Annotated in this window: 36 protein-coding genes; 23 read left to right on the plus strand and 13 right to left on the minus strand. The window is 38.4% G+C overall.

The window, feature by feature from the left end; genetic code table 11:
• Positions 1-165: 165 nt before the first annotated feature.
• The 6 genes from BUC06_RS22270 to BUC06_RS22295 all read right to left on the minus strand — a co-directional run bounded on the left by BUC06_RS22270 (position 166) and on the right by BUC06_RS22295 (position 6,922).
• Positions 166-798 (minus strand): NAD(P)H-dependent oxidoreductase, encoded by a 633-nt coding sequence (locus BUC06_RS22270; RefSeq protein WP_073336691.1) that lies wholly within the window; start codon positions 796-798, stop codon positions 166-168.
• Positions 799-972: 174 nt separating this feature from the next.
• The gene (locus BUC06_RS22275) at positions 973-2,193 is read right to left on the minus strand and encodes an aminotransferase class V-fold PLP-dependent enzyme (protein ID WP_073336692.1); all 1,221 of its coding nucleotides are present in this window, start codon (positions 2,191-2,193) and stop codon (positions 973-975) included.
• Between the two features lie 211 nt (positions 2,194-2,404).
• Positions 2,405-3,043, minus strand: a complete 639-nt coding sequence (locus BUC06_RS22280; RefSeq protein ID WP_073336693.1) for a 50S ribosomal protein L25/general stress protein Ctc — start codon at positions 3,041-3,043, stop codon at positions 2,405-2,407.
• Positions 3,044-3,098: 55 nt separating this feature from the next.
• Positions 3,099-4,037, minus strand: coding sequence for a ribose-phosphate pyrophosphokinase (locus BUC06_RS22285; RefSeq protein ID WP_073336694.1), 939 nt, complete (start codon positions 4,035-4,037; stop codon positions 3,099-3,101).
• Between the two features lie 85 nt (positions 4,038-4,122).
• A complete protein-coding gene (locus BUC06_RS22290; protein ID WP_073336695.1) occupies positions 4,123-5,673 on the minus strand; it encodes an SGNH/GDSL hydrolase family protein in 1,551 nt (516 codons plus the stop codon).
• Positions 5,674-5,683: 10 nt separating this feature from the next.
• Positions 5,684-6,922 carry an OmpP1/FadL family transporter gene (locus BUC06_RS22295; protein WP_073336697.1) on the minus strand — a complete coding sequence of 413 codons (1,239 nt, stop codon included), beginning with the start codon at positions 6,920-6,922 and terminating at the stop codon, positions 5,684-5,686.
• Positions 6,923-7,202: 280 nt separating this feature from the next.
• On the opposite strand from BUC06_RS22295, the gene ricT reads away from it, so the two are divergent.
• The 6 genes from ricT to BUC06_RS22325 all read left to right on the plus strand — a co-directional run bounded on the left by ricT (position 7,203) and on the right by BUC06_RS22325 (position 15,462).
• Positions 7,203-8,600: a regulatory iron-sulfur-containing complex subunit RicT gene (ricT, locus tag BUC06_RS22300; protein ID WP_073336698.1), complete on the plus strand. Its 1,398-nt coding sequence runs from the start codon at positions 7,203-7,205 to the stop codon at positions 8,598-8,600.
• Entirely contained in the window at positions 8,593-9,057 is a 465-nt protein-coding gene (locus BUC06_RS22305; RefSeq protein ID WP_073336699.1) for a gliding motility lipoprotein GldH, read from the plus strand. The genes ricT and BUC06_RS22305 overlap by 8 nt, the downstream gene beginning before the upstream one ends.
• Before the next feature lie 6 nt (positions 9,058-9,063).
• Positions 9,064-11,442, plus strand: coding sequence for a transglycosylase domain-containing protein (locus tag BUC06_RS22310; protein WP_073336701.1), 2,379 nt, complete (start codon positions 9,064-9,066; stop codon positions 11,440-11,442).
• A 75-nt stretch (positions 11,443-11,517) separates the two neighbouring features.
• Positions 11,518-13,059: a protein adenylyltransferase SelO gene (locus BUC06_RS22315; RefSeq protein ID WP_073336703.1), complete on the plus strand. Its 1,542-nt coding sequence runs from the start codon at positions 11,518-11,520 to the stop codon at positions 13,057-13,059.
• Between the two features lie 85 nt (positions 13,060-13,144).
• Positions 13,145-14,110 carry a T9SS-dependent choice-of-anchor J family protein gene (locus BUC06_RS22320; protein ID WP_073336744.1) on the plus strand — a complete coding sequence of 322 codons (966 nt, stop codon included), beginning with the start codon at positions 13,145-13,147 and terminating at the stop codon, positions 14,108-14,110.
• 74 nt (positions 14,111-14,184) lie between these two features.
• A complete protein-coding gene (locus BUC06_RS22325; protein ID WP_228423872.1) occupies positions 14,185-15,462 on the plus strand; it encodes a DUF6080 domain-containing protein in 1,278 nt (425 codons plus the stop codon).
• Positions 15,463-15,509: 47 nt separating this feature from the next.
• Here BUC06_RS22325 and BUC06_RS22330 read toward each other — a convergent pair whose 3' ends face one another.
• Positions 15,510-16,067: a sporulation protein gene (locus BUC06_RS22330; protein WP_073336705.1), complete on the minus strand. Its 558-nt coding sequence runs from the start codon at positions 16,065-16,067 to the stop codon at positions 15,510-15,512.
• A 182-nt stretch (positions 16,068-16,249) separates the two neighbouring features.
• Here BUC06_RS22330 and BUC06_RS22335 point away from each other — a divergent pair, with 182 nt between their 5' ends.
• The 12 genes from BUC06_RS22335 (at position 16,250) to BUC06_RS22390 (ending at position 31,624) form a co-directional block, all read left to right on the plus strand.
• A complete protein-coding gene (locus tag BUC06_RS22335) occupies positions 16,250-17,611 on the plus strand; it encodes a c-type cytochrome (protein WP_073336707.1) in 1,362 nt (453 codons plus the stop codon).
• A gap of 23 nt (positions 17,612-17,634) precedes the next feature.
• Positions 17,635-20,700, plus strand: coding sequence for a TAT-variant-translocated molybdopterin oxidoreductase (locus BUC06_RS22340; RefSeq protein ID WP_073336709.1), 3,066 nt, complete (start codon positions 17,635-17,637; stop codon positions 20,698-20,700).
• A 25-nt stretch (positions 20,701-20,725) separates the two neighbouring features.
• Positions 20,726-22,123, plus strand: coding sequence for an NrfD/PsrC family molybdoenzyme membrane anchor subunit (nrfD, locus tag BUC06_RS22345; protein ID WP_073336711.1), 1,398 nt, complete (start codon positions 20,726-20,728; stop codon positions 22,121-22,123).
• Complete coding sequence (locus tag BUC06_RS22350; protein WP_047398786.1) at positions 22,110-22,631, plus strand: DUF3341 domain-containing protein; 522 nt, start codon at positions 22,110-22,112, stop codon at positions 22,629-22,631. Before nrfD ends, BUC06_RS22350 begins: the two co-directional genes overlap by 14 nt.
• 1 nt (position 22,632) lies before the next feature.
• Positions 22,633-23,334 (plus strand): c-type cytochrome, encoded by a 702-nt coding sequence (locus BUC06_RS22355; RefSeq protein ID WP_073336713.1) that lies wholly within the window; start codon positions 22,633-22,635, stop codon positions 23,332-23,334.
• Positions 23,335-23,342: 8 nt separating this feature from the next.
• A complete protein-coding gene (locus BUC06_RS22360) occupies positions 23,343-24,674 on the plus strand; it encodes a quinol:cytochrome C oxidoreductase (RefSeq protein WP_073336715.1) in 1,332 nt (443 codons plus the stop codon).
• Positions 24,675-24,836: 162 nt separating this feature from the next.
• Positions 24,837-25,853: a hypothetical protein gene (locus tag BUC06_RS22365; protein ID WP_073336717.1), complete on the plus strand. Its 1,017-nt coding sequence runs from the start codon at positions 24,837-24,839 to the stop codon at positions 25,851-25,853.
• Positions 25,854-26,173: 320 nt separating this feature from the next.
• Positions 26,174-27,373 (plus strand): NTF2-like N-terminal transpeptidase, encoded by a 1,200-nt coding sequence (locus BUC06_RS22370; RefSeq protein WP_073336719.1) that lies wholly within the window; start codon positions 26,174-26,176, stop codon positions 27,371-27,373.
• Entirely contained in the window at positions 27,373-27,909 is a 537-nt protein-coding gene (locus tag BUC06_RS22375) for an adenine phosphoribosyltransferase (RefSeq protein WP_073336721.1), read from the plus strand. The genes BUC06_RS22370 and BUC06_RS22375 overlap by 1 nt, the downstream gene beginning before the upstream one ends.
• A gap of 190 nt (positions 27,910-28,099) precedes the next feature.
• Entirely contained in the window at positions 28,100-28,807 is a 708-nt protein-coding gene (locus BUC06_RS22380) for a YfgM family protein (protein WP_073336723.1), read from the plus strand.
• A 3-nt stretch (positions 28,808-28,810) separates the two neighbouring features.
• Positions 28,811-29,329, plus strand: a complete 519-nt coding sequence (ribH, locus tag BUC06_RS22385) for a 6,7-dimethyl-8-ribityllumazine synthase (RefSeq protein ID WP_073336725.1) — start codon at positions 28,811-28,813, stop codon at positions 29,327-29,329.
• A 216-nt stretch (positions 29,330-29,545) separates the two neighbouring features.
• Complete coding sequence (locus tag BUC06_RS22390; protein WP_073336727.1) at positions 29,546-31,624, plus strand: LTA synthase family protein; 2,079 nt, start codon at positions 29,546-29,548, stop codon at positions 31,622-31,624.
• On the opposite strand, the gene BUC06_RS22395 is transcribed toward BUC06_RS22390, so the two are convergent.
• The 3 genes from BUC06_RS22395 to BUC06_RS22405 are packed head-to-tail and all read right to left on the minus strand — an operon-like array spanning position 31,614 to position 33,391.
• Complete coding sequence (locus BUC06_RS22395) at positions 31,614-32,741, minus strand: glutathionylspermidine synthase family protein (protein ID WP_185116987.1); 1,128 nt, start codon at positions 32,739-32,741, stop codon at positions 31,614-31,616. The two genes, BUC06_RS22390 and BUC06_RS22395, sit on opposite strands and share 11 nt — an antisense overlap.
• A 3-nt stretch (positions 32,742-32,744) precedes the next feature.
• Complete coding sequence (locus BUC06_RS22400; RefSeq protein ID WP_073336729.1) at positions 32,745-33,071, minus strand: hypothetical protein; 327 nt, start codon at positions 33,069-33,071, stop codon at positions 32,745-32,747.
• Positions 33,071-33,391 (minus strand): hypothetical protein, encoded by a 321-nt coding sequence (locus BUC06_RS22405; protein ID WP_123877240.1) that lies wholly within the window; start codon positions 33,389-33,391, stop codon positions 33,071-33,073. The genes BUC06_RS22400 and BUC06_RS22405 overlap by 1 nt, the downstream gene beginning before the upstream one ends.
• Positions 33,392-33,467: 76 nt before the next feature.
• On the opposite strand from BUC06_RS22405, the gene ypfJ reads away from it, so the two are divergent.
• Entirely contained in the window at positions 33,468-34,325 is an 858-nt protein-coding gene (gene ypfJ / locus BUC06_RS22410) for a KPN_02809 family neutral zinc metallopeptidase (RefSeq protein WP_073336733.1), read from the plus strand.
• A 55-nt stretch (positions 34,326-34,380) separates the two neighbouring features.
• Here ypfJ and BUC06_RS22415 read toward each other — a convergent pair whose 3' ends face one another.
• A complete protein-coding gene (locus BUC06_RS22415) occupies positions 34,381-35,214 on the minus strand; it encodes a GLPGLI family protein (RefSeq protein WP_073336735.1) in 834 nt (277 codons plus the stop codon).
• Positions 35,215-35,223: 9 nt separating this feature from the next.
• Positions 35,224-36,123 (minus strand): GLPGLI family protein, encoded by a 900-nt coding sequence (locus BUC06_RS22420; RefSeq protein WP_073336737.1) that lies wholly within the window; start codon positions 36,121-36,123, stop codon positions 35,224-35,226.
• Positions 36,124-36,334: 211 nt separating this feature from the next.
• On the opposite strand from BUC06_RS22420, the gene BUC06_RS22425 reads away from it, so the two are divergent.
• The 4 genes from BUC06_RS22425 to sufD all read left to right on the plus strand — a co-directional run bounded on the left by BUC06_RS22425 (position 36,335) and on the right by sufD (position 40,556).
• Complete coding sequence (locus BUC06_RS22425) at positions 36,335-36,664, plus strand: HesB/IscA family protein (protein WP_073336739.1); 330 nt, start codon at positions 36,335-36,337, stop codon at positions 36,662-36,664.
• A gap of 81 nt (positions 36,665-36,745) precedes the next feature.
• Positions 36,746-38,194, plus strand: a complete 1,449-nt coding sequence (gene sufB / locus BUC06_RS22430) for a Fe-S cluster assembly protein SufB (RefSeq protein ID WP_073336741.1) — start codon at positions 36,746-36,748, stop codon at positions 38,192-38,194.
• Between the two features lie 195 nt (positions 38,195-38,389).
• A complete protein-coding gene (gene sufC / locus BUC06_RS22435; RefSeq protein WP_073336742.1) occupies positions 38,390-39,133 on the plus strand; it encodes a Fe-S cluster assembly ATPase SufC in 744 nt (247 codons plus the stop codon).
• A 115-nt stretch (positions 39,134-39,248) separates the two neighbouring features.
• A complete protein-coding gene (gene sufD / locus BUC06_RS22440) occupies positions 39,249-40,556 on the plus strand; it encodes a Fe-S cluster assembly protein SufD (RefSeq protein ID WP_181876136.1) in 1,308 nt (435 codons plus the stop codon).
• A 71-nt stretch (positions 40,557-40,627) separates the two neighbouring features.
• Here the strand turns inward: sufD and BUC06_RS22445 are convergent, their stop codons facing one another.
• The gene (locus tag BUC06_RS22445) at positions 40,628-41,551 is read right to left on the minus strand and encodes a DUF3078 domain-containing protein (RefSeq protein ID WP_073336743.1); all 924 of its coding nucleotides are present in this window, start codon (positions 41,549-41,551) and stop codon (positions 40,628-40,630) included.
• Positions 41,552-41,648: the final 97 nt, after the last annotated feature.

Here is a 41,648-nt window from a genome sequence, read left to right on the forward strand (position 1 = left end):
CTCAAAACTATAGGGAAACAACTCCAACTGATTCTGATTATAATACTTGAAATTCATAAACAAATATCTGATTATCAAATATAAAAATATAAAAATATAAAATAATAACCAAAAAAACCGCCTCAGTTGTGAGACGGCCTCCTTTCTATGAGAAAAAATTAGCAATTAATTCACTTCTGTAATAAAATCTTCTTTGGCTTTTCTCACTTTGGTAAGATTCACCAACCAGTCTGATTCGGTATTTCTGTACCCGATAGGCAAAAGCAATACACTTTTCAATCTTTTTTCTTTTAAGTTTAAAACTTCATCTACGGCATCAGGTGAAAAGCCTTCCATTGGGGTAGAATCTACTTCTTCAAAAGCAGCAGCAATAATGGCTGCACCAAATGAAATGTAAGCCTGTTTTGCAGCATGGGTAAAGTTTTCTTCAGCAGATCTCTGAGGATAGGTTCCTAAAAGCATTTGTCTGTAGTTTTCCCAACCTTCGTTTTTAAAGCCTCTGATTTCGTTCGTAAGATCAAACATGCTGTTGATTCTTTCTTCGGTATAATTATCCCAGGCAGCAAACACCAAAAGATGCGAACAATCCGTTATTTGAGGCTGATTCCATGCGTGAGGCTTGATTTGCTCTTTTACCTCCTGATTGGTGATCACAATGATCTCAAAAGGCTGAAGTCCGCTGGATGTAGGGGCCAATCTTGCCGCTTCCAATATTTTATCCACTTTTTCCTGTGGTACTTTCTGACCGTTCATTGCTTTGGTGGCAAATCTCCAGTTCAATTTTTCTATTAATTCCATGAAGTTAAATTTAGACCAAACAAAATTACTTCAAGAACAAAGACGTACGTGCACAAAAATTGCTATCTGCGCTATTGGCAGAATCTATTATTTATAATCATTTTAAATAACCATTCAATGCATAACAAAAAAGCCTCTGAAATTCAGAAGCCTTTGATTTTCTATGATGATGCTTTAAGACAGCATTCGTTGTGCTTTTTTAACGCCCTCCACCAGGCTATCAATTTCTTCAAATGTATTGTAAACTGCAAAACTCGCTCTTACAGTTCCTGCTATATTAAAGAAATCCATGATTGGCTGTGTACAGTGATGTCCTGTTCTTACGGCAATACCCATTTTATCCAGGATCATCCCTACATCGGAAGAAATACCTACTCCTTCCAAATTAAAGGACACTACGCCAGTTCTTTTAGCTTTTTCGCCGTAGATCTTTATATTTTCCAGTTCCAAAAGCTGTCTTTGAGCATAGTCCAGTAAGGCATTTTCATGATTCTGAATATTCTGTCTTCCAGTACTTTCAATAAAATCAACGGCGGCACCCAAGGCAATATTCCCTCCTACATTAGGCGTTCCTGCTTCATATTTAAAGGGAAGCCCTGCATAAGTAGTTCCGTCAAAAGAACAGGTGGCAATCATTTCTCCTCCACCATGGAATGGCGGAAGTTCTTCCAGAATCTCTTGTTTTCCGTAAAGGATACCGGTTCCCATCGGAGCATACATCTTATGCCCTGAAAAAACAAAGAAATCACAGTCCATCTGCTGTACATCGATCTCAAAGTGAGGAGCAGACTGCGCCCCATCAATGACGATATAAGCATTTGAATTTTTTCTTGTTTTAGCGATAATTTCTTCTATAGGATTCACAATTCCCAAAGCGTTGGAAACCTGATTTACAGATACTATTTTGGTTTTTTCACTTAAAAAATCATCAAGATAATCCAGTTGAAGAATACCATTTTCATCAATCGGAATCACTCTCAGTTTTGCTCCTGTTCTTTCGCAAAGCAATTGCCATGGAACGATATTGGAGTGGTGCTCCAGATAAGAGATGATGATCTCGTCGTCTTTTTTAAGCTTCTGTGTTAAAATATAAGCGATGAGGTTCAGCCCTTCTGTTGTTCCTTTGGTAAAAATAACTTCAAAATCATGCTTCGCATTAATAAATTTCTGAATCTTTCTTCTGGAAAGTTCCATTTCCTCTGTTGCCAGCTGACTTAATGTGTGAATTCCTCTGTGAACATTGGCATTAAGCTCTGTATAATAATCATTCCAGACCTTTAAAACAGAATCCGGTTTCTGAGATGTTGCTGCATTATCTAAGTAAACCAAAGGCTTACCGTTCACTTCGCGGTTTAATATCGTAAACTGACTTCTTATTTCCTGAATGTCAAACATTTATTAAAATTTTAAATTAGATTGCTCTTATTTAGAACACTTCAAATTTACGTCTTTTTTTCCGAAAGGACATATCAGGTTGCCGGGTGATACTTATCAGCTGATAGAAAGAATCGATAGATATGATGGAAAAGGTTTCAGGACGGTATTGATAATAAAAAACCTGCCAATACATTGACAGGTTTTATATTGTTTGTTGAATAAGCAAATATTATTCTGCTGCAGTTTCTTCTGCTGGAGCTGCTCCTTCTTCAGTTGCAACTTCTTCGTCCTCATCATCTTCTACTACTGCACCACCTTTCATTGCATTTCTAGACATCTTAACAGCTACTACTACTGCATTGTCAGGGTGAACGAAAGAGAATCCTTCAGTTTTGATTCCTCCTACATAAAGTTTGTTACCAATTTTCAATGAAGTAACGTCTACAACGATCTCGTCTGGCAAGTTCGCAGGAATTGCTTTCACTTTTAATTTTCTGAAAGACTGACGTAAAACACCACCAGCCACAACACCTTTAGAACGTCCGGTAAGTCTTACAGGAACTTCCATCACTACTGGCTTATCGTCAGATAATTGGTAGAAGTCTACGTGTAAAATTTTGTCCGTAATTGGGTGGAACTGAATATCCTGAAGAACGGCTGGAATTGTTTCTCCGTTTAGTTCAATAGATACCGTGTGTGCTTCAGGAGTGTATACTAAACCTTTAAAAGCTTTCTCTTCAGCAGAGAAGTTTAAAGGAGCTTCACCTCCATAAACAACACAAGGAACTAATTCAGCATCACGTAAAGCTTTTGTAGACTTTTTGCCCACGCTTTCTCTTTTTGTACCTTGAATTGTAATAGATTTCATTTATAAAAAATTTAAAAAATTGTTCAATTTAAATTTGCAAAACACTAAAAATCAATTAAATAATAAACTTACTGCTAATTGATTGGTGCTCATGAACCATGGTCATAACGTCCGCAAATAATGGGGCGCAAGATAGCACTTTTATTTTAGTTGACAAATTATTTTTAACAGGAATTGAGTCAGTTACAATAACTTCCAGCAATTTTGAGTTCTCAATATTGTCGTAAGCTTTTCCGGAAAGCACTCCGTGAGTTGCCATCGCTCTTACTGATTTTGCTCCTTTTTCCATCAAAATATCCGCAGCCTTACAAAGTGTGCCCGCAGTATCAATCATGTCATCAATAAGGATCACATTTTTACCTTCTACATCCCCGATAAGGAACATCTCTTCTACAACATTTGCCTTTTTTCTCTCTTTATAAGCAATTACTACTTCAGCACCTAGATGGCCTGCATAGTTCTTCGCTCTTTTTGCACCTCCCATATCCGGTGAAGCAATCGTAAGATTATCCAGATTTAAATCTCTGATATAATCCACAAAAATACTTGAAGCATAAAGATGATCTACCGGAATTTCGAAGAATCCCTGAATCTGATCTGCATGAAGATCCATGGTCATTATTCTTGTCGCTCCAGCTGCTGTTAATAAATTAGCAACCAGTTTTGCCCCTATCGGCGCTCTAGGCTTGTCTTTTCTGTCCTGTCTTGCAAGTCCGAAATAAGGAATCACGACAGTAATACTTTTTGCGGAAGCTCTTTTCGCTGCATCAATCATCAATAGAAGTTCTAAAAGATTGTCTGCTGGCGGGAAGGTAGATCCGATTAAGAAAACTCTCCCTCCTCTCACAGATTCATCCAGAACAGGCTCAAATTCCCCGTCGCTGAACTCCTGAAAGTTGATTTTCCCTAACTCTTTCCCATAATGCTGGGCAATGTTTTCTGCCAAGTCCTTACTGGTTCTTGTACAAAATAGATAACTTAACTGATCGGCCATTTTTACTTTTTAAAGATTTTGCAAATTTAAAAAAAAACCACAAGAATTACTCTTGTGGTTTCTAAGTTTTTATTTTCCTGTATGATTACGGGAATTTTATTCCTGAATATTTATTAGGATCTACCTCTGGCAGGTTGGATTTGTACGTTGCGTTGATCGATTTAATAAATTCATTTGCAATAACGGCATATCCCCTTCCTGTAAGATGTACTCCATCTAAAGAGAATGCACCACCTGTAACAAATTTAGCGGTATATTTTACACCATCAAAAGAAATCCCTGATTGAGAGCCAAGTTCTGACATTTTCTTGTTAGCATCTACAAAAGCATATCCCTTTGCAGTTGCTGCCGCTTTAATAGCAACGTTGTAGGCATCAATCGTGGTATTAATTTCTGCAACCTCCGTACCTGTCAGTATATAATTATCAGCAAACGGATAAGCAATTCCTCTTGCTCCAAGTGAAGCTGGAACTCCCGGTGGAAGTGTCTGAAGTGTACCTATTGCCGCCTTGGTAGTCAATGGTACCAGATCTCCAGCTTTTGCCTGTCTAGCCTGTCCATATGTAGCACCAAGATAACCTGCCAAAGCCACTAGTGTAGGGTTTCCTGAAGCAGTAGCTGCTGCAGTAATCTGCACACCCAGAGGTGTTAGGCTTTCATCCTTGATAAGCAAAGGGTTTGCTGCTGTTTTTGAAAGCGGCTTAATTCTGTCACCCGCACCTAAAGCAGTCAAAATTTGATTTAAAGGACCATAAATCTGCGCATTCAATGCATCAATAGTTGCATTTCCGGCAGTTACATTTCCATTTCCAAGTACAGCTGCTGTTAAAGGATTAACAGGTATAGTTGTTAATGCCGGTATAGAAGTCACACTAGGAATATTAGCAATAACACCTTTAGCGTTTGTAGATGCAATTTCATTAACCAACGCATTATAGTATTGAGTAAACTGAACTGCAGGTGTTAATGTTTCAGCTGTTGCGTCTGCCCCTGCTAAAGCATACAGTAGAGCGTCATTATTTCCTATCCAAAGAGAGAAGAACGTCGGACTTTGTTTTTTAAAATCTTTTATAACGGACGTAGTTGGCTCAGAAGCAAATCTTACGAAATAAGGATTTGCAGTTTTTGCAGCTACACCCTGTACATTTCCATAGTTATCGGCTAATAAATGGGCTACTTTTGCACCTGGAACCCCCATATTATTAAAAGGACCTGTTAACACCGTATTCGTTAAAGTCGTCGCAACATTACCGTTTGCATATTTTAAATCTGGTGAACCATCTATAAAAGAACTGATATAAAGTTTAGTATTTGCGATCTGCAATGTACCCAGCGGAGTTGCCAAAAGAAGGCCTCCATTATTATCAGGCATTAAAGGTTGTTTAAAATCCCCACCTCCTACTAATTTCATCTGTTGAGCAATCATGGAAGGATACGATTCATTCTGTCCGTCAGCATAAAGAGCACCGTCTCTATAACCTGAGGTTAGGGAATTTCCCAAGGCAACATATTTGGTAAAATCTGCATCTCCCTTTGTCACCTGAATATCTTTTACATCAGTATCGAAGTCATTTTCGCAACTTGTTGTAAAAAGAAGTGCAGAAACGGCAAGTGTTGATATTATAATTTTTTTCATAGTCTTTCAATTAAAATGGGTTGTATGATAAACCTAAACCAAAGTAAAATGCTTCAGCTTTTGCCTGTCCGTTAAAGCCAAGAGCGGTATTTCTTACATCTCTGGCCTGAGGAAGGGCATATCCTCCTGCTACGTCAACTCCAAACTGTTTCAGTTTAAAGCCTACCCCTCCGGTAATCACATATGTGTTAAATGAAGGCGTTTCTGCTATAAAGTGGTCGTCAGAATAAGGGGACTCATCATAATACGCTCCCAGACGTCCGAAAATCATATCTGTGAATGCATACTGCGTCCCTAATCTGAAAGTTTTTGAGTTTTTGAAGTTTTTAGGAGCAACCAATATGGTAGGATCTGCCTGATTTCCAACAGGAGCATTAGCAAAATCCAAAGTCAGTTTGCTATATCTTTCCCATCCGTGATAGTTGAAGTCAGCAGAAATCAACCATTTCGGGGTCACTTTGTAGGTTAAACCAATCGTATATTCTTCAACCAATGGAAGTGTTGCTGTAAATTTATCCTGTCCTGTACTTGGATCAAGTCCTAACAGAGGGTAAATAGAGGCAGACGGGAACTGGAAAGTAGCCGTTCCTTTCTTAGCCTTCATATCTACAGGGGAACGGTAAGCAATACTCACGTCCAATTTCGGATCAGGTCTGAAATAGAAACCAAATCCATAACCGCTACCGCTTGCTTTCTCGTCTTTAATATTAAGTTCACCACCAAACTGTGTCACAGCTTTATCCCAGTTTACTTTGCCTTTTGCGTAAATATAGCTTGCCCCGAATGATACCCAAGGTGCTAATTTCACAGAAACCATCGGCTGGAAATAGAAGCTTTTAAGCTCCAGTTTCTGCACCATCTCTTTTCCCTCCCAGTCACTAGGCCACTGGATTGTACTTCCGAAAGGTGTTGTAAAACTGAAACCAACAGACAGGTTCTCTATTGGTCTGTAAGCAACCGCAGCATACAACGGAGTACCGATAGGGTTATCTGTTTCTGTACTCTGTAAAGTATTTAAGTTTTGAAAAGTAACTTTATTACTTGCACCAAACCCTCCTGCTACTATGCTCAGTTTAGAAGGAATGAATGACATACCCGCTGGGTTAAAGAATGCCACACTTGCATCTTCGGCATGAGCACTAGTATGCGCCATTGCCAATTGTTTCACTCCCTGCAGAGATACCCTGAAGCCTCCCGCATAAGATAGAACACCCGCCAATAAAGCAGTTGATACTAATATTTTTTTCATAGACTGTTATTATATAACCCAAATATAAAATTAATTTGAATACACCTGTTAATATTTCTTAATATTTTAAACAATATACGAAAAGAAAATTATGTTTAAAATAACACTTTAGAAATATATCAACCTAAACCCATCTACATTAGCAACTTATCAACTTTTATCGCATCATATATTTTTCACGTTTAATGTTAAACAATGGCTATATTGAATATTTAAGTATTTTAGAATTGCATAAAGATAAATTTACATAAATTTGCAAGATTATAAAAAATAGTTATATATGAGTTGTGGATGCAAAACATCCGGCGATTCTGCCCATTCTTGCGGACCAAAAAAAACCGCAAATGGCTGTGAAAGTGTAGATACCTGTGGTAATAGTTATAAATTAAGTGTTTTTGACTGGCTTTCTAACGTAAACAACCCCTCATCGAATAGGTGTGATCTTGTGGAAGTTAGATTTAAAAATGACAGAAAATCGTTTTATAAAAATGTAAATAATATTCCTTTACATATAGGTAGCGTAGTAACAGTAGAATCAAGCCCGGGACACGATGTAGGCGTTGTAAGCCTCACCGGAGAATTAGTAAAGATTCAGATAAAAAAGAAAAAATTTCCTGAAGAATCAATACTTAAAATATACAGACAAGCTAATCAGAAAGACCTTGAAGTCTGGCAGGAAGCGAGAAAAAAAGAAGATGGCGTAAAGCTTGAAGCGAGAAAAATAGCTCACAGAATAGGGCTTGAAATGAAGGTCACTGACGTAGAATATCAGGGAGACTCTTCAAAGATCACCTTTTACTATACCGCTGACAACCGTGTGGATTTCAGACAATTGATCAAAGAATATGCCGGTGCTTTCCGGACGAAGATCGACATGAAACAGATCGGTTTCAGACAGGAAGCAGCAAAAGTTGGAGGTATAGGATCATGTGGAAGAGAACTCTGTTGCTCGACATGGCTTACGGATTTCAGATCTGTCAATACAAATGTAGCCAGATATCAGCAGCTAAGCATCAACCCGCAAAAACTGGCAGGACAATGTGGTAAACTGAAATGTTGCCTTAATTATGAACTGGACAGCTACCTGGATGCCCTGAGCCACTTCCCTTCTTCATCAACAACATTGGACACGGAAAAAGGAAGAGCATTCTGTATTAAGATCGACGTTTTCAAAAAGAAAATGTGGTTTGCCTATGTTGACAGTTCGATGGCATGGTATGATTTTGATATTGACCTTGTTAAGAAATTAATCGCCAAGAATAAAAGAGGTGAGAAAATTCTTCCTCTGGAAGATCTGAAGCAACCTGATATCCCTGTACAAACCATCGACCTGATCCAGGAAAACAATATGGACAGGTTTGAAAAGAAAAACAGAGGAAACAACAACAGGAACAGAAACCAAAACAGACCGAATAACGCTGGACAAGCGCAGGGACAGCAAGGACAAGGACCAAAGAAAAACAGATCCGAAAGGCCTGAAAGATCCGAAAAACCAGAAAATCCTAACGCCAATTCCGGGAATCAGCCAAGACCGCAACAGAAAGCACAGCCGAAACCGCAGCCAAAAGCACAAACGGAAAAAACTGATACATCTTCTAACCCGGAAACAAAGCAACCGAACCCGAACAAGAAAAATTTTAAAAAGAAATATCCTCCAAAAAAAGATAAAAATGCGTAAAATTTTAGGATTATTACCTCTCATTCTTTTCTTTAGCTGTCATTCTTCTTCAGGAGAAAACGTCATCATGAACTCTGTTAACAACAAATGGAGTAAGAAAAGCGAGCAAAAATTTAATCTTGAAGTTTCAGATCCGCAGAATCCTAAAAATATTATATTTGTCGTAAGAAATAACAACAATTACCCTTACAGCAATATAAGATTTATTGTAAACTTCACCAATCTCCAGAACAAAAAGAAGGAAACAGACACCTTGAATTACGTTCTGGCAAAACCAAACGGAGAATGGCTTGGTACAGGTTTTGGTGATACGAAGGAAGCATTATTTCAGTATAAATTGAACTATAAATTTCCGGAAAAAGGAAAATATGAAATCAGTCTGATCCAGGCGATGAGAAATGATAACCTTCCGGGAATTGAAGACGTTGGAGTAAAACTAGAAACGGCTAAACCGTAACCATAAATGGAAGACAACAGACAAAACGCAGGAAATAAGGGAAAAACCTTCCCTCTTCCTCCCAAAAAAAAGAAAGATACCTCTTGGAAAAAATGGGTTAAATTTATTTGGATTGGACTCATTGCAGTCGTTTTAGGTATTTCAGGACTTTTCTTTGCTGTTTCTCAGGGATTTCTTGGAGAAATGCCGGATGTAAAGGAACTTGAAAACCCTGACATCTATGTCGCTTCTGAAATCATTTCATCAGATGGGGTTACTTTAGGCAGGTTTGAAAAAGAAAAAACACAGCCTATCGTTTATAAAGACCTTCCTCCCTATCTTATTTATGCGCTTCAGGCTAAAGAAGATGAGCGTTTCAAAGAACACTCAGGGATTGACCTTCAATCCATTGCCAGAGCTGTAGTATATGGAGGCGGACGAGGTGGAGGTTCCACTATTACCCAACAGTTAGCGAAGCTTCTATTCACAGGATCTGCTTCTCAGAATAAAATTGAAAGAGCATTTCAGAAACTGAAAGAATGGGTCGTTGCGGTAAGTCTTGAAAAAAGATATACCAAAGAAGAGATTATCACTCTATATTTCAATAAGTTCGATTTTCTTTTCAATGCAAACGGAGTTGAGATGGCTTCCAAAGTTTACTTTAATAAAAAAACTTCGGAACTTACCCTTCCTGAAGCCGCTACTTTTGTAGCCATGCTGGAAAATCCAAGAAAGAATAACCCATACAGATATCCTGAAAAAGCAAAGGAAAGAAGAAATGTGGTATTGGATCAGATGCAGAAGACCGGATATATTGATCAGGCCACGTATGAAAAAGCGATCAGTACACCTGTATCAGTAGACTTCCACCCTATTAAAAATATTACAGACGGATATTCTGCTTATTATAAATTCTATTTAAGAAAAGAAATAGACAGGTATCTTGAAGGTTACGAGAAGGAAACAGGCAAGAAGCTTAATCTTTACAAAGACGGGCTTAAAATATACGTTACTCTGGATTCTAAAATGCAGAAGTACGCAGAAGAATCTATCAAAGAACACCTTACTGATGTTCAGAAAAGATTTGACGCAGAACAGAGAGGAAGAAAGAACTGGCCGTTCTATTACCTTACAGATAAGCAAATAAAGGATGTAATGATGCAGGCCGTAAGAAGAACCGGACGTTATAAGCTGTTAAAAGCGGATGGCATGCCGGAAGATTCTATCATTATGGAATTTAAAAAACCTACCAAAACATCACGATTCACATGGAACGGAGAAGAGGAAGTGGAAATGTCTCCATGGGATTCTATCAGATGGCATAAGAAAGTTGCACAGGCTGGCTTAATGTCAATGGTTCCGGGAAGTGGAGAGATCAAGGCTTGGGTTGGTGGTATAGACTGGCAGCACTTCCAGTATGACCACATCAAACAAGGTAAAAGACAGGTAGGATCTACATTCAAACCTTTCGTATATGCTACAGCAATTATGAAACTGGGAATGACACCATGTTCTACCGTTTCTAATGCAACCTACGATCACAAAGGATGGCATGTTCCGGGAAGAGGAGGAATGCTTACGTTGAAAGACGGTTTAGCACACTCTCAAAACCCGATTGCAGCCAGACTTATTGAGATGACCGGTGTAGATGCCGTTATACAGACCGCAAGAGACCTTGGAGTAACAGAAGATATTCCTAGAAACAATACCATTGCTTTAGGTTCATCCGACATTACAATTTATGAAATGCTAGGTGCTTACAGTACATTCGCCAACTACGGAAACTACAATAAACCAGAAATGATCTGGAGAATTGAAGATGCCAACGGAAGGGTGATCAAAGAAGTGAATGTAGAACCAAAAGAGGTAATGAACCCAATGTACGCTTACACCATGATTGAATTGATGAAAGGTGTTGCACAGTACGGTACTGCTTCCGGAGAACTTGGAAGAAGAGGAATCTCTAAAGGGGTGGAAATTGCCGCTAAAACAGGTACTACACAGAACAACTCTGACGGTTGGTTTATGGGAATCACTCCAAAACTGGCAACAGGAGCCTGGGTAGGATGGGAAGACAGAGCCACCCACTTCTTGGGAACAGGTGAAGGTCAGGGTGCAAAAATGGCATTACCCATCTGGGCGATCTTCATGAAGAAAGTATGGGCAGATAAATCTCTGGGAATTACCCCTGATGATAAATTCACCAGACCCTCTGACTGGAAAGACGGATGTTCAAACCTAAAAGGTTTAGGTGAAGGCTACGGAGACGACGGAGGACTTCAGACCATGGATGAGATCAAGAATCCAAGAGCCGCAGACCCGACTCCCAAAAACAATACAGACAAAAAAGAAGAAAATATCAATGACAATCTTCACTCAACCGATGAGGTAGATTTCAATAAATAAATTCTCTTTTAGAAATACATAAGACCTTTCAATAATTTGGAAGGTCTTTTCTTTTATAATTAATACCTTTGATCTATGAATATTGAACAGATTAAACAGCCTTTCACCGATATATTTCCAGGGGACTTTTCAGACAATCCAATGCAGAGAAATACCCCAAAAGTTTTATTTGCAACCGTAAAGCCAGCTGGTTTCAACGCACCGAAACTGATTGCCTTCAACCCGGATCTTGCAGAAGAAATAGGACTTGGACCGTATGAAGAAAAAGATCTCGATTTTCTGGTAGGTAATCATCTTCCTGAAAATGTAAAGACCTACGCCACTGCTTATGCTGGTCATCAGTTTGGAAACTGGGCGGGACAGCTTGGAGACGGAAGGGCAATACTTGCAGGAGAAATCATTAATAAAGACGGAAAAAAGACAGAAATTCAATGGAAAGGCTCCGGTGCCACGCCCTACTCAAGACACGCAGACGGAAGAGCCGTATTGAGATCTTCAGTACGCGAGTATCTGATGAGTGAAGCGATGTACCATCTTGGAGTTCCTACAACAAGAGCCTTAAGCCTCGCCTTCACTGGTGAAGATGTTGTGAGAGATATGATGTATAACGGAAATCCACAGCTTGAAAAAGGTGCTGTGGTCATCAGAACTGCAGAAAGCTTTTTGCGTTTTGGACATTTTGAACTGATCTCTGCACAGCAAGAATATAAAACCCTGCAGGATCTGGCTGACTTCACTATTAAAAATTACTATCCGGAGATAACTGCAGAAGGTATTGATAAATATAAACAGTTCTTTGAAAACATATGCACCAGAACCGCCAATCTGATGACGGAATGGTTCAGGGTAGGATTTGTCCATGGGGTCATGAATACCGATAATATGTCTGTTTTGGGATTAACGATAGATTATGGTCCTTATTCAATGATGGACGAATATGATTTGAATTTCACCCCCAACACAACCGACCTTCCGGGTAGGCGATATGCTTTTGGAAAACAGGGACAAATTTCACAGTGGAATCTTTGGCAGCTCGCAAATGCCTTTCATCCTTTGATTAAAGATGAAAAATTTCTCGAAGATACTTTAAACCAGTATGGAACTTATTTTTGGGAAGCTCATGATAAAATGCTTTGCAGAAAATTTGGATTCGACGAACTACGGGAAAGCGATGAAGAATTCTTTACCAACTGGCAGGGGCTAATGCAGGAACTTCAGCTGGATTATACGCTGTTTTTTAATCAGCTGGAAAAATTAAATCCTGAAAGTGACATTAAGTCTCTTTTTGAAAATGTACCCTATGTCATTTTAACTGATCAAAGAGTGAAAAAACTGGAAGACTTCGCCAAAAAATATCAGGATAGAATTTCTTCGAATACGATTTCAGAAGAAAAATCTCTATCGCTGATGCAACACTCAAATCCAAAATTTACTTTAAGAAATTATCTTTTATATGAATGTATAGAAGAGATCAATTCCGGAAAAACAGAAATGCTCAAAAAACTGACACGGGCTCTGGAAAACCCTTACGAAGAATTATATCCTGAATTTTCTGCAAAGCGCCCTTCAGCCTATGATGACACGACCGGATGTTCTACACTTTCATGCAGCTCTTGATAAGTAAATAATAACATTAGAGCAATTTACATGCTTTTTTTACATCATAATGATATTTTTCACTATTTTTAGAAAAAATATTATTATGAAAAAAGCTCTCTTTTCTCTAAGCTTATTGCTGGGAATTACAGCATCAAATGCACAGACAGTATTATTGGATGAAGGCTTTGAGTCTTATACCAATTTTGCCATTACAGGCTTTGGAAACTGGCTTACTTTGGATTTAGACGGCCTCAATACTTATACAGGAGGAGGTCCTGTAATTGGAGGAACAACCTCTCCTTCCTGGACTGCGAACTGGACCAACAGAGGATTACCTATGGCTTTTCAGATCTTTAATCTTAGCGCGAGCAATGCAACCAATAATGCAACTTCTACCGCTGCAGATGAAGAAATAAGAAATTTCAGTCCGCATGCAGGACAAAAATGTGCGGTATCCTGGGCAGGAGTACCATCTACTACCGGAGGAGCAACGGCTAACAATGATTGGCTAATCACTCCTGCTCTAACTTTAGGTACAAGTGCCAATATTTTGACTTTCTGGGTAAAAGCTTTATCACCAGTTTTCACCGAAAGTTATAAAGTAGGAGTATATACAGGAAGTGGCAATCCAACTTCAGCCGCTAATTTCACGATTGTTTCATCACCAGCAACATCAACAGCTCCTTTTGCTGCATGGCAACAAGTCACCATCAATTTAAATGCTTATGCTGGACAGACTATAAGAATAGGATTCCAGTATATGTCTTCTGACCAATACATGTTTATGCTTGATGATGTAAAAGTCACGGCTACCGGCGTACTTGCTACCAATGAAGCATCTTCAAAGGCAAAAACAACAAGCCTATATCCTAATCCTACAAGTGGAGAAATCAATATCAAAACTGATAAAAAAGTAAAAACGATTTCTGTTATGGATATGGCAGGGAAAAATGTAACAAAAACAGAGTCTGAAAGAGCAGACATTTCCTCTTTACCTAAAGGAACTTATATTGTTAAAGCAGAATTTAATGATGGTACATCTACCACAGAAAAAGTAATCAAACAGTAAGAACAATATCACAATCATCAAAGCTCATCGGAAATGATGAGCTTTTTTATTTTATTTTTGCAAAAAATTGACCCGTGTCTTTCATTAAAACAAAACTCATCAACCTTCTGAAGCAGGTATTTCCTTCCACCTACAACGAACTGGCTGTATTTCTATTCTTCCTGACCTGCTACGGTGTTCTGGGATCTTATATTGCGCTTCATTACAGAATCATTTTTGACAGTAGAATCCCATGGGATGCCTATTTCAGTTTTGACAACAAAGCTATTGTGATGACCGGCGGAAGCTTTGAGAGACATCCCCTGGCATATTACTTTTTTAATTGGGTCAGAGAATTTTCTTTACTGATTTCAGGTGGAAAAATGAACGAAACCTTTAGGCTTACCCTTGCCTGGCTTAGTAACACAGCCATAAGCCTGTGCATGGTTCAGATTTTCAAATATCTGAAGAATATTATTGGGCTTCCTCTCCAATTCAGTGTATTGATGATCCTGTTTTTCGGTCTTTTTTCTACAAGCATTATTCTTTCTTTTACGCCCGAAAACTTCACCTATACCCTGCTTTTGCTCAGCATTTACAATTATTACGCAGCGGTAAAGCTTAAAAAAGAAGAAAAAATACCGGGATCTGCACTTACACTTGCAGGAATTACGATAGGCGGACTCACTATTACCAACCTCGTGAAGGTTTTTATTCCTGTTTTATTTGAAAAAGATCTCTTCAGAAACTGGAAAAAATTTGGAAATGCAGTGTTTCGCGTACTCCTCACCACAGCATCTTTTGTATTTCTTTATCTTTTAAGAATTGATTTTAAATATGAAAACATTCTCTCAAAAACCAACCAGCAATATGAAAAGTTCTCCAATGTAGAATCTATTCCGGATTGGGATATGATGCTTTCTTACTTTTTCGGAGGTAGTGTTTTGTTTCCAAGTTTCATGACAACAGATAAACATAACATGAAAGGCTTTGACTTCAAAGGTCTCCTGATGGAACCTTATTCCTCACCATTCTGCTACGCTTTTATTACTGTATTATTAGCACTTGTTTTGTGGAGTTATTATAAGAATTTTAAAAATAAACTCGTTCAGATTCTTGCTGTTTCATTTCTTGTGGACATTGTGATTCACTGCATTATGAGGTTTGGACTTCACACTTCATATATTTATGGAGGACACTTCGTGTTTGTTTATCCGCTACTCCTGGGATGGCTTTTTTCGGCCTACAAATCACACCCGAAAATATTATCATTTTTAATGATGACGATGATTGTATTGTTGGTCTTCCTACTGGCTAATAATATGTTCAGAATGGCAGATTTTTTCCGGTTTTTAGAAACCTACTACCAATAAAAAAAGCTGAGAAATTTCTCAGCTTTTTGTTTATATCGTTATGATCCTTATCTAGCTTCAGAACAGAAAATCCTGTACTGTACCGCAACGGCAGACTTAAAGTATTCTCTTATTTTTGAAAGATCTGATGCCGCACTCTGCTTGGTAAAGTAGCTTCCCGCCAAAATTTTATAGTTGGGTCTTAAAGAAGCATCCGTTTCCACCTTAAGGTTCGGGAATCTTTTTCTGAAATAGGATTTCACCTCATTCGCTTCCTCATTGCTTTTTACCGTTGTGATCTGAATTTTAAACCCTAAAATCCTTGGATTCTTCCTGCAGATCTCAGCATTACTCAATTCTCTGCTCGGTACATAGATTTTGGGAGGCTTGGAAGTGGTAACAATTCCGCTATCTGTATTATTTTCTCTTACCGAAGAAGCTGAAGGTCCTCCAGTAGTTCTCGAACATTTATCTTCAATTCCTCCCAAAGCAGCGTTTACTTTGGAGTCCATTGTCATAATTAGCTCTGTTCCTGAAAGCGTATCCTTTTTAACAACCTGTTGGGCTTCAACACTATAAAACCCAAATAAAGAGAGTATTGAAAATATTTTGATTAAATTTCTCATTTAAACTTGTTTCTGCAAATCTATTAAAATTAAAAAATTATACCAAACAACACTATTTAGAATCAATACAAATTAAACGTAAATGATATTTTCCCTTTTCCATATACCGTTAAATTCCTGTTAAAAATATTATTTTTGCGGAATTGATTGGTTCAATATTTTACTAACATAAGATAATTTAAATGATTAGTTGGAGAAAGCATTATAAACAAACGTTGATCGCAATAGGCTTATTGCTATCGACAAGTGCTTCAATTTACGGGCAAGACGGCGATCCTAAAAACGGAGAGAAACTTTTCAAAGCGAATTGTACTGCATGCCACGCGCTGGACAAACAAGTTGTAGGACCACCTCTTAAGGGTGTTGTAGAACGAGTAAAGACAGAGGGTGGTGTAGACAAAGATTGGCTTCACAAGTGGATCAAAGACAACAAAGCTCTGAGAGCTTCTGGGGATAAATACGCCAATGAGATTTTCGAAAAATTTAATAAGACTGAAATGCAGGTCTTTCCAAATCTTACAGATAAGGATATAGACGACATTTTAGCATACACAACTAATCCTCCGGCTCCGGAAGAGAAGAAACCGGCGGCAGGTACGGCTACAGCAACAGACGCTGCTGCAGCTCCAGCAAATAATACTACAACAAGTGTAGTTATTATTTCGCTTCTTGCTATTGCGGCTCTATTGGTTTGGATCTTAATTAAACTGAGACAATTGGTTAAATTAGGTCAATCAGAAGACTTAGCAGGGCTTAACGAAACAAGGGTTAAATCTTTCAGCGAAATTTATGAGAAGTACCACTACGTAGGTAAAGCAGCATTGGGTATCCTTGCCCTTCTGGCCGCTTACGGAGTTTGGAACTGGATCATGTGGATCGGTGTTTACAAGGGTTACAAGCCTGAACAGCCTATCTACTTCTCGCACAAAATCCACGCTGGAGAACAAAAAATTGATTGTCAGTTATGTCACTCAAGTGCCAAGTATGGTAAAGTATCTGAAATCCCATCGATGAACGTTTGTATGAACTGTCACAGAACGATTTCTGAGTACAACGCAGACCACTACATGGAGCCAGGAAAAGATAAAGCATTCTACGACGGTGAAATCCAGAAAATCTATGCCGCTACAGGATGGGATCCTGCAAAACAGGTGTATACTGGAAAAACTCAGCCGGTTGAATGGACCAGAATCCACAACATGCCAGACTTCGTGTACTTCAATCACTCTCAGCACGTAGTAGCAGGTGAACAAGCGATCATTAATTCTTTCAACAAAAAGAATCCAAACAACAAAATAGATGTTGTATGTAAAGCTTGTCACGGAAAAATTGATACAATGAATGTTGTTCAAATGGCTAACGACTTCACCATGGGATGGTGTATCGAGTGTCACAGAACGACTGAGGTTGATATGAACAACGGTTATAATAAAGAATACTTCAAGAATCTACATGACAAGTTGAAAAAACAATATCCTCAGGATGGCGGTAAGATCACTGTAGATGCAATTGGAGGTCTTGAGTGTGGTAAATGTCATTATTAATAACTAAAAAATTAGAAGTATAAATGGCTTCAAACAAAATACAATTTAGAAGTATTCATGAACTTAAAGACCCGGCTTTAAACAATAAGCTGGCTCAGAAAGAGTTTCAGGAAGAAATTCCGGTAGAAGATTTCCTTGGAGATGCTGAACAGAACGGATCCAGTACTTCAAGAAGAGATTTCTTAAAATTATTGGGATTCTCTACGGCAGCGGTAACATTGGCTGCCTGTGAAGCACCCGTAATCAAAACGATTCCTTATGTGGTAAAGCCACATGACATTATTCCAGGGGTTCCGAATTATTACGCTTCAACCTATTTTGACGGATTCGACTTCGCTAGTGTTTTAGTAAAGACCCGTGAAGGAAGACCGATCAAAATAGATCCAAACCCGGCAGCAGGTGATTTGGGAACAACCAATGCAAGAGCTCAGGCAAGTGTACTTTCTCTTTATGATAATGATAAAGTAAAACAGCCTAAACTTGACGGTAAAGACGAAACTTTCGATAAAGTAGATAGTTTTATCCTTAAAGGATTGGCAGATGCAAGCGCAGCAGGTAAAAAGATTGTGCTTTTGTCTCACTCTTTCCCTTCCCCTACTTTCAAAAAGTTGTTTGCTGAATTCAAAGCTAAATATCCTACCGCTGAACTGGTAACTTATGATGCCTATCCTCACTCTGCAACTTTAGATGCAGCCCAGGAAGTATTCGGACAAAGAGCATTACCGGTTTATGACCTTAAAGGTTCAGAATTGGTCGTTTCTTTCCAGGCTGATTTCTTAGGAGATTACAACGGAGCAAGCTTAGAAACATCTTTTGCAGCAGCAAGAAAGCCAGGACCCAACATGTTGAGACACATTCAGGTGGAATCCAACATGTCATTGACCGGTGCTAACGCTGACTCAAGATACAGATTAAAACCAAGTGCAGTAAACAAAACTTTGGTTGAAGTTTACAACGCAATCGTAGGTGGTGGTACCTCAGACAAGACGGCTACCGAAATTGCAAACGAACTTAAAGCGAAAGGCAGCAAAGCTGTTGTTTTAGCTGACGGATCTAAAGGAGCACAGGTTTTAGCCCACTTAATCAACCAAAAATTAGGTTCAGTTGCTTTCACAGGTAAAGCAAACTTCCTGAAAGAATTTGACAAAGCAAGATACCAGGAATTCCTTGGATGGGTAAATGCGGGTCAGGTTGGTGTATTGATCGCTAACAACGTAGACCCTATCTACTCTCATCCAAAAGGAGAAGATTTCAAAAAATCTTTAGCTAAAGTTGCTTGTGTAGTAGCAGTAGCTGACAAGAAAAATGAAATGTACAAAGCAGCGAAAGCTGTAATTCCGGTAGCGAACTGGTTAGAATCTTGGGGAGATATTGAACCTCAGACTGGAGTATATACTTTAATGCAGCCTACGATCCAGAAGATCTACAAATCAAGACAGATTGAAGAATCCCTATTGGTTTGGAAAAATGGAAAAAACAATGCTGCCAACAATTACTATGACTATCTGAAAGGAAGTGCTGCTTCAATCTTAGGGGCTACTTCTTTCAACAAAGCTTTATACAACGGTATCACGACTTCAAATAATGCTACTGCATTATCTTATTCCGGAGGAAATGCTGCTCAGGCTATTGCTGAATTAGGAAACTTCAAAGCTTCTGAATTAGAATTAGTATTGTACACCAAGCCTTCAATGGGTGACGGTACTCAGGCCAACAACCCTTGGCTTCAGGAATTACCGGATCCTATCACCAGAATGTCTTGGGATAACTACTTGACAATTTCTCCTAAAGACGCAGAGAAGTTTGCGATTGACAACGATCTTAATGCAAGAATGCAGCTGGACGGTTCTATCGTAAACCTTACGGTCAACGGAGTAACAATAAAAGATGTTCCTGTATTCATTCAACCGGGACAAGCAGAAGGATCTGTAGGTCTGGCGCTTGGATATGGTAAAAAGGATTCCGGAGCTACTGCTGATACAGGAGTAAATGCTTATCCATTATTTGACGGTTCTAACCTGATTGTTTCAGGAGTGAAAATCGAAAAAACTGGAGAAGACCACGAATTTGCAGGGATCCAGCTTCAGAATACATTAATGGGACGTTATGAAATTGCTAAGGAAGTTCCTTTAGCAGAATTCATGAACGTAGCTTTCGATGACGAACATAAAGGATGGAACAAGCCTTTGGAATATCATACGATCAGTGGAGCTCTTCCTGCAAGAAAGATAGACCTTTGGGATGCTTTCGATGATACAGACGGACCTCACTTCAATTTATCAATCGACTTGAACTCTTGTACTGGTTGTGGAGCATGTATCATTGCTTGTCAGGCAGAAAACAACGTTCCTGTAGTAGGTAAAGAAGAAATCAGAATGTCAAGAGATATGTATTGGTTAAGAATTGACCGTTACTACTCATCAAGACAGAAAGTAGAAGTATACGAAGGATTGAAAGAAGGAATGGCAGTACCGGAATTGTACGGTACAGCATTCGGAGACGGAGGGGCATTAAACCACCCTGCAGACAATCCAGATGTGATCTTCCAGCCGGTAATGTGTCAGCACTGTAACCACGCTCCTTGTGAAACTGTATGTCCGGTAGCGGCTACTTCACACGGTAAGCAAGGTCAGAATCACATGGCTTACAACAGATGTATCGGTACCAGATATTGTGCAAACAACTGTCCGTACAAAGTAAGACGTTTCAACTGGTTTACTTATAACTTAAATGATAAATTTGATTTCAATCAAAATAACGATTTAGGAAGAATGGTACTTAACCCTGATGTTGTTGTAAGAACAAGAGGGGTAATGGAGAAATGTTCATTGTGTATCCAAAAGACTCAGGCAACCATCTTAAATGCTAAGAAGGAAAACAGAAAAGTAACCGACAATGAATTTAAGGATTCTGTTGCTTGTGCTGGCGCTTGTTCTACCGGAGCAATGACGTTCGGAGATATGAATGACAAAGATTCTGAAGTGAGACAATTGTACTCTAGCAACAGAAGATATTATTTACTTGAAGAGATCGGCACAAAACCAAACGTGTTCTATCACACTAAAGTAAGAAACAGAGTAGAAAAATAAAGTTTAAATAATAAATAGGTAAAAAATGTCAGGACATTACGAAGCTCCGATAAGGGAACCTCTAATTATTGGTCACAAAACTTATCACGATATTACAGAAGATATCGCACGACCTATCGAAGAAAGAGCAGGTAAACTATGGTGGATTTCACTATATGCAGCCTTAGTTCTTTTCATCTACGGATTCGGGTGTATCGCTTATACTATCGGGACAGGTATTGGAGCATGGGGGCTTAACAGAACTATTAACTGGGGTTGGGATATTACCAACTTCGTATGGTGGGTAGGTATCGGTCACGCCGGGACCCTAATCTCCGCAGTATTATTATTATTTAGACAGCGTTGGAGAATGTCTGTAAACAGATCTGCAGAGGCGATGACGATCTTTGCGGTGGTACAGGCAGCGATCTTCCCTGTAATCCACATGGGTAGAGTTTGGGTAGGTTACTGGGTATTCCCATTACCAAACCAATTCGGTTCTCTTTGGGGGAACTTTAACTCTCCTCTACTTTGGGACGTATTCGCGATCTCCACGTATTTCTCAGTATCAACTGTATTCTGGTTCATGGGACTAATCCCTGACTTTGCAATGATCAGAGATAGAGCTAAAACGCCTTGGACTAAGAAAATTTATACATTCCTGGCATTCGGATGGGGTGGTAAGGCAAAACACTGGCAGAGATTCGAAGAACTTTCTTTGGTTCTTGCAGGTTTAGCTACTCCACTTGTATTCTCGGTACACACCACGGTATCTTTTGACTTCGCAACGTCGGTTATTAAAGGATGGCACTCTACAATCTACCCTCCTTACTTCGTAGCCGGTGCGATCTTCTCAGGATTTGCGATGGTACAGACGCTATTGCTTATTGCCAGAAAAGTGTGTCACTTAGAAGAATATATTACAATGTATCATATTGAAATTATGAACATCGTAATCGTTCTTACGGGTGGTATGGTAACCGTAGCTTATGCTACTGAATATTTTATCGGATGGTATTCCGGATCAAGATTCGAAGACTTTACTTACCTTTCTCCGGGTGCTGCAGTAGGACCTTACTGGTGGGCATTCTGGGCACTAATCACGTGTAACTTAATTGTTCCGGCATTATTCTGGTTCAAGAGAGTAAGAACAAACATTATTGCAACATTTATCATTGCATTGATTATCAACATCGGTATGTGGTTTGAGCGTTTTGATATCATCGTTATCAACCTTTCAAGAGATTACTTACCAGGATCGTGGACTATGTTTAAGCCAACGATCATTGATGTGGGTGTATACTTAGGAACAATCGGATTCTTCTCTGTATTATTCTTACTATACGCAAGAACGTTCCCTGTAATTGCACAGGCTGAATTAAAATCGATTCTGAAAATTTCAGGTGAAACTTATAAAGCAAAAGAAGGAGATGAGCACCACTAAAATTGTATACGGACTTTATGCTGATGACGACGATTTAATGAACGGCGTTAAAGCATTCAACGATAAAGGAATTGCGATCAACGAAGTGTATACTCCGTTTCCGGTTCACGGACTTGACAAAGCTCTAGGATTAAAGAAAACCAGAATTTCTGATGCTGCATTCTTCTATGCTCTTTATGGAGTTACCATCGGTGCTACTGTAACCTGGTATGTGATGAATCATGACTGGCCTCAAAATATTGGTGGTAAACCTGCTTTTGACTGGGCGCACAACATGCCTGCATTCGTAGTTCCAATGTTCGAATTAATGGTTTTCTGTGCCGCTCACATGATGTCTTTAACTTTCTTAGTTAGAAACAAAATGTATCCGGGAGCTCCGGCTCAGAATCCAGATCCAAGAACTACCGATGATAAATTCATGATGGAATTTGTAACTGAAGACGTAGAATCTGTAAAACAGTTGCTTATTGAAACTGGAGTTGAAGAAATAACTGTTAAAGACGCTTAAAATGAAAAAGAATGTATTAAAAATTACAGCAATTTTAGGTTTAACAACGGTTTTACTTAATTCTTGCGGACCAAAAGAAAATACACCACTTGTATACTTTCCGGATATGTACTTTCCGGTAGCTTACGATCCATTGATGAAAGCTCAGGATGCTTATTCAGATCATGAAAATGAAATCCCAGCTTTCGTTAAAAATAGTTTTGCCACAGGTCTTGCTCCAGTAGAAGGATCAGTTGCTCAAAACAAAGACGGAGTTTTCGAAGAAAGCCTTCTTCCTAAGAATGTAGATGAGTATAACTCCGGTTATGAAGCTTCTAAAAAGATGACAGGATCTCCTCTTAATCCAGCTAATGCAGCTAAAGATATTGAAAGAGGAAAAATACTGTTTGATCATACTTGTGCGGCATGCCACGGAACTGGTGGTGATGGACAAGGTCCGATTGTACAAACCGGAGCTTTCTCTGGTGTACCAAACTATGCTGACAGAGAGCTTACTGTAGGATCTGTTCATTATGTATTAACTAACGGTAGAAATGCAATGGGATCTTATGCTGGTCAGCTTAATGCTGGTGACAGATGGAGAGTAGCAATGTATGTGATGAGTGCCTTCAAAAAAGGAGCAGCAGCACCTGCAGCAGCTACAACGGCTACAGCTACACCAGCTGCAGCGGCAACAGAGACTACTACCGAAACTAAAAAATAAGAAAAGAAATGTATAGTTTTTCACCAAAATTAAAATCAACTTCTCTAATACTTCTTGTTGTAGGTTTAGTTCTGTTTGGTATTGGTTTTTTCATGAATAATGGAATCAGTACAGAGAGAATTAAAGAAATGATGGAGGCAGTTCATTCTGCAGGCCACAATGCCCCTACACACTCCAGTGAAATGGTAGGACCTCAAGATGAAGCTTCTCATTTAGAGCATGCGACAATGCAGATTCATAATTCGCCTTTAGCATCAATACATTTCGTAGCTGTATTCTTCTTTGGACTTAGTTGTGCAGTATTATTTTTCTACTGTATTCAGCATGCAGCCCATGCAGGATGGCCAATCATTATTACAAGAGTAATGGAAGCTATTGCTTCTTATATTCCTTACGGAGGTGCTATATTAGTTATATTAATGCTATTGAACATCTTCCACCAAGGTCACATCTTCCATTGGATGGATCCGGATTTGACAGACCCAACGTCTGCTCATTTTGACGTGATCTTATTTGAAAAGAAAAGATTCTTAAACATTCCTTTCTATGCAATAAGAACGTTTATCTATGTACTAGGTGCTTCATTCTTTGCCTGGAAACTTAAGGCTCAGTCTAAAAAAGTAGATGAGACTAAATCAAAAGTAGAGTATCAATTCCTTTACAGATGGGCAGTAGGATATATCGCATTCTTCGGATTTGCTTCTGCAGCCTGGGCTTGGGACTGGTTGATGTCTATTGACCCTCACTGGTATTCTACAATGTATATCTGGTATTCAATGGTAAGCTGTCTTTCAAGTGGAATCGCTATGATTATCCTTTTCAGTGTTTACCTAAAGAAAAATGGATTCTTACCTCAGTTCAATGATAATCACTTGCACGATTTAGGAGTATTCCTTTTTGCTACAAGTATGCTTTGGACATATACATGGTTTGCTCAGTTTATGCTTTACTGGTATGCGAACGTTCCGGAAGAGGTGAACTACTTCTTTGGAAGATTCCAGCACTATGGTATTACTTTCTTACCAATGTTGATTGTCAACTTCTTATTACCATTATTGGTATTAGTGAGCAGCAGCATCAAGAGAAACTATAAAGTAGTAACTGTAATGGCTGTAGTGGTTATTTTAGGACACATCCTAGACTACTTCAACATGGTAATGCCTGGAACGGTAGGTCCATACTGGAAAACTCCTGAAGTATTCATCTTAATATTAGGTGCACTTCTTTTTGTAGTTGGATTGTTCATGTTCACAGTACTGACAGCATTGTCTAAACTGAAACTGATCCCTACAGGTAACCCTTACCTTCACGAATCTGAAATTTATGAGTATCCTTTCTAAGGACTTGTAACATCAATACAATAAAAAAGACTGATTATAATGATCAGTCTTTTTTTGTGCAGAGAAGTTAACATGTAAACTTATCAGGCAACCATTTCAGATTAAGTGCGTCTTAATAATGAGATTGATCATTTATTTAAGCAACCAAAAATAAATACCATTATGAAAAGAAATTATCTGCTTCTTACACTTTTCGTTTTCTTATTCAGCTTCATTCAGGCGCAAACCATTACTTTTGTTTCTGAACAGACCAACAAACCTCTTCCGAAGGTTTCCGTGTTCGGAAAGGACGGAAGTATTCTCGCTTACTCTGATATCGATGGTAAAATTGATAAGCAGTCCATTGCTCCTTCACAGGAAAAATTTCAATTGGTGTATAATAACTTTCCTGTTGCTACCCTCTCCTATTCCGAATTAAATCAGGACGTGATTAAAATTAATGATCAGGTTAAAGAAATAGAAACAATCGTCATCAAAAACTCAAAACCCGCAAAATATATTGTCATCAAAGGAAACTTCAATGCCTATGTAACGGTCAACGGTAAACTGAACAGCTATGCGGACGGACTTGTCACCTATATTTTTGATAACAAAACTAAAAATCTAAAAAGCGCCAACGTTGAACAGTACAGAGTATTCAGATTGGTAGAGCCTAAAAACGAAAAAAAGGAAACTTCATCCTGGGATTACGGCAACTCTTTAAAAATCCCAAGACTTAAAAATGTTGGAAACCCGGAAGAATACAAAACAAAAAGAAACACCATCAAAGAATTGAAAGGAGACCGAAAAGATCAGATAGAAGTCACAGGGGCTGCTCTTCAGGAGAAAGAGTTTTCCCTATTCGGATTTAGATTCTTCGACATCAGAACCATTTTGAATATGTCTTTTGAAAAAGGATCAGAGAAAAACCTGAGAGATTTCCTGGAATACAATGAGGTCGCTTTTGTAAAACTTAAACATAAAAGTGAACAGAATTACAATCAGATCATCCTCTATAATAATTTTTACCCTACAGAACTGGACTTCAGCAATAACAATGATATCGAATCCGTAAAATTTGACAAAGAAAAGAGCAATTACAAGACCCAATACTGGCAGGATACCTCATTTCCCAATATGCAAACCATCTTCAGCTCATTCTTCAAAGATGATCTGAAAGAACAGGAAATGAAAAAATAAACCGCCAACACAAATAGAATACTATTTAACAAATGACGGCATAAAAAAGACTGACTTAATTTCCTGAACAGTCTTTTTTCATGAAAAAATGATTTGAAATAACTGGCAATCATCTGGACAATTATTCATAATCAACTGAAACGCAGAATCCATGCTATAATTGAATTCTTTTAAAATCAACTTTAAACGGTTTCCACATGAAATCCATTCACTATGTAAATCTTTAAGAATGCCTGCATTAAAACGTCATAAAACACAAAACAAAAATAAAAACCAGCTATTATTAAAGGTTTTACTAAATTTGCAATAAACAAAATAAAATGAAAAAGTTTTCTTTTCTACTAGTTCTCAGTCTGTTGCTTTTTACAGCATGCAGGAAGGACCATGTAGATGCTACGAATACTAAAACGCTTCAGTCAAGTATCAACGACATGACTTCAAGCCTTTCAACCATTAAACAGATCAAATTCAGCGAAGCTCTTTATATCCTGAAGACTTTTGGTGTGGAAGCAGAAGGTGATGTAGAAGAACTTAAAGCCCTTGGAAAACTGATCGACGGAAAAAAAGTTCCGGAGATCCTTACCATGGCTGATGAAGTCGCACAAAAAAACGGAATCGAATGGGCAAGCACCTCTCCTCCTTCTCTTGGAGAAATGAACATCTTCGGAGACGATAAAGCCAAAGAGACTGATGCGAATGATGTAAAAGCAAGTTCACTGAGTATTATCACCAGACCTACTGGCGATGACGGAACGGGTGCACCTACCGCTATCCAAATTGTTCCAAGACTTGTAGACGCAGCAGGAAATCCTGTTTCATTTACCGGTGCCGGTTTAGAGGCGACTTTAGAAGTATTCAGCAATGGGGTGAAACTTTCTACCGCTAAAAACCTGATGCAGGACAACAACTTTAAAGGATTTAATTTAAAATTCTCTTCTATTCCCGCAGCTAAAGTAGTAGACAGCAAAATCGATATTACTGTTTCAGTAAAAACAACTGCAAAGACTTTCAAAATGTCTAAAATCGGACTTGATGTCAATCCATCAGCTCTGAAGGTTCCTGCGGTACCAAAAACTGATTCAACAGCTGTAACACAAGACCCCAATGCGGTAATTGACCCAAATAATCCAACTCCTGCACCCACTACATCTACAGATCCCACTGCACCGGCAACGACGCCAACGGCTCCTAAACAGCCGACAGCGGATCCTAAAAATACAGTAAGTAAGTTCTTAAACAACGTAAGTTCTCAGAATCTTAAGGCTGCCTACGATACGTCAAGCAACCCAAGCTGGGGAAGCTATGAATCTTTCTCCAATCCTACTTCAGGATTTGGATCCGTAAAAAACGTAAGCGTAAAGAACATTACAACCAATGCAACCAATCCGGGCGCTGCCAGCGTCAACGCAACCTATGATGTAACAGATAAGAACGGAAAAACCACTTCGTTGAAGGCAACATTCGGACTTAAAAATGTAAATGGAGACTGGAAAATTTCCAGCTATAAAATAAACCCATAATGGCTTCAAAAGAACTGATTAAACGACTGGAAGAAACCATTGAAAATTTCCCCGATTTTCCTATTCCGGGAATCCAATTCAAGGATATTTCCCCAATTTTTTTAGATCCAAAGCTCTATGAGGAGGTCATCACAGACCTCGCTGCTTTCAGTAAAGGAAAAGTAGATGCCGTATGCGGAATAGAAAGCCGCGGTTATCTTTTCGGAATTGCCATTGCAGTCGCTCTGGAAGTCCCCTTTATTTTAATCAGAAAAGCAGGAAAGCTTCCTCCACCCATTATTTCAGAAAAATATGATCTGGAATATGGAAGTGCCATCATTGAGACCCGTGAAGGACAGATCAAAAAAGGACAGAGAATTCTCATCCATGATGACCTTCTGGCCACCGGCGGAACAACGGAAGCCGCTGCAAAACTTGTAGAAAAGCAAGGCGCAACCGTTTCCCAGTTTAGTTTCCTGATTGGTCTAAAAGACCTTAATGGCGATGAAAAGCTGAAAAAATTCGGGGCAGAAATTTATAACCTCCTTGAATATTAAACTTTTACTCGAAAAGATCAGAATATTTAAAACAGTAAAAATAGTGATGGTAGAGATGTCACACTGGCGACACTCCCGGCGTTTTTAACATTAACATTTTACAATTGATAACATTTTCACAATAATACTTCAAAGTATTTTGTAAATCATTCAGAAACAATTAAATTTGCATTTCAATTTTTAAGAATTTATGGCAAAATTGGGTAAGAATGCTCCAAACGAGCAAGAAGGTAAAGAAACAGTTGAGTTCTTTAAAGACCTTGACAGAGAGGCTTTAAACACGGAAAGATTCATTGAAAAATATTCTAAGCAATTAGGTATTGTTTTCGGTGTATTGGTTTTAGGTGTTTTAGGATTCTTCGCTTACAAACAGTTTGTAGTGGCTCCTCAAAACGTTGAAGCGGTAAAAAGCTTCCTTGCTGCTCAAAAGAAACAGACTGAAGGCAAAGATAAAGAAGCTTTAGGTGGAAAATCTGCTGCAAATCCAGGTTTTCTAGGAACATATAACGAATATTCAGGAACGAATGTGGGTAAACTTTCTGCTTACAATGCAGGTTTATTAAAATTCAAAGAAGGAAAATTCCAGGAAGCTTACGATCTTCTGGATAACTTTTCATCAGACAACAAAACATTGATGGCATTGAAATTCGGTGCTATGGCAGATGCAAAGTCAGGACTTAACAAAAATGACGAGGCTCTATCTTTATTAGACAAAGCATCAACGGCTTCTGATGATCCTTATACGACTTACTATTTCACAAGAAAAGCAGGTATCGTAGCATTAGGATTAAAGAAAAATGCAGAAGCTAAGAAATACTTCTCTGCTATTGATGAGAAATATCAGGACTACGATAACGGAATGTCTGATTCTTATATTGAAATGACTAAATACTTTTAAAAAATGGCAACAGTTAATCTTTCCGATTACAAGCCACTTCATATAACAAATGCCGAAGATTTTTCTATCGGCATTGTTTTTTCTGAGTGGAATGATTTTGTAACTTACAATCTTCGTGATGCAGCCTTGGAAATTCTTGAAAAAGAAGGCGTAAAACCAGAAAACATCAGACTATTCTCGATTCCGGGTACATTTGAGCTGAACTATGCAAGTATGCAGCTTTGCAAAGAAAGAAAATACGATGCAGTCATTGCTATCGGATGTGTGATCCGCGGTGAGACTCCTCATTTTGATTTTGTATGCTCAGCAGTGGCACAAGGAATCAAAGACTGTAACATCTTAACAGACACCCCTACCATTTTCTGCGTACTGACAGATGATACCAAGGAACAATCCATTGCAAGAAGTGGCGGAGACTTAGGAAATAAAGGAGTAGAAGCAGCCGTAACCGCTTTAAGAATGATTGATTTTAAAAAGAATCTTTCAGAAAAAAAAGGAAATATCGGTTTCGGACACCTTTAATATTTAATACCCATTAACAGTATAGAGGACTATTTGATAATAGTCCTTTTTTTATTGAAATCAACTTCACAAGGTTATTTTCACACCTACGGGCTCATCAGATAGTAAGTTAATTCTATACCAATAACGCAAAAAAACGATAAGAAACGTCATGTTTTTATTTAAAAGTTGTAGACAAAAACTATCTTTGCGGGAATTAACCTATACTTAACGTACATGTTTCCAAGCAAAATAAAACCATTCTTATATTTAGGAATTTTCTATCTTATTATTTCATTGATCGTGCGGGTCGTTTTCTTTTTTCACCCGATCACTACGGCCAGTTTTGGTTTTTTTGAAGTAATAAAAGTCCTGTCTATTGGCTTACTGAATGATATTTTTGTTTTCACTTTAGCCAGTACCATTCTGGCGATTTACTTTTTATTTTTATCGAATTCAAAATATAAAAAGCCATACGGGTATATCATTTTTAGTGCATTGGTATTGTTTTTCCTTTACATTCTGCTGATTCCCAATAACATTTTCAATCAGTATGGGGGATCAATCTCAGAAGTAGCCTTAACTTTTGTAGGAATCAAGACTCTTTTCTTCGGACTGATGCTTTTTATTCCTTCAAAACGAATCAGGATCAGAAATGTATTGTATTTCATTACGCTTTTGCTGTATGTTCTTCTGATCATCTTTAACTCGGTAAGTGAATATTTCTTTTATAATGAATTTGGAGTACGTTACAACTTCATTGCGGTAGATTATTTAATATACACCAACGAAGTCATTGGAAACATCATGGAAAGCTATCCTGTTATTCCTTTGTTTTCAGCAATCCTTATCATCACTTTAGCCGTTACCTGGTTTATTTATAAGAAAACGAAAGACGAGCTTCTAGAGCTTCCGAATTTTAAACAGAAAATGATTCTCGTAGGAACTTTTGTAGTGATGGCAGGCATCAGTATTTTCGGTATATCTTCATTAATGCAGATCAGATCAGACAATGTTTTTGCTGACGAGATTGAAGACAACGGACTTCCCAAATTCTATTGGGCATTTACCCACAATGAGCTTGACTATTTCCAGTTTTATCCGCAGATCGGTCAGCAGGAAGCTGAAAAGAACTTCCTGAGCCAGTATGCTGAACCGTCATTAACACGAAATGTGGTTGCAGAACAGCCGGAGCTTAAGAAAAATGTGGTTCTGATCTCTATCGAAAGTTTATCCGCCGATTTTATGGAACATTACGGAGGGACTTTAAAGATCACCCCTTTCCTCGACAGTCTTGCAGACCGTTCAATGATGTTCACCAATCTGTATGCTACCGGAAACAGAACCGTAAGAGGCCTTGAAGCATTAACGCTTTGTATTCCTCCTACTGCCGGAGAAAGTGTGATCAAAAGAGATGACAACAAAAATAAATTCACGACAGGAAGCGTATTCAAGTCTAAAGGATATGATGTGAAATTTTTATACGGTGGTTACAGCTATTTCGATAATATGCAGGACTTTTTCGCTGGAAACGGTTACGGTATTGTAGACAGAAATAATTTTAAACCTGAAGAAATCACGTTTGCCAATGTTTGGGGCGTTGCTGATGAAGATATGGCTAAAAAAGCGATCCAGACGATGAACGCTGAAGCTAAATCCGGGAAGCCATTCTTCAACCATTGGATGACTGTTTCCAATCACAGACCTTTTACCTATCCTGACGGAAGAATTGATATTCCGGGAACAGCAAAATCACGTGACGGAGGGGTAAAATATACCGACTATTCACTCAAATTGTTCTTTGAAATGGCTAAAAAGCAGGACTGGTATAAAAATACAGTCTTTGTCATTATTGCCGATCACTGTGCATCCAGCGCAGGGAAAACAGAACTTCCTATGGATAAATACAGAATTCCGGCAATGATCTTCTCCGAAGGCTTTATTCAGCCTCAGAAGTTTGACAAACTGATGTCTCAAATTGATATTATGCCTACGGTATTCGGACTGCTGAATTTCAATTATCAATCTAAATTTCTTGGTCAGGATGTCTTCAAAAAAGAATTCCAGCCCAAAGCTTATATCGCAACGTATCAGGATCTTGGTTTGGTAAAAGACGGACGTCTAACGATCATTTCGCCGGTAAAAAAAGTAAAACAGTACTCTTTACAGCTGGAATCCAGCAGCCTTGCTCCTGAATTCAAACTGTATTATGATGAAAAGCTTCTGAAAGATCCGGAACAGAAACTGGTCAACGATGCTGTTTCTGCCTATCAATCTACTTCATTCTGGCTTAAAGAAAAGAAACTTAACCGATAAGGTGAGGAACAAAACGGCTCTGGTTATTGGTGATCAGATGAACACTTTCTCTGATCCCAATGCCGGCAGGCTCCTGCCCGATCACCCAGCTGCCGATGACCGGATAATTTCCTTCAAAATCTGGGAGCTCAAATAACTGCTGATAGATAAAACCTTCTTTACCATATACTCCATCGTTTTCCTCAATCGGGATATTGTTTTTGTATAGGATCACATTGGCTCCTTCTCTGGAATACACAGGCTTTTTAGCAAAGTCTTTCAGGTGTTTAGGTTCAAAATAAGATTCTAACAGATACGGATGATTGGGATACAGCTCCCAAAGGATCGGCAAAATAGCTTTAGATGAAAGCAGAATTTTCCATGCAGGTTCAATCCATTGTGATCGGAAGCCGTTTTTTACGAGTTTTTCTCCAAAACCGTCTGCCAGTATCCATTCATAAGGATAAAGCTTGAAAATATATTCCATGACCGACTGGTCTCCAGCCACAAATTCAGAGATCTCCTCAGCCCATCCAATATCCTGAACAGGAATAAACTCCGTATCAAAACCGGCCTGTGAAGCACAGTCACGCATATATTCCACATTCGTTACATCTTCAATATTCGTAAGAGATGCAAAATAAATGTGATGGGGATTCAGATAATTTTTGAGATGCTTCCAGTACTCTACCAGTTTCTCATGAATAGAATTAAACTGATCTTTATACGGAAACTGCTCCTGCAGCCAATACCACTGGATAACCGATGCTTCATATAAAGAAGTCGGGGTATCGGCATTGAATTCCAGTAGTTTTAAATTTTTACCATCAAACCCAAAATCAAATCTTCCGTAAATGGACGGATGATCTTCTTCCCAACTTGTAATAATATAATTCCGGAACCATTCAGGAATATTGAATTGGTGCCAAAGGTTTTTTTCAATAATATAGTCTACCGCTTCCAGGCACATCTGCCAAAGTTCGGCAGTAGCACTTTCGATGGTATTGATTTCCTCTGAAGTAAACTGATAATAATGACTTTCGTCCCAGTATAGGCCCTCCAGAGAATGGTAGCCAAACCCCAGATTTTCAAGCTTATGCTGCCAGTTTTTCCTGAATTGTGATTGAATTCTTTCCATAGTTTATGATGATGCACTGAAACCGCTTCTTCCCAACTGGCCTCTTACGACATTTCCTTTGTAATTATTTCTTCCGATATTGGATTTACTGCTGATGGCATCGCTGTAATAACCTGCCTTTTGATAAGATCCATAACTGTAAGCGCCATAGGGTCTGAATGCATGATACAGAAGTATTCCAGCCATAAAGCCATGGGTCCTTGTATAGGAAGCTGTTGTATCAGACCTCATGTAAACTTTCTTTTCTGCTTTATCTTTCGGCTTTTCCTGAGAACAGGCGGCCAGGATCCCTGTAACGAAAAGTAATTTTATAGAACTGGACTTTTTCATTATTGAACCGTTATAAAGAATTCGTAATCTTTCTTCGTTTTGGCAATATGGTCGTTGCCATCGCTGTCTTCTCCTCCGACAAGAGTATCCCCGAGACTCGGGATGGTGTCTTTTTTAATAATTTCTTTAAAAAGTTTCTTGTCCTTCCAGATTTTGTGTTTAGTAATGAGAATATCTGTATTATCAAGATGTTCAACAGAAAGTTCTGTTTCAATAGAACCCGTTTTATCTACACTGTTTACTTCATCTTCTTTCTCTTTTTTACAGGCTGTAAATGCCATTATCCCAACTGATAACAGGCAAAGTTTAATTTTTTTCACGAGGGCAGTAATTTTTCACAAAAGTAGTAATTTAGTAATGATATTATTTTAAATTTACAAGGCAAAAATTTATATTATGAAATGGACAGACGATAGAGGCGGGAACGTTGAGGACCGCCGTGGTTCTGGTGGCAGCGGAGGTATGGTTGTAGGTGGAGGGCTAGGAACTTTGATTATAGCAGCGATTATTTTCTTTTTAGGAGGTGATCCTTCCGGCATTCTGAACTCCGGCAGCGTACAATCTTCAGGAAACGGCCAAAAACGTGAACTTACAGCAGAAGAGAATAAAATTGGAGAAATGGTGGACATGATGGGTAAATGGAATATGATTACCTGGGACCAGATTTTTAAAGAAAACGGTATGAGATACACCGAGCCTGCAATTGTTCTTTTTGAAGATACAACAGAGTCTGGGTGCGGAATAGCTCAGTCTGCAATGGGACCTTTCTACTGCCCTGCCGACCAAAAGGTCTATATGGATATGAGCTTTTTCAATGAATTGCAGCAAAAGTTCGGAGCCAAGGTGACAGAATTTACCGTTGCCTATGTTTTAGCTCATGAAGTTGGACATCATGTACAAACTCTTCTCGGAACTACCCAAAAAGTAGATGCATTAAGAAGAAGCGGAAAATATTCTGAAGAAGAAATGAACAGAGTTTCTGTGGCCACTGAACTTCAGGCAGATTTTTATGCCGGGGTATGGGCAAAAAGAACGAATGACACAAAAGGTATTCTTGAGCCGGGCGATATACAATCTGCTATAGATGCAGCTCAGGCGGTAGGTGATGATAATATCCAAAAAAGATCTCAGGGCTACGTCAACCAGGAAAGTTTTACCCACGGCTCTTCAGCACAGCGTAAAGAATGGTTTATGAAAGGTTACAATACGGGAGACATTAAGCAGGGAGACACTTTCAACCAGCTTTTAAAATAATCCCTTTTTTATACAATTAAAGAACCCTGAAGAGAAATTCTTCAGGGTTAATTTTTTATTGCAATTCAATTGGGTTGCTGTTTCTTTTGGCTTCCTCTTTTACTCTTTCTTCTACTCTCTTTCTCATATCTGCAGGATTCTGGTTTCCTCCACCAGAAGCTCTGGGTGGTGCGGGAAAACCTCCACCGCCGCCCTGCATGAATGACATTGGATCTGTTTTATATTTTTCCTGCTGTTTCAGATAATCTGTCCTTTTTACTTTTAGCACATTTCCAAACTGGTTCAAAGCGGGAATTTCAGCAATTTTATAATTCTTCATCAGATCAAAAGAATACTCTCCTTGATCATCTTCCACTTTAACAATCAGTCCGGGAAGTCCTCCAAATTTATAGGGTCCATCCTGATAAGGTAGATCTGTGGTAAACCAAGCCGTCCATTTTCTTCCTGCAAAATCGGTGGTGGCTTTCTGAACTTTATATTCCCCTATTTTCATGGTTTCAGAAGACATTTTCCAGTTTAGAGGACGGTCTTCTTCGTACACATAAACATCTCTTCCTATTCTATCTTTGTAAGATATTTTCTGGGTTGATTTATCTTTCTCTACAGAATAATTGATATTGGACCTGAATGCTTCCATCTGTTCCCTGTTGATCGAAGCTCTGCCAGCGCCGCCCTGAAAAGCTTTCTGCAATGTAGAATCTCTTTTAAATCTGTTTTCAGAATAAAAAAGCGACTTCTCTGCTGAAATATCCAGATAGGCATTTTCAGTTTTAATATCGGATTTATTTTCTGCATCCGGTTTCATGGTTACCTGATACACAAACCTGTTGTTCTGTGCAGAAATATGCTGCATAAACAGTGCAAAAGCAATGATGCCTATTTTTTTCATTTTGGATTTTTATTTTAATTCAATTGGATTTTGACTTATGTTGTTTTGAGGAGTAGCCGTACTAAAACCGGAATCCGGCATTCCTCTCCCACCGTCCATTCCATTTCCACCCATTCCACCGCCTCGCATTCCTCCTCCATGTCTTCCACCTCCCGGATTCATTCCTCCTTTTTCAACCCCTGTTGGCAGTCTTTTTTTTCTACCTGCTTCAAGCTCTATGGCAGCCTGATCTCCTCTGAAACTCAATCTTGTGCTTTCTTTTGCATCAGGACTCGCCTGTTCTTCGTAAGAATTTTGAATTTTTATTTTTTTCACGAGATCAAATTTATAATCTCCTTTATCATCTTCCAGTTTTACGATCAATCCTGGAAGTCCATAAAATTTATACGGTCCATCGGAAATAGCAATATCTTTGGTAAACCATGCTGTCCAGACTCTACCGCCAAAACCGGCAACCGCTTTTTGGGCAGGATATCCGTTCTGATTTTCTTTCAACTCTGTAATTTCCCATTGTAAAGGTCTATCTTCCTGATAGTAAATTTGCTTCCCCATCACTTTATCATGATAGTAAACTTTTCGCCCTGAAATATTTTTAGTGATATAATATTCAAAAAAAGTGGGTTCAGGTTGCTTTTTCATGTCCGGTTTTGCCAATTTCCGGTCTTCTTTTTTATGATTTTCTTTATCATCTGGCTTAAAAACAGTAAATAAAGAGTCCCTCATCAGTTTATTTTCGCTGATAAATAAAGATTTATCGCCTTTGATATCCAAAAAAGTTTTTTCACTCTTCAGGGTCACCAGATTAATTGAATCCGGATTCACCGAAGTTTCATAAATATATCTCGTGGTTTGCCCTTGCGCAATTATCGTTACAAACAGGGAGAAAAAGGCCAGTAATTTTATTTTCATTATTACTCTTTAATAATTATTCTTTGGATAAAAGATCACATTCAAAGTTAAATCAAAAACAGAATCATCCTATTTGCAAAAGAGAAATTATGTTATTTTTAACACCGGAATCTTTGCTTATGGGTAAAATCGTTAAAATAGACACCATCAATTTGAGATTGCGGAAATTAGTTCGTATTTTTGCATCATTAAATCATTCTAAATAAATACAATGATAAAAGTATCAGACCAAGCAAAGGCAAAAGCCATCCAACTTATGTCGGAAGATGGCTTCAACCCTGCTGAAGATTATATAAGAGTAGGGGTAAAAAGTGGAGGATGTTCTGGTTTAGAGTATGTTTTGGGATTTGACAATCAAAAGACAGACACAGATCAAGTTTTTGAAGACAATGGTGTGAAAATTATTGTTGAGAAAAAGTCTATCCTTTATTTAGCAGGAACAATCCTTGAATATTCAGGAGGATTAAACGGAAAGGGGTTTGTTTTCAACAATCCTAATGCATCCAGAACGTGTGGTTGTGGAGAGAGTTTTTCTTTATAATTAGAAGTTAGAACCCGAGGTTAGAAGTCAGCACATTGCCTATACTAACATCTTAAGAACTAACGTCTAAAATCTATTAAAATGAGTAAATATACTGAAGACGACCTAAGAGTTGATCTTGAAAATAAAAAATATGAATTCGGGTGGGAAACGAAGATCGATTATGAAGATTTCCCAATCGGATTAAACGAGGATATCGTTCGTGCTATTTCTGCAAAGAAAGAGGAGCCTGAATGGATGACGGAATGGCGACTGGAATCTTTCAGAATCTGGCTTAAAATGACAGAACCTGAGTGGGCTAACATTAAATATGAAAAGCCAGATTTTCAAGCGATCCGTTATTACGCTGCACCAAAAGCAAGACCTGAACTGGACAGTCTTGATGAGGTAGATCCTGAACTATTGAAGACTTTTGCAAAATTAGGAATCAATATTGAGGAACAAAAAAGACTTTCAGGAGTTGCCGTAGACATTGTAATAGACTCTGTCTCTGTAAAAACCACTTTTCAGGATACCTTAATGGAAAAAGGAATTATTTTCTGTTCAATTTCGGAAGCTATAAAAAACCATCCTGATTTGGTAAGAAAATACCTTGGAAAAGTAGTTCCAAGAGGAGATAATTTTTATTCAGCATTAAATTCCGCAGTATTTTCTGACGGAAGTTTCTGCTATATTCCAAAAGGCGTAAGATGTCCGATGGAACTTTCTACGTACTTCCGTATCAACCAGGCAGGAACAGGTCAGTTTGAAAGAACACTTGTCATTGCTGACGAGGGAAGTTATGTATCTTACCTTGAAGGATGTACGGCCCCTTCAAGAGATGAAAACCAACTTCACGCAGCCGTTGTAGAGCTGATTGCCATGGATAGTGCTGAGATCAAATACTCAACCGTTCAGAACTGGTATCCCGGAAATGAAGAAGGAAAAGGAGGTGTTTTCAATTTTGTAACCAAAAGAGGATTGTGTGAAGCAAAAGCAAAAATTTCTTGGACCCAGGTTGAAACAGGTTCTGCTGTAACGTGGAAATATCCTTCTTGTATTTTAAAAGGTGACGGATCCATCGGTGAGTTCTACTCTATCGCTGTGACCAACAATCACCAGTATGCCGATACAGGAACGAAAATGATCCACATCGGAAAGAATACCAGATCAACGATTATTTCGAAAGGGATCTCCGCAGGAAAATCTCAAAACTCATACAGAGGTCTGGTAAAAGTAATGCCTTCTGCAAAGGGAGCAAGAAACTTTTCACAGTGTGACTCTTTATTGATGGGTAATGAGTGTGGTGCGCATACTTTCCCTTATATCGAAATCAAAGATCCTACTGCCCAGCTGGAACACGAAGCTACAACTTCTAAGATCGGGGAAGATCAGATCTTCTACTGTAACCAGAGAGGAATTAATACGGAAAAAGCAATTGCTTTGATCGTGAACGGTTTCAGTAAAGAAGTATTGAATAAACTTCCAATGGAATTTGCTATTGAAGCTCAAAAATTATTAGAGATCTCTCTGGAGGGATCTGTAGGATAATTGATAATGACGGTAATTTGAAAACCTGAAAATGAGAGTTGTGGAGAGCTTTTGATTGTCAGGAAAATTATCCGGAATTCATTTAAGAAAAGGGGTTTGTAAATCAAACCAGCAAAAATAAATCATATAACATCGAAAAAGGCGGCAGTCAATAATTTTAAAATTATCTGATGGCCAAATTATCATATTAAAACTATGTTAGAAATCAAAAACTTGCACGCCAAAATTGAAGACGGCGCAGAAATTTTAAAAGGTATTAATCTTGAAATAAAGCCGGGCGAAGTTCATGCTATCATGGGACCGAACGGAGCTGGAAAATCTACTCTTTCTTCTGTGATTGCAGGAAAAGAAGATTATGAAGTAACGGACGGAGAAATACTTTTTCAGGGAGAAAACATCAGCGAAGATGCTCCTGAAGAAAGAGCACACAAAGGGATTTTCCTTTCTTTCCAGTATCCTGTGGAAATTCCGGGAGTTTCTGTAACCAACTTTATTAAAGCTGCTTTAAACGAAACAAGAAAAGCAAACGGACTATCAGAAATGCCGGCAAAAGAAATGCTTGCGATGATCCGCGAAAAGTCTGAGCAATTGGGTATAAAAAAAGATTTTCTTTCAAGATCACTTAACGAAGGATTCTCCGGAGGTGAAAAGAAAAGAAACGAGATCTTCCAGATGATGATGCTTAATCCGAAACTGGCCATCCTGGATGAAACAGATTCAGGTCTTGATATTGATGCCTTAAGAATTGTTGCGGATGGTGTCAACCACTTTAAAAATGAAGGAAATGCAGTTCTTTTGATTACTCACTATCAAAGATTGCTTAACTACATTCAGCCTGATTTTGTTCACGTTCTTGCCAATGGAAAAATCATCAAAACCGGTGATAAATCTCTTGCTCTGGAACTTGAAGAAAAAGGGTACGACTGGCTTCTTAACTAAGAAGAAATTTTTCAGCCTGGATTTTATCAATCCTTTCTGAAGATGCGGAAAACCCGCAATACATAATATTATTTTTAAATATATAAAATAAGGTGTGATGGCCGAAATATCAGTAATGGCTTTATACGATCAGATTATTGACAATCACGGTGAATTTTTGGAGAGTCTTCATCACAGATTTCTGGATGGAGAGAGAAAATCTGCTCTTCAAAACTTCGAAAACTTAGGTTTTCCGACTAAAAAAGACGAAGAATATAAATATACCAACGTAAAAGAGATCACAGAGAAAAATTACAATTTTTTCCCTAAGGAAAGTCACAATATTACCAGAGAACAGCTGGATCAGCTGCATTTAGGTGAAGAGAATTTTGACTGGATCGTTTTTGTAAACGGTAAACTTCATAAAGAACTTTCAAAAGTTTCTATTGAGAACGTAGAATTTCTTTCGTTCAATTATGCATTGAATGACGGGAAACATAAAGAAGTATTTGATCAGTATTTTAATACGATTGCTTCTAAAGATACGGCTTTCACCAACCTAAACCTTGCGTACTGCAAATATGGTTTCTTTTTGAAAGTTCCTAAAAATGTAGTGATCGAAAAACCGATCCACATTTTTTATATTTCTCAAAACCAGGAAGAAAATACATTCTACAATACAAGAAACTTACTGATTGTAGAAGAGGGAGCCAAAGTAGAGGTTATCGAAAGTCACCACAATTTTGACAGTACTTATGTGCTGACTAATTCTGTGACAGAGATCTTTACCTATCCCAATGCAAAAGCTGACTGGCATAAACTTCAGAATGACAACAATACGTCATATCTTATTGACAGTACGTTTGCAAGACAGGAAAAAGACAGCTTAACGACGGTGAACACATTCACTTTCGGAGGAAAGCTGGTAAGAAACAATCTGGATTTCATTCATAACGGAAGCAATATTAATTCGTTTATGAACGGAATCACTATTATTGGAAAAGACCAGTTGGTGGATCACCATACAGCAGTTCACCACAATTTCCCGAACTGTGAAAGCTACCAGAACTATAAAGGTATTTTCGACGGAAATGCCCACGGCGTTTTCAATGGAAAAGTATTCGTAGATAAATTGGCTCAGAAAACAAATGCCTACCAGCAGAACAATAACGTTCTATTAAGCGAGGGGGCTTCCATTGATACCAAACCTCAGTTGGAGATCTTTGCAGATGACGTAAAATGTTCTCACGGATGTACTGTAGGTCAGCTGAATGAAGATGCGCTTTTCTATCTGAGAGCAAGAGGGATTTCCAAGAAAGAAGCTCAGGCATTGCTTTTATATGCTTTTGCCAATGATGCTATGCAGAACATTGACATTGAGCCGCTTAAAGAAAAAATTTCGAAACTTCTGGCTGAAAAGCTGAAAGTGGATTTAGAGTTTTAAGACTTATATAAATTGATACCAAAAAAAGCACTTCTAATTGAAGTGCTTTTTTACTGATCTCTGGTTCCGAATTATTTCTTCATCCAGGACTGATTATCTTTCTTATCAGAACGTTTCTTCCCATTGTCTATATTATAGGCGAATCCAACGCCTAACGTCTGTTTAAGCTGTGTTTTCTGAATCTGGTTGTGGTCATACAAAAGATCCAGTGTAATATTGGTTGAAATAAACTTATTGATCTTCATATTAAGGATTCCACTGTATCCAAGGACCAGTCTGTCAGGATGGTCAAGATAGTTTGAAAATACAGAAGCTGTATTGGTCAGATTGATATTCTCCATAATTTTGATCTTGTAAATGGCTGTTCCAAGAAAACCGAACTGAAAAAGAGAAGAATCACCATCGTTTTTAAGTCCGTACGTTCCTGCTGTCTGAAGATCTTCATCCAGAACAAAAGTCCATCTCGCATTGGCAGGGCGAAGCGTTAATGTAAAGTTGTCATTGGGACGGTAAGTAACACCGGCACCCATATTAAGGTATCCAGGAGCCATAAAATTAGAGATCTTTTTGGCATCAGGATTATTTCCATCTTCATACCCTCCTGCAAACTGTGTCTGAAGACCGATGCCTCCCGAAATATACCAGTTTTTGGCAAATTCCCTTCCATAATTGGTTGACAGATTGATTACATCCTGCGTTTTTCTGGTTCCGATACCTTTTGTATTGTTTTGCCCATAGCCCAGAATAATGATGTTTTCCCAAAGGTCTTTGCCTTTTTCATAAGTAAGGTTATAGTTAACTCCGGCAAGCCAGCCTACATTATTGGCTCCTCCTCCTACCCAGTTTGAAAAGGCAGCCTGGTTGAGCATTAATGTATTTTGTCCCTGGATAGACCATGCTTTTACAGTATCTGTTGTAGCAGCATCGGGTTTGACTTCCTGAGCTATTGTGCTTATTCCAAAAGATATGGAAGCGGCCAATAAAAGTTTTTTCATAAGTAGTCGTTCCTTAACAAAACCCACTATTTAATTTATTTTTAAAAACAGGATTAGAAAACAGCATAATTTGTATCTTACAAAATAAGAAAATAAT

It is taken from the genome of Chryseobacterium carnipullorum, from assembly GCF_900142785.1.
Classification (GTDB): domain Bacteria; phylum Bacteroidota; class Bacteroidia; order Flavobacteriales; family Weeksellaceae; genus Chryseobacterium; species Chryseobacterium carnipullorum.

Excerpts from the sequence above, each read along its gene's own strand:
- BUC06_RS22375 (WP_073336721.1), top strand. The coding sequence starts at position 27,373 with ATGGCTTCAAAAGAACTGATTAAACGACTGGAAGAAACCATTGAAAAT.
- BUC06_RS22415 (WP_073336735.1), bottom strand. The coding sequence starts at position 35,214 with ATGAAAAAAATAGGCATCATTGCTTTTGCACTGTTTATGCAGCATATT.
- BUC06_RS22280 (WP_073336693.1), bottom strand. The coding sequence starts at position 3,043 with ATGAAATCTATTACAATTCAAGGTACAAAAAGAGAAAGCGTGGGCAAA.
- BUC06_RS22400 (WP_073336729.1), bottom strand. The coding sequence starts at position 33,071 with ATGAAAAAGTCCAGTTCTATAAAATTACTTTTCGTTACAGGGATCCTG.
- BUC06_RS22420 (WP_073336737.1), bottom strand. The coding sequence starts at position 36,123 with ATGAAAATAAAATTACTGGCCTTTTTCTCCCTGTTTGTAACGATAATT.
- BUC06_RS22365 (WP_073336717.1), top strand. The coding sequence starts at position 24,837 with ATGAAAAGAAATTATCTGCTTCTTACACTTTTCGTTTTCTTATTCAGC.
- BUC06_RS22340 (WP_073336709.1), top strand. The coding sequence starts at position 17,635 with ATGGCTTCAAACAAAATACAATTTAGAAGTATTCATGAACTTAAAGAC.
- BUC06_RS22395 (WP_185116987.1), bottom strand. The coding sequence starts at position 32,741 with ATGGAAAGAATTCAATCACAATTCAGGAAAAACTGGCAGCATAAGCTT.
- BUC06_RS22320 (WP_073336744.1), top strand. The coding sequence starts at position 13,145 with ATGAAAAAAGCTCTCTTTTCTCTAAGCTTATTGCTGGGAATTACAGCA.
- BUC06_RS22330 (WP_073336705.1), bottom strand. The coding sequence starts at position 16,067 with ATGAGAAATTTAATCAAAATATTTTCAATACTCTCTTTATTTGGGTTT.
- sufC (WP_073336742.1), top strand. The coding sequence starts at position 38,390 with ATGTTAGAAATCAAAAACTTGCACGCCAAAATTGAAGACGGCGCAGAA.
- BUC06_RS22290 (WP_073336695.1), bottom strand. The coding sequence starts at position 5,673 with ATGAAAAAAATTATAATATCAACACTTGCCGTTTCTGCACTTCTTTTT.
- BUC06_RS22355 (WP_073336713.1), top strand. The coding sequence starts at position 22,633 with ATGAAAAAGAATGTATTAAAAATTACAGCAATTTTAGGTTTAACAACG.
- ricT (WP_073336698.1), top strand. The coding sequence starts at position 7,203 with ATGAGTTGTGGATGCAAAACATCCGGCGATTCTGCCCATTCTTGCGGA.
- BUC06_RS22425 (WP_073336739.1), top strand. The coding sequence starts at position 36,335 with ATGATAAAAGTATCAGACCAAGCAAAGGCAAAAGCCATCCAACTTATG.
- BUC06_RS22270 (WP_073336691.1), bottom strand. The coding sequence starts at position 798 with ATGGAATTAATAGAAAAATTGAACTGGAGATTTGCCACCAAAGCAATG.
- BUC06_RS22310 (WP_073336701.1), top strand. The coding sequence starts at position 9,064 with ATGGAAGACAACAGACAAAACGCAGGAAATAAGGGAAAAACCTTCCCT.
- nrfD (WP_073336711.1), top strand. The coding sequence starts at position 20,726 with ATGTCAGGACATTACGAAGCTCCGATAAGGGAACCTCTAATTATTGGT.
- ribH (WP_073336725.1), top strand. The coding sequence starts at position 28,811 with ATGGCAACAGTTAATCTTTCCGATTACAAGCCACTTCATATAACAAAT.
- sufB (WP_073336741.1), top strand. The coding sequence starts at position 36,746 with ATGAGTAAATATACTGAAGACGACCTAAGAGTTGATCTTGAAAATAAA.
- BUC06_RS22305 (WP_073336699.1), top strand. The coding sequence starts at position 8,593 with ATGCGTAAAATTTTAGGATTATTACCTCTCATTCTTTTCTTTAGCTGT.
- BUC06_RS22350 (WP_047398786.1), top strand. The coding sequence starts at position 22,110 with ATGAGCACCACTAAAATTGTATACGGACTTTATGCTGATGACGACGAT.
- BUC06_RS22335 (WP_073336707.1), top strand. The coding sequence starts at position 16,250 with ATGATTAGTTGGAGAAAGCATTATAAACAAACGTTGATCGCAATAGGC.
- ypfJ (WP_073336733.1), top strand. The coding sequence starts at position 33,468 with ATGAAATGGACAGACGATAGAGGCGGGAACGTTGAGGACCGCCGTGGT.
- BUC06_RS22285 (WP_073336694.1), bottom strand. The coding sequence starts at position 4,037 with ATGGCCGATCAGTTAAGTTATCTATTTTGTACAAGAACCAGTAAGGAC.
- BUC06_RS22370 (WP_073336719.1), top strand. The coding sequence starts at position 26,174 with ATGAAAAAGTTTTCTTTTCTACTAGTTCTCAGTCTGTTGCTTTTTACA.
- BUC06_RS22360 (WP_073336715.1), top strand. The coding sequence starts at position 23,343 with ATGTATAGTTTTTCACCAAAATTAAAATCAACTTCTCTAATACTTCTT.
- BUC06_RS22295 (WP_073336697.1), bottom strand. The coding sequence starts at position 6,922 with ATGAAAAAAATATTAGTATCAACTGCTTTATTGGCGGGTGTTCTATCT.
- BUC06_RS22315 (WP_073336703.1), top strand. The coding sequence starts at position 11,518 with ATGAATATTGAACAGATTAAACAGCCTTTCACCGATATATTTCCAGGG.
- BUC06_RS22390 (WP_073336727.1), top strand. The coding sequence starts at position 29,546 with ATGTTTCCAAGCAAAATAAAACCATTCTTATATTTAGGAATTTTCTAT.
- BUC06_RS22380 (WP_073336723.1), top strand. The coding sequence starts at position 28,100 with ATGGCAAAATTGGGTAAGAATGCTCCAAACGAGCAAGAAGGTAAAGAA.
- BUC06_RS22445 (WP_073336743.1), bottom strand. The coding sequence starts at position 41,551 with ATGAAAAAACTTTTATTGGCCGCTTCCATATCTTTTGGAATAAGCACA.
- sufD (WP_181876136.1), top strand. The coding sequence starts at position 39,249 with ATGGCTTTATACGATCAGATTATTGACAATCACGGTGAATTTTTGGAG.
- BUC06_RS22275 (WP_073336692.1), bottom strand. The coding sequence starts at position 2,193 with ATGTTTGACATTCAGGAAATAAGAAGTCAGTTTACGATATTAAACCGC.